This is a genomic window from Bacillus sp. J33 (genome assembly GCF_000518885.1).
GTDB lineage: Bacteria > Bacillota > Bacilli > Bacillales > Cytobacillaceae > Cytobacillus.
On record NZ_JAEL01000029.1, the window covers coordinates 1 to 56,294 of the forward strand.

At 41.7% G+C, this 56,294-nt stretch carries 51 protein-coding genes and 3 riboswitches; of the genes, 40 read left to right on the forward strand and 11 right to left on the reverse strand.

Annotated features, from left to right (window positions below; translation table 11 throughout):
- The first annotated feature begins 564 nt into the window (after positions 1-564).
- Positions 565-1,191, forward strand: a complete 627-nt coding sequence (locus tag L634_RS0110600) for a DedA family protein (protein WP_026582430.1) — start codon at positions 565-567, stop codon at positions 1,189-1,191.
- Positions 1,192-1,725: 534 nt separating this feature from the next.
- Here the strand turns inward: L634_RS0110600 and L634_RS0110605 are convergent.
- From L634_RS0110605 to L634_RS0110615, 3 genes are read right to left on the reverse strand one after another with little or no spacing between them, the layout of a single operon-like run.
- Positions 1,726-2,670: a metal ABC transporter solute-binding protein, Zn/Mn family gene (locus L634_RS0110605; RefSeq protein WP_026582431.1), complete on the reverse strand. Its 945-nt coding sequence runs from the start codon at positions 2,668-2,670 to the stop codon at positions 1,726-1,728.
- A 27-nt stretch (positions 2,671-2,697) separates the two neighbouring features.
- A complete protein-coding gene (locus L634_RS0110610; RefSeq protein ID WP_026582432.1) occupies positions 2,698-3,555 on the reverse strand; it encodes a metal ABC transporter permease in 858 nt (285 codons plus the stop codon).
- Entirely contained in the window at positions 3,555-4,301 is a 747-nt protein-coding gene (locus tag L634_RS0110615) for a metal ABC transporter ATP-binding protein (protein WP_026582433.1), read from the reverse strand. Before L634_RS0110615 ends, L634_RS0110610 begins: the two co-directional genes overlap by 1 nt.
- A 724-nt stretch (positions 4,302-5,025) precedes the next feature.
- Between L634_RS0110615 and L634_RS33825 the strand changes: the two genes are divergently transcribed.
- From L634_RS33825 to L634_RS0110635, 4 genes are all read left to right on the forward strand, one after another.
- Positions 5,026-5,598 (forward strand): glycerol-3-phosphate acyltransferase, encoded by a 573-nt coding sequence (locus L634_RS33825; protein WP_034262489.1) that lies wholly within the window; start codon positions 5,026-5,028, stop codon positions 5,596-5,598.
- A gap of 16 nt (positions 5,599-5,614) precedes the next feature.
- Positions 5,615-7,228, forward strand: a complete 1,614-nt coding sequence (locus L634_RS0110625; protein WP_026582475.1) for an aminotransferase class V-fold PLP-dependent enzyme — start codon at positions 5,615-5,617, stop codon at positions 7,226-7,228.
- Entirely contained in the window at positions 7,215-9,044 is a 1,830-nt protein-coding gene (locus L634_RS0110630; RefSeq protein ID WP_026582434.1) for an LTA synthase family protein, read from the forward strand. Before L634_RS0110625 ends, L634_RS0110630 begins: the two co-directional genes overlap by 14 nt.
- Before the next feature lie 710 nt (positions 9,045-9,754).
- Positions 9,755-10,870 carry a DUF5667 domain-containing protein gene (locus tag L634_RS0110635; protein ID WP_026582435.1) on the forward strand — a complete coding sequence of 372 codons (1,116 nt, stop codon included), beginning with the start codon at positions 9,755-9,757 and terminating at the stop codon, positions 10,868-10,870.
- Between the two features lie 118 nt (positions 10,871-10,988).
- Here the strand turns inward: L634_RS0110635 and L634_RS0110640 are convergent, their stop codons facing one another.
- Positions 10,989-11,462 (reverse strand): DinB family protein, encoded by a 474-nt coding sequence (locus L634_RS0110640; protein WP_026582436.1) that lies wholly within the window; start codon positions 11,460-11,462, stop codon positions 10,989-10,991.
- 306 nt (positions 11,463-11,768) lie between these two features.
- On the opposite strand from L634_RS0110640, the gene L634_RS0110645 reads away from it, so the two are divergent.
- On the forward strand, positions 11,769-12,386 hold the full coding sequence (locus L634_RS0110645) for a hypothetical protein (protein ID WP_026582437.1): 618 nt from the start codon (positions 11,769-11,771) through the stop codon (positions 12,384-12,386).
- On the opposite strand, the gene L634_RS0110650 is transcribed toward L634_RS0110645, so the two are convergent.
- Positions 12,383-13,294 (reverse strand): AraC family transcriptional regulator, encoded by a 912-nt coding sequence (locus L634_RS0110650; protein WP_026582438.1) that lies wholly within the window; start codon positions 13,292-13,294, stop codon positions 12,383-12,385. The genes L634_RS0110645 and L634_RS0110650 overlap by 4 nt on opposite strands.
- Before the next feature lie 105 nt (positions 13,295-13,399).
- Here L634_RS0110650 and L634_RS0110655 point away from each other — a divergent pair, with 105 nt between their 5' ends.
- From L634_RS0110655 to L634_RS0110680, 6 genes are all read left to right on the forward strand, one after another.
- A complete protein-coding gene (locus L634_RS0110655; RefSeq protein ID WP_026582439.1) occupies positions 13,400-14,353 on the forward strand; it encodes a DMT family transporter in 954 nt (317 codons plus the stop codon).
- A gap of 161 nt (positions 14,354-14,514) precedes the next feature.
- Complete coding sequence (locus L634_RS0110660) at positions 14,515-15,516, forward strand: LLM class flavin-dependent oxidoreductase (protein WP_026582440.1); 1,002 nt, start codon at positions 14,515-14,517, stop codon at positions 15,514-15,516.
- A 523-nt stretch (positions 15,517-16,039) separates the two neighbouring features.
- The gene (locus tag L634_RS34640) at positions 16,040-16,168 is read left to right on the forward strand and encodes a hypothetical protein (protein WP_269521542.1); all 129 of its coding nucleotides are present in this window, start codon (positions 16,040-16,042) and stop codon (positions 16,166-16,168) included.
- A 1-nt stretch (position 16,169) separates the two neighbouring features.
- Positions 16,170-17,726, forward strand: a complete 1,557-nt coding sequence (locus tag L634_RS0110670; protein ID WP_026582441.1) for a spore germination protein — start codon at positions 16,170-16,172, stop codon at positions 17,724-17,726.
- Positions 17,727-17,752: 26 nt separating this feature from the next.
- The gene (locus L634_RS0110675; RefSeq protein ID WP_026582442.1) at positions 17,753-18,844 is read left to right on the forward strand and encodes a spore germination protein; all 1,092 of its coding nucleotides are present in this window, start codon (positions 17,753-17,755) and stop codon (positions 18,842-18,844) included.
- On the forward strand, positions 18,841-20,019 hold the full coding sequence (locus tag L634_RS0110680) for a Ger(x)C family spore germination protein (RefSeq protein ID WP_026582443.1): 1,179 nt from the start codon (positions 18,841-18,843) through the stop codon (positions 20,017-20,019). Before L634_RS0110675 ends, L634_RS0110680 begins: the two co-directional genes overlap by 4 nt.
- A gap of 564 nt (positions 20,020-20,583) precedes the next feature.
- On the opposite strand, the gene L634_RS0110685 is transcribed toward L634_RS0110680, so the two are convergent.
- The 3 genes from L634_RS0110685 to L634_RS0110695 form a co-directional block, all read right to left on the reverse strand.
- Positions 20,584-20,802: a hypothetical protein gene (locus L634_RS0110685; RefSeq protein WP_026582444.1), complete on the reverse strand. Its 219-nt coding sequence runs from the start codon at positions 20,800-20,802 to the stop codon at positions 20,584-20,586.
- 471 nt (positions 20,803-21,273) lie between these two features.
- On the reverse strand, positions 21,274-21,753 hold the full coding sequence (locus tag L634_RS30975) for a sulfotransferase family 2 domain-containing protein (RefSeq protein ID WP_051428308.1): 480 nt from the start codon (positions 21,751-21,753) through the stop codon (positions 21,274-21,276).
- Positions 21,754-22,160: 407 nt separating this feature from the next.
- Positions 22,161-22,499 (reverse strand): hypothetical protein, encoded by a 339-nt coding sequence (locus L634_RS0110695; RefSeq protein WP_026582445.1) that lies wholly within the window; start codon positions 22,497-22,499, stop codon positions 22,161-22,163.
- A 368-nt stretch (positions 22,500-22,867) separates the two neighbouring features.
- On the opposite strand from L634_RS0110695, the gene L634_RS0110700 reads away from it, so the two are divergent.
- The 28 genes from L634_RS0110700 (at position 22,868) to L634_RS30990 (ending at position 52,840) form a co-directional block, all read left to right on the forward strand.
- Positions 22,868-23,293, forward strand: a complete 426-nt coding sequence (locus L634_RS0110700) for a VOC family protein (RefSeq protein WP_026582446.1) — start codon at positions 22,868-22,870, stop codon at positions 23,291-23,293.
- A 413-nt stretch (positions 23,294-23,706) separates the two neighbouring features.
- Complete coding sequence (locus L634_RS0110705) at positions 23,707-24,261, forward strand: GNAT family N-acetyltransferase (protein ID WP_026582447.1); 555 nt, start codon at positions 23,707-23,709, stop codon at positions 24,259-24,261.
- 133 nt (positions 24,262-24,394) lie between these two features.
- Complete coding sequence (locus tag L634_RS0110710; protein WP_026582448.1) at positions 24,395-25,012, forward strand: DUF6944 family repetitive protein; 618 nt, start codon at positions 24,395-24,397, stop codon at positions 25,010-25,012.
- A gap of 13 nt (positions 25,013-25,025) precedes the next feature.
- Positions 25,026-25,718: a DUF6944 family repetitive protein gene (locus tag L634_RS30980; protein WP_232233750.1), complete on the forward strand. Its 693-nt coding sequence runs from the start codon at positions 25,026-25,028 to the stop codon at positions 25,716-25,718.
- Between the two features lie 39 nt (positions 25,719-25,757).
- Positions 25,758-25,858, forward strand: a riboswitch (TPP riboswitch).
- 98 nt (positions 25,859-25,956) lie between these two features.
- Entirely contained in the window at positions 25,957-27,231 is a 1,275-nt protein-coding gene (locus L634_RS0110720) for an acetylornithine deacetylase (protein WP_026582449.1), read from the forward strand.
- Between the two features lie 248 nt (positions 27,232-27,479).
- On the forward strand, positions 27,480-28,154 hold the full coding sequence (gene tenA, locus L634_RS0110725; protein ID WP_026582450.1) for a thiaminase II: 675 nt from the start codon (positions 27,480-27,482) through the stop codon (positions 28,152-28,154).
- Entirely contained in the window at positions 28,147-28,917 is a 771-nt protein-coding gene (locus L634_RS0110730) for an ABC transporter ATP-binding protein (protein ID WP_026582451.1), read from the forward strand. The genes tenA and L634_RS0110730 overlap by 8 nt, the downstream gene beginning before the upstream one ends.
- Positions 28,914-29,666 carry an ABC transporter permease gene (locus L634_RS0110735; RefSeq protein WP_026582452.1) on the forward strand — a complete coding sequence of 251 codons (753 nt, stop codon included), beginning with the start codon at positions 28,914-28,916 and terminating at the stop codon, positions 29,664-29,666. The genes L634_RS0110730 and L634_RS0110735 overlap by 4 nt, the downstream gene beginning before the upstream one ends.
- Positions 29,663-30,691, forward strand: coding sequence for an ABC transporter substrate-binding protein (locus L634_RS0110740; protein WP_026582453.1), 1,029 nt, complete (start codon positions 29,663-29,665; stop codon positions 30,689-30,691). The genes L634_RS0110735 and L634_RS0110740 overlap by 4 nt, the downstream gene beginning before the upstream one ends.
- Positions 30,692-30,855: 164 nt before the next feature.
- Positions 30,856-31,044: riboswitch (cobalamin riboswitch) on the forward strand.
- Positions 31,045-31,228: 184 nt separating this feature from the next.
- Positions 31,229-31,411: riboswitch (cobalamin riboswitch) on the forward strand.
- Positions 31,412-31,729: 318 nt separating this feature from the next.
- Entirely contained in the window at positions 31,730-32,110 is a 381-nt protein-coding gene (locus L634_RS0110750) for a (2Fe-2S) ferredoxin domain-containing protein (RefSeq protein ID WP_026582454.1), read from the forward strand.
- 3 nt (positions 32,111-32,113) lie between these two features.
- Complete coding sequence (locus tag L634_RS0110755) at positions 32,114-32,821, forward strand: HoxN/HupN/NixA family nickel/cobalt transporter (protein WP_026582455.1); 708 nt, start codon at positions 32,114-32,116, stop codon at positions 32,819-32,821.
- A 1-nt stretch (position 32,822) separates the two neighbouring features.
- Positions 32,823-34,445, forward strand: a complete 1,623-nt coding sequence (gene cobJ, locus L634_RS0110760; RefSeq protein ID WP_026582456.1) for a precorrin-3B C(17)-methyltransferase — start codon at positions 32,823-32,825, stop codon at positions 34,443-34,445.
- Positions 34,446-34,461: 16 nt separating this feature from the next.
- Positions 34,462-35,382 (forward strand): sirohydrochlorin chelatase, encoded by a 921-nt coding sequence (locus L634_RS0110765; RefSeq protein WP_026582457.1) that lies wholly within the window; start codon positions 34,462-34,464, stop codon positions 35,380-35,382.
- Positions 35,379-36,173: a precorrin-6A reductase gene (cobK, locus tag L634_RS30985; RefSeq protein WP_034262493.1), complete on the forward strand. Its 795-nt coding sequence runs from the start codon at positions 35,379-35,381 to the stop codon at positions 36,171-36,173. The genes L634_RS0110765 and cobK overlap by 4 nt, the downstream gene beginning before the upstream one ends.
- Positions 36,174-36,501: 328 nt before the next feature.
- The gene (locus L634_RS0110775) at positions 36,502-37,149 is read left to right on the forward strand and encodes a precorrin-8X methylmutase (protein WP_026582458.1); all 648 of its coding nucleotides are present in this window, start codon (positions 36,502-36,504) and stop codon (positions 37,147-37,149) included.
- 3 nt (positions 37,150-37,152) lie between these two features.
- Positions 37,153-38,274 carry a cobalt-precorrin-5B (C(1))-methyltransferase gene (locus L634_RS0110780; RefSeq protein ID WP_026582459.1) on the forward strand — a complete coding sequence of 374 codons (1,122 nt, stop codon included), beginning with the start codon at positions 37,153-37,155 and terminating at the stop codon, positions 38,272-38,274.
- Positions 38,240-39,451, forward strand: coding sequence for a bifunctional cobalt-precorrin-7 (C(5))-methyltransferase/cobalt-precorrin-6B (C(15))-methyltransferase (locus L634_RS0110785; protein ID WP_026582460.1), 1,212 nt, complete (start codon positions 38,240-38,242; stop codon positions 39,449-39,451). Before L634_RS0110780 ends, L634_RS0110785 begins: the two co-directional genes overlap by 35 nt.
- Positions 39,448-40,149, forward strand: a complete 702-nt coding sequence (gene cobI / locus L634_RS0110790; protein ID WP_026582461.1) for a precorrin-2 C(20)-methyltransferase — start codon at positions 39,448-39,450, stop codon at positions 40,147-40,149. Before L634_RS0110785 ends, cobI begins: the two co-directional genes overlap by 4 nt.
- The gene (gene cobM, locus L634_RS0110795; RefSeq protein ID WP_026582462.1) at positions 40,149-40,922 is read left to right on the forward strand and encodes a precorrin-4 C(11)-methyltransferase; all 774 of its coding nucleotides are present in this window, start codon (positions 40,149-40,151) and stop codon (positions 40,920-40,922) included. The genes cobI and cobM overlap by 1 nt, the downstream gene beginning before the upstream one ends.
- Complete coding sequence (locus tag L634_RS0110800; protein WP_026582463.1) at positions 40,919-42,046, forward strand: cobalt-precorrin 5A hydrolase; 1,128 nt, start codon at positions 40,919-40,921, stop codon at positions 42,044-42,046. The genes cobM and L634_RS0110800 overlap by 4 nt, the downstream gene beginning before the upstream one ends.
- Before the next feature lie 239 nt (positions 42,047-42,285).
- Positions 42,286-43,683, forward strand: a complete 1,398-nt coding sequence (locus L634_RS0110805; RefSeq protein WP_034262496.1) for a cobyrinate a,c-diamide synthase — start codon at positions 42,286-42,288, stop codon at positions 43,681-43,683.
- Positions 43,684-43,887: 204 nt separating this feature from the next.
- Positions 43,888-44,658, forward strand: coding sequence for a uroporphyrinogen-III C-methyltransferase (cobA, locus tag L634_RS0110810; protein ID WP_026582465.1), 771 nt, complete (start codon positions 43,888-43,890; stop codon positions 44,656-44,658).
- Between the two features lie 51 nt (positions 44,659-44,709).
- Entirely contained in the window at positions 44,710-45,282 is a 573-nt protein-coding gene (locus L634_RS0110815) for a nitroreductase family protein (protein ID WP_026582466.1), read from the forward strand.
- A gap of 14 nt (positions 45,283-45,296) precedes the next feature.
- The gene (gene cobO, locus L634_RS0110820) at positions 45,297-45,836 is read left to right on the forward strand and encodes a cob(I)yrinic acid a,c-diamide adenosyltransferase (protein ID WP_026582467.1); all 540 of its coding nucleotides are present in this window, start codon (positions 45,297-45,299) and stop codon (positions 45,834-45,836) included.
- A gap of 408 nt (positions 45,837-46,244) precedes the next feature.
- On the forward strand, positions 46,245-48,245 hold the full coding sequence (locus L634_RS0110825; RefSeq protein ID WP_026582468.1) for an IucA/IucC family protein: 2,001 nt from the start codon (positions 46,245-46,247) through the stop codon (positions 48,243-48,245).
- The gene (locus L634_RS0110830; RefSeq protein WP_026582469.1) at positions 48,242-50,344 is read left to right on the forward strand and encodes an IucA/IucC family protein; all 2,103 of its coding nucleotides are present in this window, start codon (positions 48,242-48,244) and stop codon (positions 50,342-50,344) included. The genes L634_RS0110825 and L634_RS0110830 overlap by 4 nt, the downstream gene beginning before the upstream one ends.
- Positions 50,345-50,349: 5 nt before the next feature.
- The gene (locus L634_RS0110835) at positions 50,350-51,573 is read left to right on the forward strand and encodes an MFS transporter (RefSeq protein ID WP_026582470.1); all 1,224 of its coding nucleotides are present in this window, start codon (positions 50,350-50,352) and stop codon (positions 51,571-51,573) included.
- 22 nt (positions 51,574-51,595) lie between these two features.
- Complete coding sequence (locus tag L634_RS30990; RefSeq protein WP_051428309.1) at positions 51,596-52,840, forward strand: type III PLP-dependent enzyme; 1,245 nt, start codon at positions 51,596-51,598, stop codon at positions 52,838-52,840.
- 541 nt (positions 52,841-53,381) lie between these two features.
- Here L634_RS30990 and L634_RS0110850 read toward each other — a convergent pair.
- The 3 genes from L634_RS0110850 to L634_RS0110860 all read right to left on the reverse strand — a co-directional run.
- Complete coding sequence (locus L634_RS0110850; protein WP_026582472.1) at positions 53,382-54,473, reverse strand: acetyl-CoA C-acyltransferase; 1,092 nt, start codon at positions 54,471-54,473, stop codon at positions 53,382-53,384.
- Positions 54,469-55,926, reverse strand: a complete 1,458-nt coding sequence (locus tag L634_RS0110855; RefSeq protein ID WP_026582473.1) for an AMP-binding protein — start codon at positions 55,924-55,926, stop codon at positions 54,469-54,471. The genes L634_RS0110850 and L634_RS0110855 overlap by 5 nt, the downstream gene beginning before the upstream one ends.
- 157 nt (positions 55,927-56,083) lie before the next feature.
- Positions 56,084-56,294 (reverse strand): transposase (locus tag L634_RS0110860; RefSeq protein ID WP_026582474.1); only part of this gene is annotated, 211 nt, incomplete at its 5' end.

Genomic DNA, 56,294 nt, shown 5'->3' on the forward strand with positions numbered 1-56,294 from the left:
GTGTCAGCGGGAGACCCCGCAGGTGCGAATGCACCGAGGAGCGTCGGACCGCCCGCGGAAAGCGAGTGCCTCGTGCTGAAATCAACAGGCAAATTTAACAGAGCCTTATATTTAAAAATGCACTTATTCAAAAATTGGAATTCTTGAGTTAAAGAGTTTCGAAGTCAATATACACTCGTCATCTCTAGGTAATATATCGACAGTCTTGCTGTTTATTCCAGACTGCCAGCCTAAGAAATAGCTGCTTACTTTTAATACGAAATAAGGTAATTATAGTTGAGGACTAATAATCAGAAACGGGCGCTTTTCCGTAGCAGGAAAACGCCATTATTTATAAATGGGGCCAGATTGTTTATACGACAAAATAAGTAATTGCTTATCTTGATGGTTAAGGTGTCAGGCACTACATAAGGACATTTGTCCTTCTGTGATGTCTGACACATTTTTTTGTATAAAGTCTAATAATTAACGAAAAATAAGGATATAAGATTCAATATAAACATGGATCATCCGTCTATCCTCTATCAAACAATTGAACAAGGCAGGCAGAAATGAGGGGAGTTTTTGGAAATCGTTGAACGTTTGTTTGCTCAATATGGATATTTAGTGTTGCTGATCGGTCTGCCCATGGATTTAATTGCTCTTCCGATACCTCCTGGAAACTCGACACTTGCATACACCGGATATTTATCCTACAAAAATGTTCTCGATCTTCTGCCAGCTCTAGCTGCGGCGTATTCTGGATCGGTGCTGGGTATAACGGCTACGTATTGGATCGGAAACAAGTTGGGGATGCCACTACTCGAAAAATACGGTAAATGGCTGTTTTTAAAGCCAAAATATTTGAAGAAAACAAAAATAGCTTATGAGAAATACGGGAACAAAATGCTTCTTTTTGGTTTCTTCTTGCCCGGTGTCAGACAGTTTAACAGCTACTTTGCGGGCATCATTCATGTTCCATATCGGACATTTGCATTATATGCCTATACAGGGTCAGCCTTATGGGTATCCATATTTATCGGGATCGGTTATGTATTCGGTAATCAATGGCAGCTTGTTTTTACTTGGATAGAACATTTTTTGAAGTTCATTTTAATCATCTTGTGTTGTATGATCGCTATTTTTCTCCTTTTGAAATGGCGCAGTCGGTTAAGAAAACGGCCAGGCATTCACGAAGGGGAATTGGAGTAAACGAATCCCCGCCATACTTAACCTTTTTCGGCCCATCGAAGCTGCTTTTTTGCTCATTCGCCCGAGTTCTTAAAATGCCATGAACGTTGATAAACCAACGATGTATAATTCATTCAGAAATAATAATAAATGAAAAGTAACCAAAACCAGTATAATAAAGGGTCTGGCTATTTGGCGCACTTCCTAAAATTGAGGTTTGTATATCGTATACACGAATCGAATCAAATATTAAACAATTTTAATTCAAATAGTATGCAGCTTCTTATTTGAATCAAAATAAAGCCGTTTTCCCAGAAACTTTGGAAAACGGCCGGAAAGCTAAGCGGAAGGGAACTAATTGGAATGAATAGTGCCCATCACAGCCGGAAAGCAAAGCCGACGGGAACTAATCAAAGTGAATAATGCCCGTCACATCGAGAAAGCGAAGCGGAAGGGAACTAATCACAAAAAATTGTACTCTCCACAGATGAAAAATGTGTTGTTTTATCATAGACACCTTCCTGCCTGGAAGAGGTGTCTACAGCAGAATTAATCCTATTTAGACAAGCCCTCTTTAATCGTTTTAATATTCCATTTCATCATGGAGATATAGGTATCGCCATCTTCACCAGCTTTTGCCAGGGAGTCGGTAAACACCTTTCCCATTATTGGAACCTTGGTTTCTGAGGATACTGCTTCCATACTCCTCGGGTCAATGCTCGTTTCCAGGAATAAGCCGGTAATTCCTTTTTCATTGATAATATCTACTATTCTTGTAATTTGTTCAGGTGTTCCCTGATTTTCCTGATTAATCTCCCAAATATATTCTGCCTGGAATCCGTAGGCTTCACTGAAATATTTAAATGCGCCTTCACTTGTTACAAGCACTCGTTTTTCTTCTGGAATCTCATTAAACTCTGCCAATGCTTTGTCATGTAATTCTTGCAGCTTGGCGATATATTCTTTTGCATTTTTTTCGTAAATTTCTTTATTGGCAGGATCGACTTTTATTAGGCCATCCCTGGCATTTTCTGCGTATTTGATTCCATTTCGAATATCTAGCCACGCATGCGGATCTTCCTCGCCTTCATTTCCTTCGGTTGTTAAATGCATGGCTTTAACCCCTTTGCTCATAAGGAATACAGGCGCATCTTTCCCATCTTTTCCGGCAGTTTCCATGAGGTTATCGAACCATGAATTTCCGGCCTCCAGGTTCAGGCCGTTATAAAACACTGCATCTGCATCTGTCGTTTTTTGTACATCTGCAGGAAGCGGGTCATATTCATGGGGATTTGAGCCGATTGGAGCCAAACTATGAATCTCAACTAATTCGCCGCCAACATTCTTTACGATGTCATACACAATGGAGTAGGTTGTCACCACTTGCACTTTTTCCTTTTCAGTTGATGAATTGCCGCTGCTCTTTTCGCTGCTGCAGGCTGCCAATAACAAAATGGACAGCATGGAAGCTGCTATAACAAGAAACCTATTTTTAAACATTATATGAAACCTCCCAGTACTCTTTTTTTAAACCAAAGAAGCTCTTTTCTTTTTTACTTTTAATATCTTCCATATCAATCCATGTTTTGGCGAGAATAAGAAAACGAGAACAAAGATAGCGGTTGCGGCCATGACAATCGTTGCTCCAGAAGCTAAATTGTACGTGAAGCTAAAGTAAAGCCCGACGACGGACGAAACCACCCCGATGCCTGCTGCAAGAAAAATCATCACCCAAAGCCTTTCTGTCAGCAGGCAGGCTGCCGCTGCAGGTGTAATTAACATGGCAACCACCAGGATAATGCCAACTGTCTGCAGGGAGGCGACAGTTACCATCGTCAAAAGTGTCATAAGAAAATAGTGAATGACGCGAACGGGCAAGCCATAAGCAGCACCCATTGTTTCATCAAATGAAGTGACCAATAATTCCTTGTAAAAAAGATAAACCGCCCCTAGCACAATAATGCCGATTCCAAGTGTGATCCACATATCGGAGGATCTAACCGCAAGAACATTTCCAAATAAAATATGGTATAAATCTGTACTGCTTTTTAGCATGGTAATGATAATAATTCCTGAGGCAAAAGCTGCTGTAAACATAATTCCGATGGATGTATCGTGTTTTATTCGGCTATTTTGGCTGACAAACCCAATCGCAATGGCTGTTATAACTCCGCTGAACACAGCTCCGAAAAAGAAGTTGATGCCAAGCATATATGAAATGGCAACACCAGGCAGCACTGCATGAGAGATTGCATCTCCCATCAAAGCCATCCCTCTGAGGATGATGAAGCAGCCGATCACACCGCAGATAATTCCTACCATCGTTGAGGTTAGTAAGGCTTTTTGCAAAAATCCATACTGGAAAACAGCGTCAATAAAGGTCATTACACCGACACTCCCATCTCATTGATAAAAGCAAATTGACCTTTATAAGCTTTTTCAATTACATCAGGCTTAAATACTTCATCAACCGTTCCAAAACGGATTAATTCTTTATTCAGCAATATAAGCTGATGGAAATAATCATTCGCTTTGCTGAGGTCATGATGTACAACAATTACAGTTTTACCTTGCCGGCAAAGTTCCTTAAGGATCTTTACAATCGTTTCTTCACTGGATACATCCACACCAACAAACGGCTCATCCAGAAAAAACAGATCCGCTTTCTGGGCAAGAGCTCTTGCCAAAAAGACACGCTGCTGCTGACCCCCGGATAGTTCCCCGATTTGCCTTTTGCTGAAATCCTGCATCCCCACACGGTGAAGACATTCAAGCGCCCATTCCTTTTCTTTTTTCTTTGGGCGATGAAACAGCTTTAAATGAGGATAGGTACCAATCAGGACAGCATCCAGAACCGTAATGGGAAAATCCCAATCAATATCATTGCGCTGAGGAACATAGGCAATTCTTTTGCGGACTTCCTTAATTGGCTTCCCTAACACCTTCACCTCACCTTTATCCTTGGGGATTAAATTAATAATTGCTTTCAGGAAAGTGGATTTCCCGGCGCCATTTGGACCGATAATGCCAACCAGGTTGCCATTGCTGACGGATAAACTTACGCCTTTTACTGCCTCATTTCCATAGTAGGAAACATGTAAATCGTAGATGGAGATAGCGGGATCCTTCATTGTGATCTCTCCTTTTTGTCATCAACATTCAAGTTGTGTACATTCAATTAAGCGTCCTTTGGACAAGAATGATGGATAAATTAAAAAGTTTTGCCTTAATGCAAATTATATGCGATTGATAAACAATGTCAACACAAAAATATTACTTTTTATAATTAACTGAATTTTTAAATGGGTCTAAATCATGGAGGGACGTAGACGGGGCTTCGTTTAGTAATGAAGCTCGAAGGCAGGGAATAAATTTAAAAGAACCATTTTCTCAGATTAATGGTAAAATTAGGGGGAGCAGGCAATTTAGCGGACAAATTAAAATGAAATATATTTAATCCTAGAAATAAAGATAATCCAGCCAATAACTGATATTACGCTTTCTGATCTTGTAATTTAGCAGCTTTCATTTTATGTTCTTATTTTGTTTAATGGCCGATTTAACGTGCTTGATTAGAACATTTATCTGCCGAATTCGTTAGTTATCGGCCAAATTGGAACATTTATCGGCCAATATAGGCAGTTTATCGGCCAAACTAAAGCATTTAACGGCCAAACCAGAGCATCTATCAGCCAAACAGTTAAATGGCCGGTTTTTAGCTGATCAGTAATCAAAAATTACATTTACAGCCCAAGCTCCATTTTTACAATCAATTTTAAGTAAATTTGTAAATATATGAAACTTTTTACCCTTTTTGTTCGTTTAATTAATAGCAGACGGGTTAGGTGTTTATAGATGAATGAAATGTTGATTGCCCTCTTGGTTATGATTGTTTCTTACGCAATGGGGAGCATAGCAGGAGCTTATTATGTGGTGAAATACTTCTTGAAAGAAGATATTCGGTATATAGGAAGCGGGAATGTCGGGGCTACCAATGCTGGGAGAGCTTTAGGGAAGAAAGGGTTTTTGCTGGCTTTGGCAATCGATGCGTGCAAAGTGTGGCTAGCTTTATATTTTACTAGTCTTTTGACCAACGGAAGTGATGGTTTTCTAATCCTCAGTTCCTTGTTTTTGGTTTTAGGCCATCTCTTTCCGGTTCAGCTTCGTTTCCATGGGGGAAAAGGAGTGGTTGTTTACTTAGCTGCTGCTTTATTTTTGGAGCCTATTACGATAGCCATTATGGGCATCACCATGGGAATGGGATATGCAGTTCTCAGGAAATATACGGTATCAGGCTTTATTTCAATGGCAACGATTCCATTGACAGCCTGGTTGACTGGGGATTCATTCATGATCCCAGCCGGTCTTTTGCTGCTGCTTTTAATTGTTCTTTTTTCTCATACTAAATTTTTCTCACATCATGCCTAAACATAGGAGGTTAACCGTGAAGAGCATTATCTATAAAATTGCAAGTGAACAGAATGAATTTGAACAAATCCACAAGCTGAACTATCAGACGTTCGTTGAAGAAATTCCTCAGCATAAAGAAAATTCAAATCAAGCATTAATCGATAAATTTCATGATGAAAATACATATGTCATTGCCAAGTCCGGGGAGGAAGTTGTAGGAATGATTGCCATCCGGGCAAAACGGCCTTTCTCGCTTGACTTCAAGCTGGAAAATCTGGAAGAATATTTGCCAATTAAAGGCCAGCCGTGTGAAGTTCGATTGCTATCAGTCAAAAAAGAATACCGGAGCACGCGTGTTTTTTATCAGTTATGTGAGAAGCTTGTAGCCTATTGCCTGGAAAAAAATTATACGATGGCGCTGATTTCCGGTACAGTCAGGCAGCTCAAATTGTATAAGCGAATGGGCTTTTTGCCTTTTGGCCCCCTTACAGGCGAGAAAGGAGCCGAGTTTCAGCCCATGTATTTGACAAAAGAGAATTTCGAACGTTCTGCAAAAGCCTTTCAAAGGTTAATGGCCAAGAAGTCAAGGCCTGCCAAATACCATTCCTTTTTGCCTGGCCCTGTACCAGTCCATGACAAAGTGAAACAGGCTTTTGCAGAAGACGCCATTTCCCATCGCAGCAGCGATTTTATAAATGGGTTGAAGCGTCTTCGCACCCGATTATGTGAGATGACAGGAGCCGCATTCGCTGAAGTAATTGTGGGGACCGGAACCCTTTCCAATGATCTTGTGGCTGCACAGCTAAAATATCTGCCAGGAGATGGCCTCATCCTTGCAAATGGTGAATTTGGGTGCCGGCTGATCGATCATGCCAGCAGGTTTGAATTGTCTTTTCAGACAATCGAAAAAGAGTGGAATGAACCGATTTTTTTGCATGAGATCGAGAATAGGATCACAGATAATCCATCCATAAAATGGATTTGGACCGTCCACTGTGAAACATCTACAGGCTATGTATATGACATAAATGGCATCCAGGCGCTATGTGCTAAACATGGAATCGAACTTTGTCTAGATGCATGCAGCTCTGCAGGTATCATCCCTTTGGAGCTTAGAAACATTTATTTTGCATCTGCGGTAAGCGGGAAGGGGCTTGGTTCCTATCCGGGACTGGCTATTGTGTTTCATCGTGAGAAAATAAAAAGCAATGCCGCAATACCAAGATACTTGGATTTGAAGATGTATCAAGACCTTGAAAGCATTCCATACACACACTCGTCCAATCTGGTTTCCGCGCTCAATGAAAGTATGAAGCTAGTTGATTATGAAAAAATACAGCAGCTATCTAATAAAGCAAGAAAAAAGCTGAAGGAGAGCGGCTTTGATCTTCTTGGTGATGAATCCTATTCGCCTGGCATCATAACCATCCGTATGCCAATGAATCTTTCAAGCAGGGACTTTGGAGATCTTTGCAAAAAGAAAGGCATCCTAATAAGCTATGAAAGCGGGTACCTGCTTGAGCGCAATTGGGTTCAGGTTGCGCTCATGGGTGCACAAAATGAAGAAGATGTAATGAGAGCTTTGCATGTAATGAACGGCATTTTAACAGCATATGAGGAAAAGCGTTATGGCTATGAAGTGGTTTAAAAAGCTTTCACCCGTTTGGCTTGCGGTTTTTCTGATGTGGGTTAAGACGGTTATTGTATCTTTTATCGGCTTTAATTTAAATGCGGTTCATTGGCTGGATATCCTGATTATGACCTTCAGTCCTGCAGGGATGATCATGATTATTCTTGGCAGCAGCTTTTATTTCAGAAAAAAAGTAAAGCCGGGTGCCATATTGGCAACGATGTTTATTTTGACAGGCATCCTTTTCGGGGATCTCTTATACTATCGGTTTTATACTGATTTTGTAACGGTGCCGATTCTGTTTCAGTTTAAGAATGTTGGGGGAATTGGTCCAAGTACGCTTGAGCTTATTAGTCCCTGGGATATCCTTTTATTTGCAGATCTGCTCTTTTTCCTTCTCTATTACATGAAGAAGAAGGAAAAAACGATCGTTATTACAAGGGGAATGAAGAGTCTGTATGTGGGGGCCGGTGTTTTTTTAGTGCTAGTGACTGCTGTGCTGGGAATGATGAAGGTCCCTCATCTATTTTCGGAGTCTTATAATCGCCAGCAGCTGGTTAAAAATATAGGATTATATCAATATCATTTATTTGATATAGTTATTGCGGCTTCCCAGCCATTAAATCGGGCTTTCGCTACTGCTTCGGACGCTAAAGCTTCAGCCGAATATGTAGGGGCGATTGAGGAAGAGCCTACTGACTACTTTGGCGCTGCAAAGGGAATGAACCTCGTCTTAATCAGTATGGAATCCACGCAAAATTTCGTAATTAACCAGACCGTCAATGGCGAAGAAATTACCCCGTTTCTTAATTCGCTCATTAAAGAAAGCTTTTATTTCAGCAGCATTTATGATCAAACTGCCCAGGGCAAAACATCCGATTCGGAATTTATGATTGATACAGGGCTCTATCCTTTATCAAGCGGATCTGCTTTTGTCAGAAAAACGGATAATGCCTACAAAAGCCTGCCGCATATTTTAGACAGTCAAAAGTATTATTCAGCTGTTTTCCATGGCAATGATGCTTCCTTTTGGAATCGTGAGGATATGTACGATTCCCTTGGCTATGACCGGTATTTTTCCAAAGCTGATTATACAGTTACCGATGAAAACTCCGTAAATTATGGGATCAAGGATATACCATTTTTTATGCAGTCGATTCCGCATTTGGAAAAATTGCAGCAGCCTTTTTATGCAAGGTTTATCACCTTGACCAATCACTTTCCATTCCTGCTGGAGGAAAAAGATCAGTTCATTTCTGAAGCGAATACAAGTGAAATGGTGGTCAATCGATATGTGACAACCGTAAGATACCAGGATGAAGCGATCAAATCCTTTTTTCACGGATTAAAAGAAAAAGGACTCTACGAAAATACGATGTTTGTATTATATGGAGACCATTACGGTATTTCAGATAAATACGAACATGGCGTACTGGAACTCCTGCAGCAGGAAGACACTTTGGTTAATCGCATGAAGCTGCAGAGTGTGCCATTCATTATTCATATACCGGGTGTGGAAGGCAGAACCTTCACCAGCATTGGCGGTGAAATTGATATAAGGGCTACCATACTGCACCTCCTTGGGATTAACCCGGGGGAAAGCTTTAGCTTTGGCCATAACCTGTTCACCCGCGACCCCAATCATCCTGTTATTTTCAGGGATGGCAGTTTCATTGCGAACAACTATATCTATAAGGCTGGAAGGTGTTTTAAAAATGATACGGAGAAAGAAACGGATATCAGCAGATGTCAGCCTTTAATGGAGATTGCCCGTAAAGAGCTGGGGTTATCAGATGATATTGTGAATGGGGATTTGTTGAGGTTTTTGGAATAGAAGGATTTTGAAGAAGGGAGTCCCGCCGGCTCCCTCTCTTAATACCAAAAAATCCTTGAAAAGTTATAGTTCATACATTGAGTAAGTTCAGTTCTTAGATATTGTTAGACATGTGATAAAATCGATCGTCTAATATAAATTGCTTGTAGATAGTTATTTATTTCCAGAAAATGAAACCTAAGTTAATTAAGAACCTATAATTTATAAAATAGTGAATGAGAAAGGGTATGTTACTAGTTGGATAAAAAAGACTTAACTTTTCACCTTATCGGAGCATTAGTTTGTTTTATATTGTTTGTTATAGGTATGTTATTTTCTGGCCAATTCTCTCTCTTGATTTTAATAGGGATATTTGGTTTGTCAGGTTTTTCTGTTCTAATATTAAGGATATTTATAAATATTAAGGCGGGAACAAACAATAATAATTGAATTTTAATTGTTGAATTTAAAGTTATAGGTTATGAAAAAATGCTGCTTAAGTCTAAAATCAGCATTAGCCCTAAATAGCTAAAATAAGAGAGAATTGTAATGGCTCCAGCTGTGTGCTGAGCCATTTTTCTATAGTTAGCAGACTACCGCATCAATAGTAAATCCATTCCATTATTTTGATTGAAAACTAACTTTTTCCTTAAATAATGAAAAACTACCCACACATCGAGGAGGAATTTGTCGAAGTATTGTAATGAATCTATATAGGGGGTTATATACATATGAACAACAAAAAACTGACACATTTATTAGTAACCAGTGTTTTATCCTCGGCTCTTATTCTTTCTGCCGGAACAGGTTCCGCATTCGCCAATGGTGAAGAAACGGTAGCGAATAATGCAGCAGAGGAAGAAATCTCTGTAACAGAGCAAACGGAAATGGATAGTACAGAAGAGAACATGGAAACAGTTCCTTCTGAAGGAACGGAAGAAGGCACAGAGGAAAGCAGTGAAGAAAATTTCGATACTGTTGATTTGGCAGAAGTTTCTCTAATTCCGGGAGATTTTTTCTATTTCGTTAAGACTATTACTGAAAAAATTCACCTTGCCATTACTTTTGATGATTACAAAGAAGCTGAGCTATTGGCTGAGTTTGCTTCTGAACGAATTGCAGAAGCAAATGCTCTTATTGCAGAAGGAAAAATGGCAGACGCTGAGGAACTTCTCCAGGTAGCGATCTCTCTTCAGGAACTTGCAGGAGAGAAGCTGCCAGAGTCTGAAACAGATTCTGATGAAAATACAGAAGCAGCTGAAGAACCTGAAGGAGCAACAGAAGAAACGGAAGCCGCTCCTGCCGAAAATGGTGCAGAAAGTAAGCTTGCTCACAATATTGATTCTGTATTGGCGGTTTTAGAAAAAGTAGAAAATCCTCAAGCTCAGCAAGCCATTTTAAAAAATATCCAGAAGTCATTTGAAAAAATGGAAAAGAAATTTATGAAGCTTGAAGAAGCAGATGCCAAATTTGCAGAAAAATTGGCAGAAATCGAAGCGAAACTGGCAAGCGGTCAAATTTCAACAGAAGAAGCTGACCGTGAAAAGGCTAAGCTTGAAGAAGAGTTAGAGAAAAAAGCAGCTAAGATTGAAGAAGAAGAAGAAAGAGATGTTGAGGAGATTAACAATGAGGTAGCAAAAGCAGCTGCAGAAGCTGCCAATGAGGAAAAGAGAGCAGAACAAGAATCAGTAAAGAAGACTGAAGAACAGCAGCGCGAAGCAGCTAAGAAAGCTGAAGAACAGCAGCGCGAAGCAGCTAAGAAAGCTGAAGAGCAGCAGCGCGAAGCAGCCAAGAAAGCTGAAGAACAGCAGCGTGAAGCAGCCAAGAAAGCTGAAGGCAAAGAATAAAGCGATGGAAAAAGGGTGCTCCCAATAATTTGAGCACCCTTTATTGATTAATGTCTCCATTTTTAATATTTTAACTGTGGATTTCTTTTTTACCCTATTATCCGGGAGTTTACCTGTTTTAATGAGAGGAAATGGACCGATAAATTTGCTTAATGGCTTCAATATGCATAGCTTCATGGTAAAAGCTGAATAAAAATGCTTCTCCTGCAGTATAAAACGTAATGCCGCCGCGGTTTGTGTAAGGTTTCGGCAGCTTTTCATCAAGCCTGCCGGGAAGAAAATCTTTTATTCTGGATTTTTGTTCTGCTAAGACAGCCGCAATTTCTGTAAATGAAGGTGGCGTTACTGCCCAATCGGACGGCTTTGTTCCAGCGCCAAAGAGATTTTCATAGCTCTTCGGAACCTTCATCTCTTCTCCTAAAATTCCAAAGACAATCTTATCCTGAACAAACGCAATGTGCCCAAAATTCCAGCGGATATTATTATTAAAGCCTTCAGGAATGATATCAGAAATTTCTTCAGGAATTCTCTCAATTGATTTTTCAGTTATTCCTCGTACTGTTTCCATATGATTAAAAATAGTCTGTTCCAAAAAAAGCCCTCCCTATTATGTTTTCTGAATAAACATTTCGCGGTGTCTGCACCTTTTTCCTACAATTAAAAGACATTATTTTAGCTTAAATTCAGAACATAGTACTCCTAATCTGGCAATGGCTTTTTGAGAAATAAGGAACCTGATAGTGGCGGATACACCTAATAACCCTGGATTAACAGGTGTTTTTTATTCTGCATAAGACTCAAGTCTTATAAGCAAATACAGCGCAGGCTTCTTATTGAAGCTATATGGAATCTTTATGATGGAAGTATAATCTTATTTAATGAATAGGGAGATTTTTTTATGTCCAATCCAAAAATCTATATACTCCTTACGGATACAGGCACTATATTTACCCGGCTGATTAAGCTTTACACAAAAAAGCCTTATAATCATGCTTCGATCTCATTTGACCCGCAATTAAGAGAAGTATATAGTTTCGGCAGAAAAACAGCTGCAAATCCATTTATCGGCGGTTTTGTCAAAGAAAATATCCGCACAAACTTTTTTAAAAACGCAAGGTGTGCGTGTTTAAGCTATCCTGTCACCAATGAGCAGCTGCAATATCTTAAAGATTTCATAGAAAAAATGGAATCTGAAAAGGACTTATACAGCTATAATCTGCTGGGGCTGTTTGCCATTATTTTTAATAAGCCATTCACCAGGGACAACGCTTATTTTTGCTCGCAATTTGTAGCAGCTGTATTGCAGGAAAGCGGGATTGTTCATTTTACTAAACCGCTATCACTCGTAACACCGCACGAATTCATGGAAATGAAAAATTTCCAAGTCATCTATCAAGGGAATCTCGAAAACTATTATCAGGATATAGACATCCAGACTAAAGGATTTAAATCATATAATTCAGCCCATTCTCCCCATGAAAAAAATAAGCTGGGTGAAACGCTGGCAATGTCCTAATTTCCTTTTAAGTCGAATGTCAATCTATTTTTCTGGTTTTCCTTTTTATACGCCAGAGGCGTTATATTCATTGTCTGCCGAAATTTATCGATAAAATAACTGGTACTATTAAACCCGACTTTAAAGGCAACTTCAGTGACATTGGCTTCCGGTTCCTGCAGCATGATGAGGCTTTTTTGGATTCGATAATGAACGAGGTAGCTTACCGGAGTGGTTTTTAAAATCCGTTTAAAGTACCGGCAGCATTCAGAATTGCTCAATTTGCCGGCTCTTGCAATATCATTCAGTGTGATTTTTTCAGCATAATGAAGGTGGATCCAATTCAGCATTTCCTTCATTCGCTTGTTTTTTTCCACTTCAGTCTGGTTGTACTCTAATTGGAATCCGTTCATGATCAACTGCTGCCATATGAATGTTAGCTGGCGGGATATGTCAACCTCATAAAAGGGGGATTTATGCGTTATCAATCCATGAATTTTTAACAGGCTGTCCAAAATGTTTTTTCCCCAATTGTCAAAGGCATTAAGCGATATGTAAGGACGGCTGGTTGCTTGAATGTATGGATATATATAGGTGGTAAACAGTTCTTGAGGAAGCATGAAATGGGGGGATACATTTAAACAGATATAAGTGCAGTCTCCGCTTACATCCTCTGCCAAATGCAGGCATCCGCTGTTGATAAAGATCCCGTTCCCTTCGCTAACCATCATTTTTTCTTCGTTAATCTGAAACATCGCCTCCCCTTTTATGACTAGGACCATTTGAATTTCCTCATGCCAATGAAGGGGGATTTTTCTGTTTATATTTTGAGAAATCCTGGTTTCGTAACAGGCAACAGGCATCACAACTGTACGGTGGTTCGTTAGCTCTTTTAGGTTTTGATTCACCTTGAAATCTATTATTTGCAACACAGACACCTCAATATAGTTATATTTTTTTATTAAATTTCGCTATTTTATAAAGATGTTTTCAATTATTATAACAATATTATTATATTTAAGGTGGAATGACACATGAGGGGAATTTCCAGAAAAACAGGATTAGTACTTGTTATGATGGGAGCAGCTTTTTGGGGTGTTGGCGGAACGGCTGCACAAAAGCTTTTTCAGCAATTTGGAATGAATGTTGACTGGCTTGTAACAGTACGATTGCTTATTGCTGGCATTTTACTTTTAGCTGTACAGTTTTTCCTAAAGGATCGATCACAGGTTTTTGGGGTATGGAAGAATAGGAGGGCGGCTCTTCAGCTGGTGATCTTTGGGCTCTTTGGCATGCTGGCGGTGCAATACACGTATATGGCATCGATTCATCACGGGAATGCTGCAGTCGCTACGCTTCTTCAGTATTTGGCGCCAGTCATGATCATTATATACTTGGTGTTACGAAAACAGTCTGTGTTCACACGGCAGGATTTTGTGACTGTTTTACTTGCGCTGGCGGGATCTTTTTTCCTTCTTACCAACGGTTATTTCTCACAGCTGTCGGTATCAGTACCTGCCTTTGTGTGGGGAGTTTTATCGGGTGCTGCCCTGGCCTTTTATACTTTATATGCGGTTCCTTTACTTAAGCAATACGACTCACTGGTGGTTGTTGGCTGGGCAATGGTGATCGGGGGATCTTCCTTAAGCTTTATCCATCCGCCATGGAAAATGAACTTTTCAAGTTTAACAGTTGAAGCTTATCTATATTTGATGTTTGTTATCGTGTTTGGAACTATGCTTGCTTTTTGGTTCTACATCGAAAGCTTGCAGAGCCTTTCACCTACGGAAACCAGCCTCTTAAGCAGTCTTGAACCATTGTCAGCCGTATTGACAACGGTCATTTGGCTGAAAGAACCGTTTGGCAGCATCCAATGGCTTGGTACAGCGTGTATTTTCGGCATGATTTTATTATTGGCTTTGAATAAGAAGAAGCCCCAAAAAAGCAATGATGCGGTTGAAAATGAAGAACCATTAAGAGTAAGTTAATTAAGCCAGTCTTCAAATGGGGGCTGGTTTTTTCATTTCGCTGACAAAAAGATAACCTGGCAAACTCGTTTACAGGAGTTTGTAAATACTAAGCATTATATTTTCTTTTATTTATTTCGGTTGTTAAAATAAAATCAATTCTTTACGAAGGGGATAATTAAATGACGAATATACAAATTCCTGTTTCGGTTTTAAACCTTGCCCCAATACGGGAAGGGAAGAACAGCAAGCAGGCGATCGAAGACCTTGTGGATCTTGCACAGGCAACGGAGGAAATGGGATACAAACGCTATTGGATCGCGGAGCATCATAATACACCGACTCTTGTCAGCTCTGCTACAGCGATTTTAATTAAACATACATTGGAGCATACGAAAACAATCCGGGTTGGTTCAGGCGGAATTATGCTGCCGAACCATGCGCCTTTGGTTGTTGCCGAGCAGTTTGGTACTATGGCGACCATTTATCAGGATCGGGTGGACCTTGGCCTAGGAAGGGCGCCTGGCACAGATATGATGACGGCAAGCGCTCTTCGCCGTTCAAAGAATGATTCGGTTTACACATTTCCGGAGGATGTCCAGCAGCTGCTCACATACTTTGGTCCATTAGAGGAGCAAAGCTATGTAAAAGCGCATCCTGGAGTAGATACCAATATTCCAATTTATATTCTTGGTTCTTCGACAGATTCTGCATACCTGGCTGCCGAGCTGGGTTTGCCATATGTTTTTGCCTCACACTTTGCACCAAGGTGGATGGAGGATGCGATCCGCATTTACCGTGCACGCTTCAAGCCTTCGAAGTATCTCGATAAGCCTTATATGATGGTTTGCCTAAATGTAATTGCAGCGGAAACAGACGAAGAAGCAGAATTTTTATCAACAACCATGAAGCAATTCTTCTTAAATGTTGTTAGAGGAACATCCATGAAGCTGAGCCCTCCGATAGAGGATTTGGATTCCATCTGGAACCCGATGGAGAAGGAAGCGGCGGAGGGCATGTCCAGTGTGACCTTTATGGGCAGCAAGGAAACAGTTAAAGGGCAGCTGAACCAGTTCCAGGACATGTACAATGTGGATGAAATTATGGCTGTATCATATATTTATGATGAAGAAAAGCAAAAGCGTTCCTATGAAATCTTTAAAGAAATTGTGGATGGAAAATGATACTGGAGAGTGGGGGAATATCCTCACTCTTTTTTCATTTCTCGGGAAAGCGCAGGATTAGACTTTTCTTGCGCGGGGCAGTCGGAAGCTGACTGTTTTTGGCGAAAGCATATACTGGAAAAAGAAAGTGCCTCAGAGAAATGTAAATGGCTGGATTAAGTGGATTTACAGCACATTATTCACGTTAAAGGTTTTTTTATGGACAGAGTACTTATCTATTGGGTTACAGATTCGGTTTTTGGTTTCAGAACACCATTTCCTCATTGTATCAATTAGAAATAGCAGCCAATCAATAATTTCCTCAATAAAAAAATTGCAGTATATCAAGCACATTCCTATCCAGCAAAAGCCATAAATTATCGGCCTTACCCTCCTCTATATAAGACCTATATAGCTGTAAAGAATAAAATTGCCATTCGAATGGATTTTTCAAGAAAACAGTGGAACCCTAAAAAGGGTGATAATCATGAACGGACATATTTTTTCTACGATCGATTCTATGTTAATTCCTGGAGTGCTTTAAATGTGGAAAAACATCATTTCTTACCTTCCTGATTGGACTGTATTTGTTCAGGGATTCATTGTGTTTTTGGTTCCATTTGGCATTTCAGAAATTGTTGCATGGATTCGTACGTCAAAGGATGATTCATAATATGCAAAGGCGAAAATCAAAAATGAAACCATTCAAGAGAGTCAATCCTGATGAAAAAGATCATTCAGCCTATCCTGCTGAGTTTACGGGTGATTTTGCCAAGGACTTGGAACATTTAAAACAGGAAATCGGACAGAATTCAGATATTCGATTCAGGGAGTTTAATATCGGGCACTCCAGTACTCGTGCAGCCATTATTTTTATTGATGGATTATGTGATAGGCAACTGATTGATAAACATATCATGAGGTCGCTAATGCATGATTTTTCTGAAGAAAGGATGTTGCTAGGGGACCATTCGGGCGAGAAAATATCATTAGAATATCTCAAAAATAATGTGCTTCCTATCAGTGAATTGATTGAAGCAAATACGATAAAAGAAACGGTTCAAGAAATCCTGATTGGCAATGCGATGCTTCTATTGGAAGGATCTGATGAAGTCCTAATTATTTTTACAGCGAAGGGCAAAACGAGAAGCATTGAAGAACCGGTTTCCGAACAGTCGGTAAGAGGGCCCCGTGCTGGTTTCAATGAAAGCATTAGCGATAATAGCGCTCTTTTAAGAAGGAATGGAAGGAATGAAAAATTAGTGTTTTCCAAGTTCCAGGTTGGAAAACGAACCAAAAAAGATCTTATTGTTGCTTATATTGAGGACATCGCCAATCCGGATATCGTAAATGAAGTCAAGTCCAGAGTTGAAAAAATAGACATAGACAATGTGCTGGAATCAGGGTATGTCGAACAGCTTATTGAAGATAATTTCCTGAGCCCGTTTCCGCAAGTGCAAAATACAGAACGACCAGACCGGGTAATGGCAGCCTTGATGGAAGGAAGGGTTGCCATCCTGTTGGACGGGACGCCATTTGCACTGATTGTCCCTGTTACATTCAGCATGCTGCTGCAGGCTTCGGAGGATTATTACGAACGCTGGATTCCGGGTACCCTGATCCGGCTTTTGCGTTTCCTCGCCACTTTTATCTCGTTATTTGGGCCTGCTTTATATATTGCCTTTGTTTCATTCCATCAGGGTCTGATTCCAACCAAGTTAGCCATGTCGATTATGGGAACTAGGGATGGTGTTCCGTTTCCATCTATAATCGAGGCACTGATTATGGAAGTAGCCATTGAAATTTTACGGGAAGCCGGACTCCGATTGCCGAAACCAATTGGGCCGGCAATCGGTATTGTTGGAGCTTTGATTATTGGGGAAGCTGCCGTACAGGCAGGGATTGTTAGTCCGATAATGGTTATAGTCGTTGCCGTTACAGCTATTTCTTCTTTTGCCATCCCACAATACAGTTTCGGGATTTCCTTGCGCTATTTGCGATTTGCTGCCATGTTTTCCGCTGCAGTATATGGCCTATATGGAGTGATTTTGTTTTTCCTCTTCTTATGCAGCCACTTAGTCAAACTGAAAAGTTTTGGGGTTTCGTACGTTAGCGGTGCTGTACCATATCGGTTAAGTGATTGGAAAGATTTTATTATTCGTATGTCTCTTAATACAATGAAACGCCGGCCAAGTATGCTGCACACGAAGGATCCGAATCGGAAAGGATAGTTTACCGTGAATGGAGGTCATCCAAAATGATAGCCAGTCCAAAGGATAAAATTTCAGCTCCCCAGGCGACTGTCATTCTTATCAATTATATGCTCGCTGCAGGTATTCTGACGCTGCCGAGAACTTCCGTTGAAAAAATAAACTCGCCAGATGTTTGGATTACCGTTATTTTGGGTGGAGTCATTGCCATGATAGCCGGAGTCATCATGGTAAAACTGAGTCAAAGATATAGCGGTAAAACCTTCTATCAATACAGTCATGAGATTATAGGGAAATGGATCGGAGGGGTTCTCGGTTTCATTGTTGTCATCTATTTTTTTACATTATCGGCTTATGAAGTAAGAGTTCTTGCAGAGGTAACCAGTCTTTTTTTGCTGGAAGGGACACCCCTTTGGGCCATCATAATGCCATTTATGTGGATAGGCCTTTACCTGATTGCTGGGGGGATAAATCCGATTGCCCGCTTGTTTGAATTGATTTTGCCGATAACAGTCGTTATATTCCTTCTTGTCATCAGCATGAGCTTTGGGATTTTTGAGATTGATAACCTCCGTCCGGTTTTAGGTTCAGGAATCATGCCAGTCCTAAAAGGGGTTAAGTCTACAGTTCTCGCTTATTTAGGGATTGAAATTATGCTCATTCTTGTAGCATTTATGAGTAAGCCAAACCAAGCTGTAAAAGTTGTCCTGGCCGGAACTGCAATTTCCATCGGTTTTTATTTGATAACGGTTGTGATGGTCATCGGGGCACTATCCGTAACTGGGGTGGTATCAAAAACCTGGCCATCGATCGATTTGATCAGGAGCTTTGAAATAACCGGGCTGATTTTTGAAAGATTTGAGTCTTTCTTGCTTACAATTTGGATTATGCAAATTTTTACCACATTTACGATATCCTACTATGCAGCTGCATTAGGAATGGCCCAGCTTTTTAAAAAGAAAATCACCCCCTTTATTTTTGGATTGCTGCCGGTCATTTATATCATTGGGATGAGCCCGCAAAATATCAATGATCTATTTAGGCTGGGAGACTTGGTTGGCTATGCAGCGCTGTTTTTATTTGGTGTGATGCCTCTGCCTATGCTTTTGATTTCCAAATGGAGAGGCGGGAAAGCATGAAGCGTTTTAAAACACTTTCACTTGCTGCACTTATGGCCCTTTCTGTTTTGGTTATGAATGGCTGCTGGAGCAGTAAAGAAATTGAAGAATTGGGTCTCATAATCGGAACAGCTCTTGATTTGGAAGAAGAGGGGGATTTCGGTGACCACGAGAAGGGTGATCAGGACCTCTTCAGGATAACCAATCAGCTTGTCACTGCTGAGACTACAGATTCCGGAACACAAGAAGGTACTTCACGACGGAGCCAGTCTTACAAAAATATTTCCGAAACAGGAGAAGCAATCCTTCCTGCTGTGCGCAAAATGACATTGAGAATTGATAAACGCGCATTTGGCGTACACTCTAAGGTGATTGTGATTGGAGAGGATCTGGCTAGAAATTATAATCCTGAGCAGGTGCTGGACTTTTTTCAGCGAGAACAGGAAATGAGGCCAAGTGCCCTAATTGTGGTGGCAAAAGAAAGTGCCAGAAAAACACTTGAGACCGATGAACCAACCGTTATCCCTGCAATTCAGATCGTTGAAATGATTCGGGACCAGGACAGAACGACTAAGATAATGGAACCAATGTCCATTACTAAATTAGAGGCCCAATTGAGCTCGGGAATCAGTTTCCTTTTGCAAAGTGTACTGCCGGAAAAAGGTGAAAGAAAGCTTTCGGGAGCCGCCTTAATTGATGGAAAAACGAAAATGCTGCGCGGTTTTTTCAATGATGAGGACATTACTGGGGTAAACTGGATAACCGGTAAAGGGAAAGGCGGTTTAGTGAGTACTTTCTATGAAGAAAACGGCCAGCCTGTCATATATGATATCCTGAAAATGGACAGCAAAATCAAGCCTAGAGTTGATGGCTCTCGCATCACTTTTGAAGTAAATATAAAATCTGAAGGGCGCATCGGGGAACATTGGGATGTTTCAGCGAACACCTTTGATAACAAGTTTCTGCAAAAGGCTGAAAAGGCGGCTGAAAAAGAAGTCGAGAAGCTGGTGAAAAACGTATTGGCAAAAGCCCAAGAGGAATACAAAATGGATGTGTTTGGATTTGGAAACAGGCTGAGAATCGAGCACCCTAAGGTTTGGAAAAAGGTGAAAGAAGATTGGGATCAAACATTCAGTGAGGTACCGGTTAATGTTACTGTAGAGCTTACTATTAAGGAGTTTGGGACGTCAGGATAAATCCTAAAAGGAATAACTATCAAAAAGCTTGAGGGAAGCTTTAAAGGAGAAGCCAATAAATAGGAGTACAAATCGCCTAACGATTTGTACTCCTATTTTTATTGATATCTAGGCATTTAAATTTTTTTTATAGAACAAATTAATATAGTAGTTCCCAATTTTACCCTTCATGAATTTATGTACACTTGCCAATTTGTTGGCTTCATTCATTTAATGAAGGACAGTGGGGCGGTTACGAGAAAAAGTCTTTTATTTATGTTACTAAGGTCAAAGCTTGAGTCTGGCATGGGAAAAATGTCCATCATCGAGGCGATGAAGGCCAAAATTTGGATCTGATCCAGGAAAAATGTCCATCATTGAGGTGATGAAGGCCAAAACTGGTGTCTGCTGAGTGGAAAATGTCCATCATCAAGGGAATGAAGGGTATGTAAATTTATGGAAGTCAACACTCATTAATTTGTATACCCTGCCTGTTTTGCGTTGGCATTACAGATTTATTCGAAAAGACCGTAAACTCTGGATATAAAGAATAAAAACCCGCAAAAAAATGCGGGTTTCTAGATTCTATCTTTTTTTCTTTTTCGGATCATCCACTACTGCTTTATTTTTATTAACGGTCTCCAAGGTTACATGCACATGGACTTTATTATCTTCGAGCGTTTGCACACTTGTTACTTTCCCTTTGCGTCCTTTAATTTTGACATCCTGGCCTTCGCTCGGTAGGTTTTTACGGAGCTGGTTCAACAAGATATTTTTGCCTTCTAGATAATACACGGTATACATGCTCTTCTCCCCTATTTCTAAAAGAATGTGATAAAGGTCAAGCGCCCTTTCCTATAAAATATAGAAAGGCGCTGTGAAATAGACCTATTTCTTATCCAAAAAGACAAATGGGAAGTGCTTTATTTATAAACCCTGTTTTCGTAAAGTTTGTTGCTTTTCAGGGCTAATTAAGGTTAACCAACTGAGTTGATTGAAGCGGAGGGCAATTGACTCCTCGAAAATACATTCGCATTTACTTCGTGCGGTATTTATTCCAGGATGCTTTTCCAGTGTCCTGCGGGAAGAGAGGGACTGGACTGGGATTCGTATCAATTTTTTATCCCATTCTTGCTGATATTCGATATCGTTCTTACAGAAATGAATAAACTGTTATGGGTGTAGATCTTCATTGTCTAATATTTCATTAAATGCTTTACCTCCTATATTTTTTTCAAGAAGCCAGCCTTAAAATTGTACTGAGCTGCCAGTCGTTTAAGAACCGCTACAGTTTCTCGATCGGAGCCATTGTCGACAACAATTAGCCGATGAGGAACAAAAACAGTGCGAAAATAAGAATAAATGGTTCTCTCTAGTAATTACGGCCGATTGCAGCTTAATATGATAGTTAAAAGTGTAATATCTTTCATACAATATACCTCTAAACTCTTCAAAACTTGGACAATTTTTAATAAATTGGCGAGAATAGTAGTAATTCGAGATAACACGTTCAACAGGATCGCGCAGTAGCGTCACATATTTAAATGGTTTATTAATTTGTTTATGGATTCCAAAATAGTCATGTCCTTGAATGCAGCGAATATTATTGTCTGTCATTTTTCCTTGGGCTTTAACAACATTTTTATACGTACGATAAATTTCATTTGGCTTATACTGCATATCAATAATTCTACTCAATGTTGTCCCGCCAGTTTTGGGAATATGCATAAAAATCAATACGTCTCTTTTACTCATAATATTCCTCCCTCAAAGCAAACTGTCCGAAAGTATTGCTTCGTACTTTTAGTCCCATATATTCCTATATATTCCTTGTTATTGGAACCAAAACAAAATTATTCAATTTCTATATTTATATGTTTAATTACCCATTATGGAAGTACTTATACCCATAGTAAAAGATTTTATCATAACTGCTGAAAAATATGACAAACCTCAGTTTTACTTTTGCGAAACTGGGGTTTGCCTACGGGCTGAAGTAGATCCAAAAGGTCTACATGTCTAAGAGTTGATTCTTAGTCTTTTTGAATGTTGACAGCTCCACCGAGATTTTGAACTCGATAATTACCCATATCATCCACCCAAATTAATACACTATCTGAAGCTGAAATGAAATTTCCAGCTCATGCAATTTGAGTCTGCCGTCAAACACATTTACTTTTATCACCAGGATCAAAGGCGTTGTTTAATGCATCTGCAATAGCCATTACTTCCACCTCCTTTTCTTCTGGATAGTACATCCTATGAGAAGATTGGAGAGCTTGTCTGTGTTTATCACTACTGTCTCTATCATTCATTTTCACCATTCTTTCGAAAATGGTGATCAGACCATAACACCAAATTAATAGAATGAGAAAAATTGAAAAGCTGTTCATCCAGTCTTTTTGAGAACAAGCATATATAAAAATAATGAAAATCCCTAAGCCAATATTGGAGTAACAGACAAAGAATAGTAAACAACAAACTTTCCATACTTTATTCAACTAGATGCCTCCTCTGAAAAAGATTGAGAACAGAATATATATATGATGGGTGGAATGGTTTCGACCATCTTGATATTTCTAAAAAAGGGTTTAAAAAAGCATGTAAAAACGTCTTTCCTATCTGGAGAAACCTTGTAGGGACAGGCTAATTTGACTATAAAGCTGCTCAACGATTTGTTCGATTTTTTAACGATAAAAATAAGCTTTTGGGGTGAAAAAAGGGAAGAACATCTTAAAATGAATAATCACGTAAATCCTGCAGAAAATTTCGAATAAACAGTTGCGAACGTTTGTTCTGATGTGTTATATTGTAAAAGTGGGTAATATTAGGAGTTCAGATATTAATTAGTAAAAAGGAGTTGTTATTCATGACAGTACGGCTAATTCCCTACTTAGTAATGGATGGAAATGCAAAGGAAGCCATCGAATTTTACGAAAAAGCATTAGATGCACAAGTTCTTTTTTCTCAGACATTTGGAGAAGGTCCAGAAAACCCAGATTATCCAATACCTGAAGATGCAAAAGGCCGCATTATGCATGCAACGATCAAAGTTGGCGAAACAGAGCTAATGTTTAGTGATACATTTCCTGGCCAGGAGCATCAAAATGGCAGCCAAGTAACCATTTGCATCTCTACAGATGATGCAGGGAAATCCAAGAAATTTTTTGATGCCCTACAGCAGGAAGGCCAGGTAACCATGCCTCTTCAGGAAACCTTCTTCAGCCCTTTATACGGCAGTGTTACAGATAAATTTGGTGTAAGTTTCCAAATTTATACCGAAGGAGAACATTAAACTGCAACACAATTAAGGTGAAACTGGATTTACCTATACAGAGATGTATTTTCTTAATCCATAATAGCAATATGTTTGGTCCTATATATTACTCATAAGTCATCCTGGACCAATTACATAAGTAAAACAATGAATTTTTCCTCTATTAAGTTTTAATAGAGGAAAAAAATTATACATTTCATACGATGCTTACATTTATTCTACACCTGAAATAAGCCACTCTTTTATAGGGAGATGGCTTTTTTTGCTGAATGCATGGAAAGGACATTAATCATTGAATAAAAGATACACGGGAGCGGATAAAAGGAAAACCGGACAACCGATAGTTTACATAATATTATTATCGTATCAAAATAGCTAAAGTATATATTTGAGGACAAAGACAGTACAAAAAATATGGAGAGGGAAATAGTATGATCATTAATCAAAAAGAATACGTGATAAACAATTTGCCATATGTAATTAGGTCTGCCATACAGGAGGATGCGAAAGTCATATCAGAAGTTAGAGTGCAAACCGATGGGGAAACAGAAAACATGGACAGGGAAGCAGGTGAAGCGTACATAGATGAAGCAGGGTTTAAACAGATTATTCAGGAGGATACAGATCGTGATCGCAATCTTTTTCTGGTAGCAGAAGTAGATGGAAAAATTGCTGGTTTTTCTAGGTGCGAGGGGAGCACATTGAAAAGAAGTGCCCATAAGGTGGTATTTGGCGTATGTGTGCTAAAAGAGTTCTGGGGTTACGGCATTGGCAAAAACCTATTAAAAGAGTCTATTCTTTGGGCGGAATTAAATGAAATTAAGAAAATTACATTGAATGTTCTCGAGACCAATGAAAAGGCGATAAAGCTATATAAAAGTCATGGGTTTGAAGTTGAAGGCATTTTAAAAGAAGATAAGAAACTTTCTGATGGCAAATTTTACGATACGATTTTAATGGGAAGATTCAAGAGAAAACGAAATTAAAAATGCTATTGTTTGCAGCTTTTTTGGCAAAACTCCCCCTATAGGGAATCAGATTATGAATTCCCAGCTGTACCAGTTTGTCAGGTTGTGAATATAATTTAGCATACATCAACTAAGGAGTTCGGAGTGTGTTATGGACAATCAAGTACAAGAGATCTTTGGTTCCGTAATAGCGGCAATAGGCACCATCCTTTCAGCTATCGCAAGCACTCCTTCAGCTTCACCAAGGATAACCGATCTTTTGGATGGAATGGATCTTGTCGGAAATACATTGCAGGGTACAGGAAATGCACTTCAGGCAAGCGGACAGAGCGGGGCATCTCTTGAAAAACTTGGTAATGAAGTTCAGGCTATAGGAAACAGTACAGTTGTTGCCGGATTGGTGCTGCATGTAAAAGAAGAGACTGAAGAAAGGCTTGTCATTACAGGCAATTGGCTGCAAGCCCTTGGCGGGGCTGCAGCCCTTGGAGACGAGTTTGAGGATCCAGCTGCTCCTGGGCAGATCTTTAATATTAATGGAAATCTGCTTCAATCCATCGGAAATTCACTTCAAGCTATAGGAGGCACTAAAAACCTTAGGGAAAAAGAACTTGGCGGTCCAGGCAGCACCGGTGATCATGTGATCTTTATCGGCAGCTGGATTCAGGCAGTTGGTTCTGTATTATCGGTCATTGGACAGCTGCAGGAAGAAAGTCAAGAAGGCGGGGACACAAAAGATAAAGATAATGAACAAACCAATGAAAGTGGTTAGGAAGGGATGCTGCATGTATCTAGATGGAGAAGAGTACCTTTCGATTGGCTCGTATCTGTTGGTTATCGGTACTTTTGTTTCAGCTGTTGGGGAAACGATTTACGGAACAGAATTGGAAAACCTTAATAATAAATTGATACGAGATGGAAATGCAGTGCAAGCGCTAGGGAACAGTTTTCAAGGGTTTGGAAGGATCAGTTTATCGGATATAGAGGAAGAATCAAATGTTTATAGTATTATGGGCTGCTTCACTCAAGCGGGCGGGAACACGTTAAACAGCGCAGCAACGAACCTGGAGATCGAAAGCCCTTCAGCAGAATCAACAAGACTTAATTCATTGGGAAGTTCCGTACAATCTATGGGCGCTGCCTTAGAGGCATATGGACTTGCAAACAGTAAATCTGATTATTTTATCAAACTTGAAGTTCTTGGAAGCAGTCTGATCTCGATCGCAGCCCTGCTTGATTCAATCGGTATCTTAGCAAGGGATGAAAATAGCCTGCAAAAAGAATTCTTCTTGCAGCGGGCGGATGGCTGGAGTTTATTGGCGCATCAATTGGAGCCTATGCGATTAATAAGAAAGCTAAAATGGGGGGAGAGGCTAGTGGATTCGTTTATTCCACTAACTATAGCATTCTTTAGTTTAAATATTAATAGTTATTCTGAAATAATAAATCCTGTTTTAAAAATAAACCTATTGATTTAAAACAGAAATTATGTGACTATGTAAATAGAAAATTTCATAAACGAACACTAGGGGTGCTTTATAAGCTGAGAGAGACGTTTGTCTTAACCCTTGAACCTGCACTAGGTAATGCTAGCGAAGGAAAGTGGTACATACATGATGGTATGCCTTTATTTGGAATTGCCATAATTTGTAATCAAGCGTTAAGCCACTTCTTTTGCAGAGAAGTGGTTTTTTTATTGTTAAGGGGTGACTTTAATTGGATAACAGATTGAAGGAATTGATTGGCGAAGTGGAAAATCGTCAAGGCGAGCTCATTCAGCTACTGCAAAAACTGATTTGCTATAAAACACCTGCACCGCCAGCCAGAAATACGGAAGAAGCTCAGCAATTTATTGCTTCATTTTTAAAGGAAAGGGATTTTATTATTGATAAATGGGATGTTTATCCTGGGGATCCCAATGTAGTTGGAGTACTGAAAGGCGCGGATTCCACCCAATATAAAAGCCTTATTATAAATGGGCATGTAGATGTTGCCGAAGTCAACGAGGATGAGGAATGGCTTTCTGATCCATTCAGCCCAATTGTCCAGGATGGGTCAGTGATCGGCAGGGGAGCAGCAGATATGAAAGGCGGATTGGCTGGTGCTTTATTTGCCATTCAGCTCCTTGACGAATATGGAATCAGGCTGCCTGGAGATTTAATCTTTCAATCTGTCATTGGAGAAGAGGTAGGGGAAGCGGGAACATTGGAGTGCTGCAAAAGGGGCTATAGTGCTGACTTTGCTTTGGTTGCTGATACGAGTGATCTTCATATTCAGGGACAAGGCGGTGTGATTACTGGGTGGATCACCGTTAAAAGCAGAAGCACCTTTCATGATGCGACACGCAAAGACATGATCCATGCCGGGGGAAAGCTGTTTGGTGCCAGTGCCATTGAAAAAATGATGAAAATCATTCAGGCGCTCCAGGAGCTTGAACGGAATTGGGCGGTTATGAAAAGTTATCCTGGATATGCACCCGGAACGAACACCATTAATCCCGCAGTTATAGAAGGGGGGCGCCATGCAGCATTTATCGCAGATGAGTGCAGGCTATGGATAACGGTTCATTTTTATCCTAATGAAACATATGAACAGGTGGCCAAGGAGATAGAGGAGCATATCAAGCTGGCTGCACAGGGGGATATTTGGCTGAGGGAAAACCCGCCTATTTTTGAGTGGGGCGGTTCTTCCATGATTGAGGATCGCGGCGAGATCTTTCCTTCATTGGAAGTAGACGAAAACCACCCTGCCATACATACATTAATGAGTGCACATGAAGTGGTGGTAAACAAAAAGGCAATCGTTGACGTGTCCCCAACTGTCACAGATGGAGGATGGTTTGGAGATGCCGGCATTCCTGCAGCTATTTATGGCCCTGGAACTCTCCGCCATGCCCATGCAGTCAATGAACAGGTTTCAATTGAGCAGCTGGTACAGTATACAAAGGTGATTCTGTCCTTTATTTATAAGTGGTGCCATACAAGAAAATAGATTAATTGAATGACTGTGATTAAGTATTTTAGCACCCTGTTGATTGGAGGGGAAGGTACTAATCCGTGAAAATTCAAAGGCAATTACTTCGAGCGGTGTTCATTCAAAATCAGCGTGAGAAGCGTGCCAGCGGGAGACCCCGCAGGTGAAAATGCACCGAAGAATGTCGGACCCCCCGCTGCAGCTTTAATTGTCTTCAGCGGAAATCAAATTTTACATATCCAATAGAAAAAGGAGTGTACATTGACATGAAATTTACAGAGCAATTATACAAGAAGCTCCAGCCAATCTGGCGGAAAAATCATGCCCATCCCTTTGTGAGGGAAATGGGGAACGGAACATTGGATCCGGAAAAATTCAGGTTTTATATGGTTCAGGATTATCTATATTTAATAGATTATTCAAAGATGTTCGCTTTAGGTGCTGTTAAAGCAGCCAATTTAGAGGACATGGGTACTTTTTCAGCCCTATTGCATTCAACTATGAATGAAGAAATGGCATTGCACCGCCAATATGCAGCCCGATTTGGCATTTCAGCCGAAGAGCTGGAAACAGCGGAACCATCACCAATCACATTGGCCTATACCCACTACATGCTTTATTCCGCACAAAATGGAACCCTTGCTGAACTGGTAGCTGCGCTGCTTCCATGCATGTGGAGTTACTGGGAAATCGGCAAGGAGCTAAATCAAATTCCAGGCGCATCAGAACATGAGCTGTATGGAGAATGGATTAAAATGTACAGTTCTCAAGAATTCGGGGAGCTGGCTACCTGGTGTATCGATTTAATGGACAAGGCAGCGCATGGCAAATCTGAAGAGGAGCTTCGTAAACTTGAAAATATCTTTTTAAATACAACCCGATTTGAATACATGTTCTGGGACATGGCTTATAACAAGGAAATGTGGCCAGCAGATGAATAATCCGGCTTTGGAGTTCAGGGAAGTTTGCTTTCATTATGCATCAAAAAATAAAGCCAATCCGCCTACCCTTGCAGATTTGAATTTCAGGGTAAATGATGGTGAATTTATATCGGTTATTGGTCCCAGCGGTGCCGGCAAAAGCACTATTTTCCGGCTGATTACCGGATTGGAACAGCCTTCATCAGGACAAATTCTCATAAACGGAGAAGTTAGCATCAATCGGTTGGGACAGGTAGGTTATATGCCTCAGCAGGATTTGCTGATGCCCTGGAGAACGATATTGGAAAATGCGATGCTTCCTATAGAAATCAAAGGTGCGAAAGGAAAAGCGGGAGAGGAAATGGTTCTGTCCTTATTAAAGGACTTTGGGCTTGAGGGTACGGAAGACAAGCATCCTGGGGATTTATCCGGAGGCATGAGGCAGCGGGTTTCCTTTTTGCGGACAATCCTGAGCGGATCCAATATTTTATTGCTGGATGAACCGTTTAGCGCCCTGGACGCTATTACGAGGCTGACGATGCAGGAATGGCTTCTTGACCAGTGGCAAAACCTGAAGAAAACCATTCTCTTCATAACCCATGATGTGGACGAAGCCTTATTTTTATCTGATCGCATCTTTGTCATGTCTGATAATCCGAAGGCTCTCAAAGAAGTAAACGTTCCGCTTGGGCGCCCGAGATCTTTCCGGGATATAAGCCAGCCGGATGTTCTTTTACTAAAAGAAAATCTAATTGATCAGCTTCGGCCGAGGGTGGAATCATGAAAAAATTTCATTCCTATTTATATTCAACTTTACTTGCAGCTGCGCTGCTAATTATTTGGGAGATTGGCGCAAAGGCCTATAATAAAAGCTTTATTCTGCCTTCTCCCGCAGAAATTGCATTTGCTTTATGGGAGTTAAGGTCCGTTCTTCTTATAAAGCATCTTCCGCCAACCTTTTTGGTCATCGGCATTGGCCTTGTCATCTCCGTTTTTATAGGGGCTGGCTTGGCTATTTGGATGAACGCAAGCAAAGCAGCGGAGAGGACATTTTATCCGATTCTGATTGCTTCTCAAACAATCCCGATTATTGCTTTGGCTCCAATCTTTGTCCTCTGGTTTGGCTACACCATCTGGAGCAAGGTCGCAGTGACGGTCTTAATTACGTTTTTCCCGATCACTGTCAGCGCTTTTGATGGGCTGCGCTCCTCAGACAAAAATTTAAAGGAATTGATGCTCACGATGGGAGCTTCAAAAAAAGATATCTTTTTTAAGCTGGATATCCCTTCCTCACTGCCATCCTTTTTCTCGGGTTTAAAGGTGGCTGTGACATTGAGTGTAATAGGGGCTGCAATCGGTGAATGGCTGGGTGCCCAGGCAGGTCTTGGTTATTTCAGCCGCAGGATGATGACACAATTTGATGGCGCGGGAGTATTCGCTCCAATCGTATTGCTGTCGGCAGTTGGAATTGTTTTATTTTTACTTGTAGGATTCATAGAAAAAGCATTGCTAAAATGGAGGAAAACAGGATGAAGAAATTTCTGGGAATATTATTAGGTTTATGTTTGATACAGGTGCTTGCCGCTTGCGGAAACAATGCTTCCAATGCAAATGATGCAAATACAGCCGGAGGAACAGAGGGCAAGGATTTAAAAGAAGTGAGTATTATGCTGGATTGGTACCCTAATGCCGTGCATAGCTATTTATATGTAGCACAGGAAAAAGGTTTTTTTGAGGCAGAAGGGGTAAAGGTGGACATTCAATTCCCTGCCAACCCAACCGATCCATTGAATTTGGCTGCAGCAGGCAAGGTTACCTTAGGATTATATTATCAGCCGGATGTCATTATGGCGCGTGCGAATGAGAACCTTCCTGTTAAGTCTGTAGCATCCATTGTTCGCTCCCCGTTAAATCATGCGGTCTTTTTAGAGGATAGCCCGATTCAGACTCCGAAAGATCTGGAAGGAAAGAAAGTAGGATATCCTGGCATTCCGCTGAATGAAGCATTGCTGAAAACGATGGTTGAACATGATGGAGGGGATTTCAGCAAGGTTGACATGATTGATGTTGGATTTGAATTAGGAACTTCGATTGTTTCGGAAAAAACAGATGCTGTCATTGGAGCCTATATTAATCATGAAGTCCCTGTTTTAAAGCATAAAGGCTATGAAACCCGCTATTTTAACCCGGTAGATTATGGCGTTCCGGCCTACAATGAAATCGTCCTTGTAACGGGTGATGAAACATGGGAAAAAGATCAGGAGGCCATTCAGGCATTTTGGAAGGGTGCCAAGAAAGGCTATGAATATATGAAGGAAAATCCGGAAGATGCATTGGCTATTCTAATAAACAACCAGGATGAAGCTAATTTCCCATTGGTGGAGGAAGTTGAAAAGCAAAGCATGGAGATTCTTTTGCCAAAAATGGAAGCTGAAGGCGCAGCGTTTGGCTCACAGGATCAGGAATCGTGGAAGGAAGTCAGGGACTGGATGCACGATGCTGGTTTAATAGAGTCTTCACCTGAAGTGGAAGATATGATTGTCGAAATGGACCATTAAAAACTAAGTTAAAAAAGATAGGCTGATGTACCTGAAAAACGCAGAATTTCTATTGAAAGTTGATTGTCCAATTGTTAAATGTTACTAAATATCATATATAATTTTTAAAATCAATACTTGAATACCTATAAAAAATTCTGTTAAATATAGTTTGAAGTCAAAAATCGAATAGATCATTTAAAAGTGCCTGAGGATCACTCCTTGGGATAATAGGGAAATCGGTGAAAATCCGATGCAGCCCCCGCTACTGTAAGTGCTGATGAAATTGCCAAAATACCACTGGGAAACCGGGAAGGTGGCAAGAGTAAGCTTGAGGCACAAGCCAGAAGACCTGCTTTTAAATGCGTTTTATTTGTTCTTCGGAGGGAGGAATGAGTATGGCCAATGCATGATGGAAAGCTTTATCCCATCATCCCGTAATTTTATTGGACAAGCTCAAGCCCTAATTTGGAAAACAAATTAGGGCTTTTTATTTGGAAAAAACTGTTCGGCCCTGTTTGCCTGTGCAATCTTCATCGTGCTATTGATCTGATGACAATTGAATATTTAACAAAAGGTGTATGGCTGTTAAGCCTTACTTAAAAGGGAAGCCGGTGTAAGTCCGGCACGGTCCCGCCACTGTAAGGGAGAGTTTCTTTACAAACTGCCACTGATGAATCGGGAAGGCGTAAAGCAACAAGGAACCCAAGTCAGGAGACCTGCCTTTTGTATTCTTCTGCAATGCCTACGGGTCATAGGTGAGAGAAGTGTTAAACAGGATTATTCTGCATTTTAGAATGGAGATAACTGGCACCTCTTCACTTAGTGGGGGTGCCATTTCTTTTTTAGGATGTGCTAAGCTCACTATACACCTTTTGGGTAGGAGCAAGACTGCCGCTTTTTCTTGGTGCGGTAATATTTTAAGAATCCAATGTCCGACTTGATGGCCGCCGGATTGCAGGCGGTTCGCTGAGTGCCCGCAGTGGAATCAAGGGGCAAAATTTATAAGTAAACGAACATGATTAGGCTTTTTTAAAAATCAGATAGGAGAAAACAATCATGACTACTTGGAATTTAAATGGAATGAAGAGGCATGTTCTCATATGCAATGGCTCAAGCTGCATGAGAAAAGGCGGAGAGGATGTTACCCAGGCGATTAGGGATGAAATTAGCCAATTAAACATTGAAGCAGACATCCATACAACAAGAACAAGGTGTAACGGTCGGTGCAAGGATGCATGTGTGGTTATTGTGTACCCGGAAGGAAATTGGTTTAAAGAGGTTACGCCATCGCTTGGACGCAAAATTGTCCAAGATTGCATGCAGAAGGATACAAATTTACTAGATTCGCTTTTGTATAAATATGATGCTGAAGGCTTTGTGAAAGTAAGTGATTCCTCAGAAAAAGGAATTGAGAAGCCTATTAGAATAGGAGGTTAAGGCATGGAATTAGTATCATTTGCACTTCTATCAATACTTATCGGAATCCGCCATGGGCTGGATAGTGACCATGTGGCCGCGATCGCTGACATGATCGGAAGTGAAGGACAGCGCAACAAGCAGGTTACATTAGGAGTTATGTATGCTGTCGGACATGGAGCCATTGTGCTCGCAATCGGCCTATTAACCCTATTTATCGGCACGAGGCTTCCTGATGAAGCACAATTTTCAATGGAGGTATTAGTAAGTCTCACATTGCTTGTTTTAGGCGGGTTTATTTTGTATAGCATCTTTAAAAACAGACATGAGTATGAGTTTAAAAGCCGAATGACTATTGTTTTTGAATGTTTATCGAAGCTCATTAAAAAATTGGGATTCAGCGGTGTCCAGGCATCCCCTGTAAGCCTTGGATTAATCGGGGCGTTCATTATTGGGATTATTCACGGGGTAGGAGTGGAAAGTCCCACTCAGGTCGCAGCGATCACAAGTGCAGCAGGCTTTAGTAATCTGTCAGCTGCAACAGCCCAGCTGGTTTTATTTGTAACAGGTTTACTATTATCAACGATCTGTATTACATTCGTGATTTCGTGGGGCTTTTTAAAATCGAAGCTGCGCAAAAAGCTTTTTGTAATTCTGGGTTCAATGACAGGACTATACAGTATTGGATTGGGAATGTCCATGCTGTATGAACTCGTTAAGGAGGCGTTTTAAGTTGAGGGGAAAACTTCTAGTTATAGGATTTGGGCCAGGCAGCTTTGATCACATTACGAAAAGGGCCCAGGAAGCCATTCAGGAAAGTGATTATGTCATTGGGTATAAGACATATGTGGAGCTTATTAAAGGCTTACTAACAGACCAGGAGATTATCAGCACGGGGATGTCGGAGGAAGTGAGCCGTGCCCAGGCAGCGGTAAAGTACGCTGAGCAAGGGAAAAAAGTAGCCGTCATTTCCAGCGGGGATGCCGGCGTTTATGGAATGGCCGGGCTTGTGTATGAGGTGCTTGTTGAAAAGGGCTGGAAAGAATCAACGGGAGTTGAAGTGGAAATCATCCCCGGGATTTCTGCTATTAATTCTTGCTCCTCACTGCTCGGTGCTCCCGTCATGCATGACGCATGCACCATCAGCTTGAGTGATCATCTAACACCATGGGCAATCATCGAAAAAAGAATTGAAGCAGCAGGAGCCGGTGATTTTGTTATTGCGCTCTATAACCCAAAAAGCGGCAAAAGAACAAGGCAAATAGCCGAGGCTCAGCAAATTCTATTAAAATATCGTTCTCCGGATACGCCAGTTGGCCTTGTAAAAAGTGCTTACAGGGACAGTCAGCAAGTCGTGATGACAACCTTGCAGAATATGCTTGACTTTGAAATTGGGATGCTGACAACGGTTGTGATCGGAAACAGTTCCACATTCTGTTATGACAATAAAATGATCACACCTCGCGGGTATCAGCGGAAATATACGCTAAATACGGAGAAGCAGCGTTTGCGTCCTCATGAACGCCTGCGGCCAGAAAATGAACCATGGGCTCTTCATGAAGGGAAAAAGGATACACAGAGCCCGGAAAGGTATGCAGACGATACACCCTTAACATTGGCAATGGAAGCCCTTCAAAAACTGGATGCGGAAGGAAAAATGGACAAGCTTTCCGACGGGTATCCAACCATAGCCCAGCCGGCTGTTGAGTCTATTTTTGAGCTGGCAGTTAGCCCGGGAGTTGTTAATAAAAAATTCACACCAAAGCAGCTTCTCGTTTTGGCGGAAGTGGCGGGTGAAAACGGAACAATGGAATACACACCTCACCATCAGATTTTATTGAAAATTCCAACGTCCGATCCCGATTCCATTACAGAAAAGCTGTCTGAAGCAGGATTTTTATTAGAACCGATTGGAGATGTGTTTCAAATCAAGGCCTGCGATTTCTGTGACGGAGAGAAAAAAGACTCGATTCCTTATGCAGAGGAGATTCAAAGAAAGCTTGGCGGCATGGATTTGCCAAAAGAATTAAAGCTTGGCTTCAATGGCTGTGGAATGGCCTGCTATGGTGCGGTCAATGAGGACATCGGAATTGTTTTCCGGAAAGGAAAGTTTGATCTGTTTTTAGGGGGAAAAACAGTGGGGCGGACTGCACATCCCGGACAGCCAGTTGCTGAAGGAATCCCCCCTGAACAAATAGTCGAAGTGATTGAAGGCATTGTGAACGAATATAGACAAAACGGCCATCCGAACGAAAGGTTTTATAAATATTTCAAACGTGCCCAGGAGGTTCAGGGCTTTAAACATAAAGACATTACTCCTGTCATTGAGCTTGAGCCAGCACTCTGCGGAGAATAAAAAGGAGGAACAGCAAATGAAAGCTATTTTACTAGTTGGACATGGAAGCCGAGATCCTGAAGGGAATGAACAGGTTAGGCGGTTTATAGATGAGTTAAGGCCCCGGCTGGATCCATCTTTGTTGGTTGAAACCTGTTTTTTGGAGTTTGAAATGCCGTCGATCAGCCAGGGAATTGACACATGTGTAAGGAAGGGAGCCAGCCATGTGATCGTTATTCCCATCATGCTATTGCCTGCTGGCCATTCGAAGATACATATCCCGGCCTCAATTGATGAGGCAAAAGAGAAATATCCAGCTGTTCATTTTACTTATGGCAGGCCAATCGGGGTTCATGAAGAGACTCTGGAGATTTGCAAATCACGCTTGGAAGAGCTTGGCGAAGAGATTCATGGTGAAAATAAAAATACCGCTATCCTATTTTTAGGGAGAGGCGGAAGTGATCCTGATGCCAATAGCGAGCTTTATAAAATAGCACGTCTATTCTATGAAAATGTGAATTATCCATTGGTAGAGCCGGCATTTATGGGGGTCACAGATCCCCTTATTAAGCAGGGAGCAGAACGATGCATAAAGCTCGGGGCCAAAAAAATCATTATTCTTCCATATTTCCTCTTCACGGGAATTCTGATTAAGCGTCTGGAAGGCCTGATTGATGAGTTCCGGCTGGAGTATCCGGAGCATGATTTTAAGCTAGCCGGTTATTTTGGTTTCCATGAAAGGCTAAAAACCATTTTGGAAGATCGAATAAAGGAAGCGCTTGAAGGCGAAGTGAAAATGAATTGTGACACATGCCAATATCGGATAGCTGCCATGGAGCATATTGATCACCACCATCACCATGATCACGATCACCATCATGACGGTCACAGCCACTCCCATGATCATCATCATGACCATCACGGCCAGTCTGAAAAAGAAAGGGTAGTCAAGGCATGATATTATGTTTGGCTGGTACAAGCGATGCAAGGGAATTAGCTATTGAAATGAAGAAGGAAGGATATGGTGTCCTTGCAACAGTAGTAACAGATAATGCTGCAGCTGAATTAAAACGTCATGGGCTTCAAGTGTGTACGGGCCGTTTAACTAGCGAAGAGTTCGCTAATCTTATCACCCTTCATCAACTGCAAGCTGTTGTAGACGCAAGTCATCCATTTGCGGAGGAAGCAAGCAAAAACGCAATTGAAGCTGCTAAGGAGGCTGGTGTTCCTTATATCCGATATGAACGGGCATCACAGGCTTTTGATGGCTCTTACCTTAGTATTGTTGACAGTTATGAGGCTGCAGCGGATCTGGCTGCCGAAAAGAAGGGAGTCATCATGCTGACAACGGGAAGCAAAACACTGCAAATTTTTGCCGGCAAATTGCTGCACTTACCTGATACGCGTGTTCTAGCGCGCATGCTGCCTCGAAAGGATAACATGGAGAAATGCGAGAAGCTTGGATTTCCACAAAGGAACATTATTGCCATCCAGGGTCCATTCACAAAGGAATTTGATAAAGCTCTCTACAAACAATACGGCGTCACTTTAATGATAACGAAGGAAAGCGGCAAGGCAGGCTCTGTTGACGAAAAGATAGCAGCTGCCAAAGAGCTGGGCATCGAAACCATTGTAATAAAACGGCCATCCATTGATTATGGCACAAAGTTCTCAAGCTATCAGGAAGTCATAAATGCTCTGATGATGAACAATGTCGGCAAAGATAAAGAGCGGGTTTCCTTATCGTAGTGAGTATCTGTCTATTTTAAGTCCCAAATGTGATTTACGATGAGCAGCAAGTTCGTATAGGTTAAAAAATCAAATTATACAATCAAATTTATACAGAATTCTGCTGCTTGAACACACTTTTGAGGCAGAATTGCATGCTTTGGATTTATAGGTCAATTTATTTAACTTATCGTTCACTTTTTTAATATATCGGTCAACATGATCAGCTTATCGGTCAGAATTTTATTTTATCGGCCGCTTTTCTGTTTTATCGGTCACTTTGCGTTAAATCAACATTCTTCCATTAGAAAAGACTTAAATAAGAAATGAACCTAGAGGAGGTACAATCATGGATTTTAAAACAGCATTCAAACCGGTTACGGTACAGCCGCAGATGATTGAAGTAAAAAGCTTTGAAATGATTGATGAGGAAATTGGGGAACATTCATTCACAGAGGAACAATATCCGGTCGTTCGCCGAGTGATTCATGCTTCGGCTGATTTCGAACTGGGAAAAAGCATGCTTTTTCACCGTGACGCTATCCGTTCAGGGATAGAGGCGGTTCGCAGCGGAAAGCCGGTAGTGGCAGACGTGCAAATGATTCAATCAGGTGTAAGCAAGCAGCGGATTGAAAAGTATGGCGGCGATGTTAGGGTGTATATTTCTGATCCGGATGTTATGGAGGAAGCAAAACGCCTAAATACGACCAGAGCCATCATTTCCATGAGAAAAGCCGTTAAAGAGGCGGACGGAGGGATCTTTGCGATTGGAAATGCCCCGACTGCTTTACTTGAGCTTATCCGTCTTATTAAAGAAGGTGAAGCAAGGCCGGGTCTAGTCATCGGCCTTCCAGTCGGATTTGTTTCAGCGCCTGAATCAAAAGAGGAATTGGCGAAGCTGGATGTTCCATTTATAACCAATGTCGGCAGAAAAGGCGGAAGCACTGTAACGGTTGCTGCATTAAATGCTATCACCCTTTTAGCTGAACAGGAGTAAGGAATGGAACCAAAACCAGAAAAGCCATTAAGGCAAGGCTACACAACAGGATCATGCGCAGCAGCTGCAACAAAAGCTGCATTGACTGCCTTGATTACAAAGGAGGAACAGCTTGAAGCAACCATACGTCTGCCGATTGGAAAATTTGTCACCTTTCAAATGGAAGAGTGTCGTTTTAATGATGATTCAGTCTTAGCCGGAACCATTAAGGATGCCGGAGATGACCCGGATGCAACCCACCAGGCTTTAATTCAGTCGGAAGTATCCTGGTCTGACACACCTGGAATCACGCTGGATGGAGGGGTTGGCGTTGGCCGGGTGACTAAAGAAGGGCTTCCTGTACCTGTTGGAGAGGCGGCCATTAACCCTGTTCCGCGTAAAATGATTTTGGAATCTGCACAAGATGTCCTGGATGAGTTTCAGATCACCAGAGGAATCAAGATTATTATTTCTGTTCCGGAAGGTGAGGAAATAGCCAAAAAAACACTTAATGGACGGCTTGGGATTCTAGGAGGGATCTCTATTTTAGGAACAAGGGGAATTGTCATTCCGTTTTCAACGTCAGCCTATAAGGCGAGTATTGTTTCAGCCATTAACGTGGCAAAGGTAAATGGCTGTCATCATGTCGTGATTACAACAGGGGGCAGAAGCGAAAAATTTGCGATGAAGCAATATCCTTCCCTTCCGGAGGACGCATTCATTGAAATGGGAGACTTTGTTGGCTTCACATTAAAGCAGTGCAAGCGTTCAGGTATAAAACGGGTGTCCATGGTCGGGATGATGGGGAAGTTTTCCAAGGTTGCTCAGGGAGTCATGATGGTGCATTCCAAGAGCGCACCCGTGGATTTTGGGTTCTTAGCTGATCTTGCGGAACGTGCAGGGGCCACATCTGAACTGACCGGACAAATTCGCGGGGCAAACACAGCTTCTCAGGTAGGCGATCTTATGGTTGAACAGGGCAATCAGGAATTTTTTAATAGTCTGTGTGATTCATGCTGCAGAGAAGCATTAAAGGAAGTAAAAGGCGGCATTTCAATTGAGACCACCATATACACCTTGAAAGGGATGCTGCTCGGAAAGGCGGAAAGAGATGGCGAGGAATATAAAGATCATTGGAATTGGTGATGAGGGGCAGGCAAGTCTTCTTCCAATCTATATAAATTGGATAGATGAAAGTGACCTATTAATAGGAGGAGAAAGGCACCTAAACTTCTTCCCGGATTATACAGGGGAGAAACTGGCGATAAAAGGGAGTTTGAGCTCCCTTTCAGAAAGACTGCAAAAGGAAAATCGGAATGCGGTTATATTAGCCTCAGGAGACCCGCTCTTTTACGGGATCGGAGGCTATTTATCCAGAAAAATGGATGTTGAAATCTATCCTTATTTAAGCTCCATACAGCTTGCTTTTACAAGAATGAAAGAGAGCTGGCAAAATGCCTATTTTACAAGTGTCCATGGCAGGAGCATGACTGGTCTTGCACAGCGGATTGATGGCAGGCCTCTTGTGGCGATTTTAACTGATGAAAATAATAGCCCTTCCAGTATTGCAAAATACTTGCGGTCCTTTCAGATGAATGAGTATAAGGCTTTCGTTGCCGAAAATTTAGGCGGAATGACTGAACGATGCGGATGGTATGAGCTTCATGAAATGGAGGATATCTCTTTCTCTCCGCTCAATGTTGTCATTTTAAAGAGGGTTAAGACTTCACCGGAATGGCCAATGGGCATAGAAGATGAGCAATTTTCACAGCGGAAGCCAGATAAGGGACTCATTACAAAAAAAGAGGTTCGAGTCCTGAGTTTGTCAGAAATGAACTTAAAAAAAGATAGCATTGTTTGGGATATTGGGACCTGCACCGGGTCCATGGCCATCGAAGCTGCACGAATTGCCCGGGATGGTGCTGTCTATGCCATTGAAAAAAATGAACATGATTTGGAAAACTGCTATGAAAATATGAAAAAATTCCGAACCGATTTTGTTGTGCGCCATGGTCTCGCTCCGGAAGGATTAGAGGAATTTCCGGAACCTGACGCAGTGTTTATAGGCGGAACAGCAGGCGGGATGGAGGAAATTCTTGATGTTTGCTGCAGCCGGCTGAAGCCAGGAGGAAGAATTGTTTTAAATGCCGTCACCATTGAATCTTTATCAATGGGGGCAGAAGCTTTTAAAGCGAGAGGCTTTGATGTGTCGATTACACTGGCACAAATATCAAGGAGCAAGCCTATCTTAAAGTTAACCAGATTTGATGCGTTAAATCCTATTTACATCATTACGGCAAAAAGAAAGGAAGAAAACGAATGACTGGAACATTATATGGGCTGGGTGCCGGTCCCGGGGATCCGGAGCTTATTACCGTTAAAGCCTTTCGTACACTAAAGGAATCACCTGTCATTGCTTATCCGAAAAAGCGTAAAGGGAGCAAAAGCTATGCCCATCAAATTATCGATGTGTATGTAAACCCAAGCGAAAAAGAAATGCTTGGACTGGTTTTCCCCATGACAAAGGATCCAGCGATCCTGGAGAGAGAATGGACAAATACCGTTGAGGCAGTGTGGGAGAAACTTCAGGAGGGAAAGGATGTCGCGTTTGTTACGGAAGGCGATCCTTTGTTGTACAGTACCTTTATCCATATGATGAAGCTTATGAAAGAACGCCACCCCGAGGTGGAGATCAGGACAGTGCCTGGCATTTCTTCCATTAATGGGGCGGCATCAAGACTAGGCCTCCCGCTTGCGGAAGGAGACGACCATGTGGCAATTGTTCCGGCACGGGAAGACTATGACGCAATGAAAAAAGTATTAATGGAAAATGACTGTGTGGTTTTTATTAAAGTGGCAAAAGTAATGGATTTGATGCTTAAGATTCTCCGTGAACTTGATTTATTACATAAGGCTTCTGTCGTGACAAAGGTTACATCAAAGGAAGAAATCATCTGGGATGTTCGTGAGCTGGACCGGGCGGAACTGGAATACTTAACATTAATGGTGGTGAGAAAATAATGAAGATCACAATCATCGGAGCAGGACCGGGAGCCCCGGATTTAATAACTGTAAGAGGGTTGCATTCATTAAAGGAAGCGGATGTCGTGCTTTATGCAGATTCCCTTGTCAGCGAGGAGCTCATCCAGCAGGCAAGAGGGGATGCTGAAGTACTAAAAACGGCGGGAATGCACCTGGAAGAAATGGTTGAAGTCATGGCTGATCGTGTCAGGCAGGGAAAAAGGGTCGTTCGCGTCCATACTGGCGACCCAGCTGTTTATGGTGCTATTTTGGAGCAAATGGTGCTTTTAAAAGAAAAGGGCATTGAGACAGAAATCATTCCTGGTGTGAGTTCGGTCTTTGCATCGGCAGCTGTGCTTGGCGCGGAACTGACGATACCAGACCTGACTCAAACCGTGATCCTGACCCGTGCTGAAGGAAGAACGCCTGTCCCTGAAGCAGAAAAGCTAAAGGATTTAGCAAAGCACCATTGTACGATCGCTCTTTTTTTAAGTGCGACTTTGACTAAAAAAGTGGTGAAGGAATTTCTGGCTGCTGGATGGAGCCCTGAAACGCCGGTAGCTGTCGTCTATAAAGCAACATGGCCAGACCAAAAAATCGTTCGTTCGACACTTGAGCACCTGGACGAGGATATGAGAGCAAATGGCGTACGTAAGCAGGCCATGATTTTAGCAGGATGGGCACTTGATGAGAGGATTCACGAAAAAAATTATCGATCCAAACTTTACGATAAAGAATTTACACATGGGTTTAGAAAAGGAGTGACATCATGACGCTTCTTTTAGAAGAGGGAAAGGAACTTGAAATAAAAGCTAACAGTACATATGCAATCGTAGCCATTACGAAACATGGTGTGGAACTGGCTCGAAAACTGCATTCCGCTTTGCAGACAGGTGATGTGTATTATATGTCCAAGTTTGAAAAAGGGGATGAAAAGGATTCGGGAGTAAGCATGTTCGAGGGCAGTGTCCGGCTATTATTGCCTTCCCTATTTCAGCACTATAAAGGGATTATTTTAATTATTTCCCTGGGTGCTGTTGTCAGAATGATTGCACCGCTTCTAAAAGATAAAAAAACAGACCCTGGTGTTGTTGTCATTGACGATAAAGGCGAGCATGCCATTAGTGTGCTGTCCGGACATTTGGGCGGGGCCAATGAACTTACCAGAGAAGTGGCTGAGTTGATTGGAGCAAAACCAGTTATTACAACGGCCTCGGATGTTCAAAAAACCATTCCAGTCGACTTATTTGGGAAACGGTTTGGCTGGATGTGGGAATCAGCTGACAAGCTAACACCAGTCAGTGCTTCTGTTGTAAATGAGGAACACGTCGCTGTCATTCAGGAATCGGGGGAAAAGGGCTGGTGGACCTACGGAAGTCCCATGCCCGGCCATATTAAAATCTATCCGGGCATTCAGTATGCTTTGGAGGCAAAACCCGATGCTGCATTAATTGTCACTCACCGGAACCTGGAGCCGCATGAGGAAGCAATACTTGAAAACGGTGTTCTCTATCGTCCGAAGGTGATTGGACTAGGGATTGGATGCAATCGGGGTACAGAGAGCAGCGAAATTGAATCGGTCATTAAAGAGACACTGTCCGAATTGAACTTCTCCATAAAAAGTGTGAAAGCAATTTGTACAATTGATTTAAAAAAGGATGAGGAAGGCATTTTGCAGGTGGTAAATAAGTATGGATGGGATTTTCATTGGTACGCGCCTGAAGAATTGAACTCCATTCCGATACAGCAGCCATCTGATACAGTTTATAAATTCACAGGAGCATACGGCGTCAGTGAACCTGCTGCTCTGCTTTACAGCGGTGCAAAGAAATTAGAGCTAGTTAAAAAGAAATCAGGGAATGTGACAATCTCTGTTGCAGTCATTCCTTTTGAATAGGTTCTTTAAGCTCATTGCTGATATTGGTTCCCTGTTGATTGGATACTGCATTCGCATTTTCTTATAAGGTGTTTAATCGATCATGCTGATTTAACGTCCTGCGGGAGAAGGTCAAGGGCAGAACCCGCAGCAAGAGTGCTTGAGGAGCCTTCGGATTCCAGCGCTTCGGGCGGAAATCAGCAGGCAATTATTACTGAGCCTTTTAAAAAAAGGATATTTCAGAAACCGGGGTGGACAAATTGGATAGAAGATTGGTTATTGCAGGAACAGGCAGCGGGGTTGGGAAAACAACCTTAACCATTGGCCTGATGAGCGCATTAAAATCTCGGGGATATAAAGTCCAAGGGTTTAAATGCGGACCCGATTATATCGATCCCAGTTATCATACAGCGGTAACCGGAAGGCCGGCACGAAATCTGGATAGCTGGATGCTGGCTGAGGATACAGTAAAAGGCATTTATGCCCATGGAAGCAAGGGGGCTGATATCTCCATTATAGAAGGTGTGATGGGATTTTTTGATGGAAAGAACCCCCGTTCCAATGCCGGAAGTACAGCTGAAATCAGCATGATCACAGAAAGCCCGGTTCTATTGGCAGTGAATTGTGCAAGTATGGCAAGAAGTGCGGCTGCGATCGTGAAAGGCTTTCAAATGCTTGCAGATGGCCCAAATATTGTGGGGGTAATCGCAAACAAGGTTGGAAGCGAGGGGCATTTTAGGATTGTTAAAACGGCAATTGAACAGGAATGCGGCATCCCGGTTATCGGATATCTGCAGCGGGAGCTTGATATTGAAATTCCTGAAAGGCATCTGGGCTTAATTCCTTCCATTGAACGCGGCGAGCTGCAGCCATTTTTTCGGCGCCTTGGGGAACTTGTTGAAAAAACAATCGATATGGACCGGGTATTGAAGCTATCGGAGACTAAGGCATTGCAGGGAGTTTCTCCTGCCCTTTTTGAGAATAGGGATAAGTCTGTCCGAATAGCTGTTGCGAAGGATGCAGCGTTTAATTTTTATTATCCGGAAAATCTTGAAATGCTGGAATCTGCAGGTGCAGAACTTGTTTATTTTTCGCCAATTGCTGGTGACGTTTTACCTGCGGAGGTGGATGGGCTTTATCTTGGCGGAGGTTTCCCCGAAGAATTTGCTCATACGCTGAGTGAAAAAACCGAGGTACATACATCGATCAAGGAAGCTGTTGAAAGCGGATTGCCGACACTTGCGGAATGCGGCGGTTTTATGTATTTAACAGAAGCAATCATCACTACTGAACAGCAGGAATACAGTATGGCCGGCATCATCCCAGGCAAGGTGAAGATGCAGCAGAAGCTGGCAGCTCTTGGCTATCGGGAAGTAGCAGGTGAACCTGGAAACTTCCTGCTGCCTGACTTTTTAAAGGCCAGAGGGCATGAATTCCATTATTCAACCTTTGAAACCAATAAAATTGGAAAATATGCCTACTCCAGCAAAGGCATGCGCGGGGAGAAAAAAGAGGGATATCTGAAATATAATCTGGTCGCAGGCTATACCCATATTCATTTTGCTTCCTGTCCAGAACTTGTTCAAAATTGGATCGAAAAATGCAAGGAGCACGTTCTAATGAGGCAGGGGAACGGGTTATTTTTGAAGCGTAGCTGAATCCAATAAAACAAAAAGACCATTATCTGATTTACAGGATGAATTTATATTGGATGAACGCAGTTTTCTTAAAGTTTTTGTTTTTTAGGCTAACTAAGTCTAATCAGCGGGCAGAATTTATAAGCAAAACAACCATTTATGAAAAAAGAGCCTAAATGAAAAAGAAAAGCAGCAATTAAATTTGTGTTCAGGAAGGTGATTAATATGGAGGCAGGGACAGTATATCTTGTTGGTGCAGGGCCTGGAGACATTAAGCTCATAACCGTATACGGACTGGAGTGCATAAAAAAAGCGGATGTGATTGCCTACGACCGGTTAATTAATCAGGATTTGCTCAAAGTTGCAAAGAAGGGAGCAGAACTGATATTTGTAGGCAAGTCGCCTGGAAGGCATGAGCTCATTCAGGAGGAGATTCATCAACTATTGGTTGAGAAGGCAAAACAGGGTAAAACAGTCACTCGATTAAAAGGCGGGGACCCATGTGTATTTGGCCGTGTTGGGGAGGAGGCTGAAGTGCTGGCTGAGCATCAGATTCCTTTTGAAATCGTTCCTGGTGTCACTTCAGGTATCGCAGCACCGGCCTATGCAGGAATTCCCGTGACACATAGGGATCACGCTGCTTCTTTTACGATTGTAACAGGGCATGGCAGAAAGGAAAAAGAAACGGATGGAGTTAATTGGCAGGCTTTAGCTCAAGGCAGTGATACGATAGCTTTTTATATGGGAATAGGCAACCTGCCGCATATCGCAAAAGAGCTTATTCGGCATGGCAAGCCTTTCACTACTCCGGTAGCGGTGATCCAATGGGGTACGACTGAACGGCAAAAAACAGTGACAGGCAATCTTTCTACAATCGAACAGGCTGTAAAAGAATCAGGAATTCAACATCCCGCGATCATTTTGGTGGGAGAGGTTGTTCGAATGCGCGAAAAGATTAAATGGTATGAGGAGAAGGCAATAGAGGTGCATACATAAGAGTTGATCGATTTCAGGTGATTAATAACATAATAGAAAGGAGTTTTTCATATGTCTATTTTCAATATCCTGGAAAGCAGAAGAGCAATTAGAAATTATCAATCTGCAGCAATCGAAAGGGAAAAGATTGAACGGCTGCTGCATGCTGCTACTCTTGCCCCAAATGACCGGATGAGAGAACCATGGAGCTTTTATGTGATTCAAGGAGACAAGAAGGCTGAATACGAGGAGATAGCATTACATTATTTAAAAGAAAGGTTTCCCTCTAAGCCCCACTTAATAGAAAGCTCGTTAAGGGTTGTTAAAAATACCCCTGTCATTATTGCCGTAGCTGCAGACCTGGTACATGGAGACGAAGAAGCATCTGCCGATAACGAGTACGCTACTTGCTGTGCAATACATTCCATGTGGCTCGCAGCTGAGGAATTAGGTCTTGGATTTGTGTGGAGAACCAGGGGAGTAGGACTGGTACGCGATAACCGGTTAAGGCAATTTCTTTCCCTTCCTGATGATAAGAAGGTAATAGGCAGTGTATTTATTGGGTATCCCGAAGAAAACGATGCAGGAAAACAAAAGGAAAAATCCCGTACGTCTTATAGAGAAAAAACCCAATGGCTATCTTAAAAGGGGGGATTTTAATGGGGAAGAAAAAAGGACTGGTACTGGTTTATACAGGTGATGGAAAAGGAAAGACGACGGCAGCACTGGGAGCAGCAATCCGTGCAACAGGCAGGGGAATGAAGGTACTGGCAATTCAATTCATTAAATCACCCGAAAGAACGTATGGAGAAAAAATTGTCTTTGATAAGCTGGGGATTGAAATATATCAGACAGGAGTCGGATTCACATGGACCAAAACACCAGAGGAGCATCGGAAAGCTTTAAAAAATGCCTGGGCGTTTGTAAAAGAAAAGGTTGAGCAGCAAGTATATGATGTTGTCATTCTCGATGAACTGAATAATGCCCTGGCCATTGATAAGTTTCCAATAGATGATGTCCTGCCCTTGCAAGAGGTAATTGAACTTATTCAAGAAAACCGTAAAGAAACGCACTTTGTGATAACAGGGCGCTCAGCAAAGAAGGAAATCATTGAATTGGCTGATCTGGTTACTGAAATGAGACCCATTAAGCACTATTATGATGAGGGCATTCCCGCTGTAAAAGGAATTGAATTTTAGTGACTAATAGACTGTCAAACGATAATTGAAAAGAAAAAAGACATTCCTACCGCAGAATGTCTTTTTTTGTGCTGATGTCCCACTTTGCTATTAAAAGGGGATCATGCGAGGCACCTCGAAAATTCATTCGTCTTTTCTTATTTCTGTGTTTATTCGAATTTGCTCATTCAATGTCCAATGGGAGATCCCGTTAGATGGACTTAGGATCGGCGGTCTCCGGAGTAAAGCGGGCATCTGGAGTTAAAATAAGCAACAAGTCTAACAGAATATCTTATAAGAATTTAGTTGCAGGACTTTAGATTGTTGACGATGATAATCATTATCATATATCCTTGATGAGTAGTTGCTTAATTGATAAATATTATCATTATCAAAAAAGGCAGAAATCAGATAAAGGGATGAGTGATCATGAGTGTCGTACATACCGTAAATAAAAGCAATGTAAAAACGGAAATTTTGGATTCGGAAGAATCAAAGATTCTAACCTATATCAGAAATCAGAAGCCTGAACTGGAAGCAGTGTTCCTGAAACATTTAACGGCAGGACGGAGAGGGATTTTTCAGCGCTTATTTCAGGGTCTCATAAGGGAAGGGATTATCGGTGGAAAGCGGGTTTCTTGGCTTGAAGGACCAAAAACCATGATTGAAGTCCGTCTCCCAAGCGGATTAATGCTAAAGGCAGCTGTTAAGGACCAGCATTCGCTTGGCAGATTTGATATAGAAGGAGATATCTTGATTGAGGGCCCAGAGGCAGCAAAAGAATTAACGCATCCTGCGGATCTTCTGGATTTATTATGGAAAGAAGGACTGTTGGAGGAGACATCGGAAAAACAGTTTCAAATGTTTAAAATGGAAATCCGAAATGGATCAGCCAACCTGTCTTTGGCGCTGGCAGGAGCATCGGTAAGAAAAAATGAGTTGGAAGCTTTAGTGGAGCTTGAAAACCTTAGCACTTCCATGGATTGGGTGACCAAACAGATGGAGGAGAATAAACACTTTAGTCCGCTTGCATTTTATGAACAATGCGTTGTTGAAGGCCATCCATTGCATCCGGGTGCAAAAACAAAGTTTGGCATTGATGTGGAGGAAGTGATTCAATATTCACCAGAGTGGGGGGCCACACCTAATGTAGCACTTGCGGCCGTTTCCAGAGAATTTTGCCGGACAGCTTCTGCTGATGCACATTCGGTAACAGACTGGCTGTACAAGGAGTACAAAGGCTTAAAAGAAGCTGTTGAAAAAATTCTGTCCGAAAAAGGAGTAAATCCTGCACAGTTTGAATTAGTCCCCATTCACCCATGGCAGTTTGATCATACTTTAGGAACCTTGTACAAGGAAGAGATTGCACAAAACAAAGTTATATTGATAACCGATTTTCGTATCCCAACACAATCTTTGGTCTCTTTTCGTTCGCTGGCACCTATTCAGGAAAGAGGACAGAAAAAGCATCATATAAAAACAGCCATAAATGTGCAAACTACCAGTGCTGTTCGGACGGTTTCACCCAATTCTGCAGAAAATGGGCCCGTTCTATCAAAAATACTTTCAAGTATTCAGGAAAAAGAAAATCATTTTGGCGGAAGTTTTACTGTTCTCCAGGAAAGGGCAGGGGTTTATTTTCAACCTATTAGTCAAGGAATGTCTGAAGATGAAAGGTGGAAGCTGCAGGCTAATATGGCCTCCATTTTACGGGAAAACCCTGAAAATTATGTGAAGGACCCAGAAGAAATCCCGATGCCCGCTGCAGCTCTTCTGGCAAAATCCCCAGTTAGCGGAAAGGCGATTGTGACTGAATTGATCGAGCAGCTGGCGGATCAATACCAACTATCAAGATTGGAAGAGGCTGCTTCTCTATTCATCAGAAGATATGCAGAAATATCATTGCCCGGCTTTTTAACATTAATGGTGCGTTATGGCATAAGCTTGGAGGGCCATATGCAAAATAGCATTTCTGTTTTCCGTAAAGGAGAGCCTGTAAGAATTTTGCTGCGGGATTTTGGGGGGATACGCGTTTTCCCTAAGAGATTAAGAAAAGAAGGATATGACGCCAAATTTTTTCCCGGCTCATCCATTATGACAGAAAAAGTGGAACAACTGCGAAATATTATCACTTATTCAGTCATACAAAACCATTTTGCAGAATTGATTACAAGCATTGATCGAGAATTGGGAATTAATGAGGGGGTTCTCTGGAAACAGGTAATAATAGTGTGTGAACAGATTTTTGCTGAGTTGAAAAAGAACCCGGACATAGCTGAACAGGCTGCTTTGGATGAGCTTGCCATTTTTCAGCCTATGATAGATTTAAAGGCCTTAACAACTATGAGACTGCGCGGGGATGTAACCGATTATCCGTATGTTCAAGTACCAAATCCGCTGCTGGAATGGAAAGGGGAAACTGTTTTATGAGTATCAGTTTAGCTCAGCATCTTGTAAAAGATTTACAGTTCAAGGCACCTGAAATGTATAAAGACGAAAAGAAGATTCTTAAATTTCTGAGTAGTGAGGACCCTGACTTAGCAGCTGCTTTTATGTTATCCGTAGCAAAAGGGCGTCAAGGCATTATAAGCAGGCTGGCAGGATCAATGCTTCGTGAAGATATCCTCGGGCTTTCTTCCAAATCGCATGATTTGTATGTCGTTGGTTCCATTCATGCCTTAAATGTTCCGTCTCTGGATGAATATTGGCAAAGGGTGATCAAGGTTCTTTCTTCATATAGATTGGAAGACGGAAAGGTCTATAAGGTCTATCCTCTTTCAGAAAAGGAATGTCTTGTTATTCCTGTAAGCAGGACGTATGCGTTTAACCGGGTAGAAGTGAATGGCAGTGTTTTGCATATAACTGGCGAAGAAATCAGGAGGATTCAACATGCCGCAGAGTTACTCGGGCTGCTAAACAGGAAATCAGGAATTGCAATAGATAAAAGCTCCTGGAGGAAGCTGGAGGAAGAGCTGCAAAATGGCAGTGCGAATTTGGCGCTTTCCTATGCATTCTGGGACAGAAAGAAAAAGCAATTTAAGAAAAGGGCTGGGGTTCATGGAATTGCAAATTCAATCGATTGGGCTCTATTGCAAAAGAGGGAGAACCGGCATTTTGATTCGAGTTTATTCTTCGAACAGCTATGTATAGAAGGACACAATCTCCATCCAGGCACTAAAACAAAAATAGGAATGGAACCAGAGGATGTTTATCGATATGCACCTGAATTTGAAGGTAAAACAGAAATCCGATTTGTTGGCATAAGAAAAGATTATGCCGAATGGGGTGTAATTGAAGAAAAAGAGGAAGATGCAAATGCTATTCTTTTCAGAGAGTATTCTGATTTGCCGATATCTGCGAAAAAGGAATTTGCAGAGCAAGAGCTTAATCTCAGCGACTATGTGTTTGTCCCGGTCCATTCATGGCAGCTGGATAAAGCGATTCCGGATATATATCCCGAAGAAATGAATGAACGAATCATTGTTCCTGTAAAAAGTTTTGCTGTACCGTGCGGGTCAACCTCATCGTTTAGAACAGTGGTTCCTCTATCAAGGGAAGAGACTCCGAATTATGTAATCAAAGTAGCAGTCAACAGTCAGATGACTTCTACGGTCCGGTCGATTTCTGCAAATACAACAAATAATGCATCTATTTTTACACGTCTAATACGGAAAGTTATGGAGCGGGAACAAAATTTGCTGAAGACATTTGTGCCAGTATATGAATGCGCCGGATTTAATTTTAAAGCTAGGGGAACAAAAGGAGGCACGGATGAAAAAAGGACACTGAAAAGCAGAAATTTATCGGCAGTTTTGCGGGAAAATGCTGAAAGAATAATAGGTGTTGATGAAATAGCCATTGTCGGCAGTTCGCTATTTTCAGAGTCGCCGATTTCGGAAAAATCTGTACTGAAAGAATTAATAGAAAAATATGCGGAGGAAAGGAAGGAACCCTTACTTCGCAGGGCGGCATTTCAGTTTTTTTCCGAATATATGAAAATTGCACTTACAGGCTACTTAACCCTTATGGTGAAATACGGAATTGGATTAGAAGGCCATTTGCAGAACAGTGTGATGGTGTTTAAGGAAGGACACCCTGTCAGAATGTTATTCCGGGACTGGGGCGGAGCCAGAATCTATCAAAGCAGGCTTCAGGAACAGGAAATCGAAGCAGCATTTTATCCAGGTTCGGTAACCATGACGGAGGATGTTCAGGAAATGCATAACAAGGTATTTTATACAGTTTTCCAGAATCATTGCGGTGAGTTCATTCTGCAGCTGTGCAAGCAGTTTGGATTGGAAGAAGGTAAGCTGTGGGAGGAAGTTCATCTTATTTGTGAAAATGTCTTCGCAAAGCTTGAACACCATCCACAGTATAAGAATAATGTTTTTATCGATAAAGAGGCTCTTTATAAGGAAAAAGTAAACCACAAGGCACTGACAAAAATGCGGCTGGCACCGGAAGGGAAGGATTATGCTTATTCTATAGTACCTAATCCTCTTCACAAATTTTACCGGAATGAAGGGTAATTATTATGGCTCAAGCAGATATTCACTTTCAGAGGCCATCACGCTTCGCTCTTCACTCTAGAACGTTTAGAATTTTTATGTCCGGAAGCCTTGTGTCGCGTGTAGCAGACTGGATGGATTTAGTAGCATTAAATTGGGCGGTGCTGCAGTTTACGAATTCGCCTCTTTATTTGGGATTGATCAATGCCTGCCGGCTTGTGCCAGCTTTTTTGCTAAGTGTTCCGGCAGGCATCCTGGCCGATCGGCATGATCGCCGAAAGCTGCTGATTTGGATTCAAACAGGAATGATGCTGCTGACGTTTTGCCTGGGTTATATTGTAGAGGTTCAGCAGCCATTTTGGATCTTTGTATGTATCGTAACTCTTAGGGCAATGCTGGCAGCAATGGATCCACCTATTCGGAATGCTTTTGTGCCTAATCTTGTACCGGAACCTTCGATGACAAGTGCGATTGCCATTAATACGACGGTTATCCACCTGTCCAGAATTGTTGGCCCTGCATTGGCAGGAGCCTTGCTTACTGTCACTGAAATTGAAAATTTATTTTATTTGAATGCCTGGGGAACATTAGGAGTCCTGTGCTCACTGCTGATGATCCGCTCTGTTTCTTGTTCAAAGATATACAAAAAGGAAAGCAATAAAGGAACATTTCGTGATGCAGCAGATTATGTTAGAAAACAGCAGTCCGTTCAATCTCTGCTTATTTTGGCCATTGTCCCGATGGTTTTTGGGTTTCCTTATACGACTATGATGCCTCTTTTTGCCAGGGATCTCTTGAATTTGGGGCCAGAGGGTTTTGGGATGCTATTAGCAGTCTCATCTATTGGAGCATTAATGGGGACAGCCTTTCTTTCAACAGGACATGAGATTAAAGGCCCTGGAAAATGGCTGGTCTATTCCATATTGGGATTTGGAGGTTCACTGCTTTTATTCATAGGAACAACAAACGTTATGATAGCAGGATTAGCTATGTTCCTGGCTGGCTTAACGAGCCAGACCTATCGCACCATTAGCCGGATTACCCTTCAAATGCATGTTCCCGATCAGCTGCGAGGAAGAGTTTTGAGCATTGCCTTAATGGACAGAGGCTTAATTCCGCTCGGAGCAATTCTCATAGGTGCAGTTGCCGGATGGACCGGTACAATATGGGCTGGTGCATTGATGGGAATTGGCTGTATTGCCGTTACCTTTCTAATTGTCACCGCAAGGCCCCAAATCTGGCGTTTATAAGGATTGAATGGAGTGTTACATAATGGAAAAAATCGTACAATCGTTAAAAAAGGAACAGGAAAAACCTTTTTGTGCTTATTTATATCATTTGCCGAAGCTACGGCAGCATGTCAATCAATTGACCTCGACGCTTCCGACAAAGTGTGATTTATTTTATGCTGTTAAAGCCAACTCAGACTTCGAAATTCTTAAAGCTCTTGCGCCAATCGTTCACGGATTTGAAGCTGCATCACTGGGAGAGATTGAAAAAATTCGGCAGGTGGACAAGACCGTTCCCATTTTGTTCGGAGGTCCAGGAAAAACCCGTGAAGAGATGGAGGGAGCCATTCATCATGGAGTCACCTTGCTGAATGTTGAGAGTACCCATGAATTGCGGTTATTAAATTATATTGCCAGCCAAAAAGGAACGAATATATCGATTTTACTGCGAGTTAATCTCAAACATTCCGTTCCAAACGCAAAATTAAAAATGGCTGGAGTCCCAACACAATTTGGGATTGATGAACAAGACGTTCCACATGCCATTGTACTGGCAAAAAGTTTGCCAAATATAAGGCTTCATGGCTTTCACTTTCATGCAATGTCCAATAACTGTGATTCCAAAACCCATGCAGAGTTTGTTGATCACTGCTTTGAAAAGGCAAAAAGCTGGGAGAAGGAATGGGAAATAAATATTTCTTATCTAAATGTGGGCGGCGGTATTGGAATAAATTATCTTGATTTAAAAAATCAATTTAACTGGGCGGATTTTACAGATCGCCTGAAAAAAGTCCTTGAAAAACATGGTGATAAAAGATGGAAGGTTCTGTTTGAATGTGGCCGTTACATAACATCCTCCTGCGGTTACTATGCGGCTGAGATCCTGGATATCAAGCAAAACCATGGCAGCCACTTCTGTATTGTGCGAGGGGGGAGCCACCATCTTAGGCTTCCGGCAGCCTGGAAACAGAGCCATCCATTTACGGTCGTTCCTGTAGAAAATTGGGGATACCCCTTTGAACGTCCCGAAATAACCAATTCACCCATTACCGTGGCAGGGGAATTGTGCACACCAAACGATGTACTGGCAAGAGATATTCAAGTGCCCCGAATAAGGGTCGGGGATATCCTTCTATTCAGCTATGCAGGGGCATATGGATGGGCCATTTCCCATCATGATTTTCTTAGTCATCCTCATCCGGAACATTTATACCTGGAAGCTGATGATATTTTACAAGGGCATTCAGAAGAAGAAAAAAATTACATAGATGCATTAATTGCTAATTAAAAGAGACTCTTTTGCTGCCTGAAAAGAGAGAGTAGCGATTCTTCTGCTCGAAGAATCGCTATTTTTTATGCGGAAGGGTACAGTAAAAGACTTAAAAGTATATAGCTAATAATGAAAGATTTTTTGCAAATAAATAGAGCATAACAAAAACGATGATCTATGAACATGAACTTAAATGGTAAAAATATATGAAGACAACCTTAACAAATTTGGCGTGGAAATGAAGAGGCATAACTGCTTTTTAACCTATTTACAGATAAGGGAATTACCTGATGCGGCTTTTTTTGCCGAAAGCGGACGTTGGAAAAAATCAGTTGTTGAAATCTTGCTGCAGGCGCTGTCCAGTATTGCAAATATAGTCAAAAACACAAGCTATCCTGATGATAGATGTTGATATCTGTCGATTATCATATTGCTAGCAACTGCTATAATTGTGCTATTTTGTCGTAATTCGGGTGCTGAATAAATGGATTTACCGCTTAGTCGATATATAAAAACAGGAATGGAGAACCCAAAAGTCTTCAGGCTCCCTCATTCCTGTTTATACGGCCTCAAACAGCACCGCAACCCCAATCCCGCCGCCACTGCCGATTGCGGCTAGAGCATATTTAGCAGATTTTCTTCTTTGAACCTCATAAAATAATCTTGTGATCATAATGGCGCCGGACGCACCATATGGATGTCCGATCGTTAGCGCACCTCCATTAACATTTAGCTTTTCATAAGGAATGGAAAGCTCATTCGCGCAGGCAGCGATTTTTGAGGAGAACGCTTCATTGATTTCGATTAAATCAATATCTTCTATGGTTAAGTCATTTCTCTTAAGAATAGCCTTGATGGCGGGAACTGGTGCAATGCCTGGATAATATGGGTGTACACCGGAAACTTCACTATCTGCAAATCGGAGGATCGGCGTTAGTCCATGTTTTCGGGCAGCTTCTTCTTCCATTACCAGTACAGCTGCGGCTCCATCATGGATTCCGCAGCTATTGGCAGCTGTGACGGTGCCGCCTTTTTTGAAAACGGGTTTTGCCCGTTTAAGCAACGCATCCATTTTTCTTAGTTTAAGAAGTTCTTCATCTACTTGGTATTCCGATATAGGGACTATTTCTTCGGTAAAAATTTCTTGCTGGTGCGCGTTCCAGCTTCGTTCGTAACTCATTCGCGCATATTTATCCTGTGATTCTCTGGAAACCTTATATTTTTCGGCTACATATTCTGCAGCCAGGCCCATGTCAGGGTCACCGATTCTGTCCGGTGAGAATCGCGCCCTGGAGGGATATGGAGAAGTGCTGGCACTTTCTGTTCCACCCGCTATATAGCATATCCCTGCGCCTCCCTGAATGAGAAAGCTTGCCATCCGGATGGATTCAAGCCCTGCGCTGCACTGGCGGTCCAGGGTCAATCCCGGAACGGTAAGCGGAAGCCCTGCTTCCAATGCGGATAGACGCGCAATATTTCCCCCAGGGCCAACCACGTTTCCGAGAATCACATCATTGATGTTTTCGTCCAGGCCATCAGCGATATTTTTTATAATAGGGGCTGCCAGCTCATGCGGCCCAAAGTTTTTAAGTAGTCCATTTACTTTTCCGACCGGCGTTCTTTTTGCTTTCACAATGACGGCTCTGTTAATAGCTTGTCACCTTGCTTTCTATGGAGTCTTTTAGCTGAGCTCTGGCGATTTTCCCGCTTGTGGTATACGGCATTTGATCAAGGAAGAACCATTTGCGCGGAATTTTATAGGCAGCCAAATGGTTTTTGCATAACCGTTTTAATTCCAGTGCAGAAGCTTTCCCTTTTATGACTGCGGCTGCCATTTGTCCCCAATAAGGATCGTTTAAACCAATCACGGCAGCTTCTTCAACAGCTGGATGCTGCAGTATCACTTTTTCAATTTCTTCTGGGAAAATATTAATGCCTCCATACAAAATCATGTTCTTTTCCCGGCCGCTAATATATAAAAAGCCATCATCATCCACATAGCCCATATCATCAACAGTTGCCCATCCATTTTCATCCCGTATGCTTTCGGCAGTTTGTGTTCCCGGATAAAGGTACCCATCGAAAATAAGGTCGCTCTTTACGTATATTTTTCCTATTTTATAAGGTTCAAGCTGTTCGCCGTTGGTTCCCCTTATTTGGATTTCAACTCCAAAGCAAGGCTTTCCGACTGAGTCTGCCTTGCTGCCGCCAGCCAAGCAGGTAACATAACTTAATTCACTGGCACCATAAAATTCAATCATGGACAGCTGAGGGAAGGCCCTTCGGATTTCGGCCTTGGATTGTTCATCCCATTTTGCGCCAGAAGAAAGAATTTTTATGGGCTTTTCTATTATTCTATTTTCTTTTAATATGGCTGTAACCATTGTCGGCACCACATAAAAAGTCGTAATAGACCGCGCTTCCAGGAGTGACAGACTTTTTGCTGCACTGAATTTTTCCAGAAGATGAACTGTTCCTCCTGTACAAAGCGTACTGACAGCTCCATACAAAAAGTGAGAATGAATGAGAGAGCCGGGAATCAGGACATGTTCCCCTTGATCCATATGAAAGTCATGCTGATTAACAAGGAAGCTGGCAGCCCAGGATTTGTGGGAGCGGACAAACGCTTTTGGATTGCCTGTTGTGCCGGACGTGAAACCCATATAAAAAGGAGGGTTGTTATGGCTTTCAATATGTATGTTTTCATTTTTTTCATGGATTTCAGCCAGACAATCCTCCCATATCAGAACGCAAGGATGATATGGAGCAATATGCCGGTAAAAGTCTTTAGAAGTGACCAGCACCGATGGATTCGATATCTCCAATCGTTTTTTCAATTCTTCAGCCTTCCATTTGGCATCAAGGGGTACGGCTGTCCATTCAGCCATGGAAGCACCTGCGAAAAGCTGAAGGAAGGGAATGCCATTTGGCATGATAAATCCGATCCTTTTATCCGAGAAAGGCATGGATTGGAGCCAGTTAGCCGTTTTTGCCACTAAGCTGTACCACTCTTTATAGCTGAGTGTCTCGCTATTCGTCACAATCGCCGCTTTTTCAGGAAATTGTCGGGCAAATTCCTTGATGGAAGAAGTTATGTTCGCCATATTCGTTTCCTCTCCTTATGAAAAAGAGACACTTTAAAGTGTCTCCCAGTTTGTAGACAAAAAGAGTTCGGAATAGTCTCATTCCGAACTCTTTTTTTCATTTTTTGTAGGACTTCAAGTAATTACAGAGAATTGCAGACCTCTCCGAGGTTATCATTTAGGCCATTTCTGGACCTTGCCAAGTCCAGTTGGCCATTTTCTTCAAATTCATGGCAGCGAAAGTAAGCATCGCCTGCATCGACATTTTTTTAAGTCCCCTGAGGGTTGTCCAACGCATGCCATGCTTTTCTTTTGCATCTGCGAATACTCGTTCAATTGTTTCTTTGCGTTTTTCATAGATCGGTTTGACGTCTTGATGGTGGCGAAGA

What these genes read in the sequence shown, in the direction of transcription:
- L634_RS0110605 (WP_026582431.1), bottom strand. Translation starts at nt 2,670, where the DNA reads ATGTTTAAAAATAGGTTTCTTGTTATAGCAGCTTCCATGCTGTCCATT.
- L634_RS0110610 (WP_026582432.1), bottom strand. Translation starts at nt 3,555, where the DNA reads ATGACCTTTATTGACGCTGTTTTCCAGTATGGATTTTTGCAAAAAGCC.
- L634_RS0110615 (WP_026582433.1), bottom strand. Translation starts at nt 4,301, where the DNA reads ATGAAGGATCCCGCTATCTCCATCTACGATTTACATGTTTCCTACTAT.
- L634_RS33825 (WP_034262489.1), top strand. Translation starts at nt 5,026, where the DNA reads ATGAATGAAATGTTGATTGCCCTCTTGGTTATGATTGTTTCTTACGCA.
- L634_RS0110630 (WP_026582434.1), top strand. Translation starts at nt 7,215, where the DNA reads ATGAAGTGGTTTAAAAAGCTTTCACCCGTTTGGCTTGCGGTTTTTCTG.
- L634_RS0110635 (WP_026582435.1), top strand. Translation starts at nt 9,755, where the DNA reads ATGAACAACAAAAAACTGACACATTTATTAGTAACCAGTGTTTTATCC.
- L634_RS0110645 (WP_026582437.1), top strand. Translation starts at nt 11,769, where the DNA reads ATGTCCAATCCAAAAATCTATATACTCCTTACGGATACAGGCACTATA.
- L634_RS0110655 (WP_026582439.1), top strand. Translation starts at nt 13,400, where the DNA reads ATGAGGGGAATTTCCAGAAAAACAGGATTAGTACTTGTTATGATGGGA.
- L634_RS0110660 (WP_026582440.1), top strand. Translation starts at nt 14,515, where the DNA reads ATGACGAATATACAAATTCCTGTTTCGGTTTTAAACCTTGCCCCAATA.
- L634_RS34640 (WP_269521542.1), top strand. Translation starts at nt 16,040, where the DNA reads ATGTGGAAAAACATCATTTCTTACCTTCCTGATTGGACTGTATTTGTT.
- L634_RS0110670 (WP_026582441.1), top strand. Translation starts at nt 16,170, where the DNA reads ATGCAAAGGCGAAAATCAAAAATGAAACCATTCAAGAGAGTCAATCCT.
- L634_RS0110675 (WP_026582442.1), top strand. Translation starts at nt 17,753, where the DNA reads ATGATAGCCAGTCCAAAGGATAAAATTTCAGCTCCCCAGGCGACTGTC.
- L634_RS0110680 (WP_026582443.1), top strand. Translation starts at nt 18,841, where the DNA reads ATGAAGCGTTTTAAAACACTTTCACTTGCTGCACTTATGGCCCTTTCT.
- L634_RS0110685 (WP_026582444.1), bottom strand. Translation starts at nt 20,802, where the DNA reads ATGTATACCGTGTATTATCTAGAAGGCAAAAATATCTTGTTGAACCAG.
- L634_RS30975 (WP_051428308.1), bottom strand. Translation starts at nt 21,753, where the DNA reads ATGAGTAAAAGAGACGTATTGATTTTTATGCATATTCCCAAAACTGGC.
- L634_RS0110700 (WP_026582446.1), top strand. Translation starts at nt 22,868, where the DNA reads ATGACAGTACGGCTAATTCCCTACTTAGTAATGGATGGAAATGCAAAG.
- L634_RS0110705 (WP_026582447.1), top strand. Translation starts at nt 23,707, where the DNA reads ATGATCATTAATCAAAAAGAATACGTGATAAACAATTTGCCATATGTA.
- L634_RS0110710 (WP_026582448.1), top strand. Translation starts at nt 24,395, where the DNA reads ATGGACAATCAAGTACAAGAGATCTTTGGTTCCGTAATAGCGGCAATA.
- L634_RS30980 (WP_232233750.1), top strand. Translation starts at nt 25,026, where the DNA reads ATGTATCTAGATGGAGAAGAGTACCTTTCGATTGGCTCGTATCTGTTG.
- tenA (WP_026582450.1), top strand. Translation starts at nt 27,480, where the DNA reads ATGAAATTTACAGAGCAATTATACAAGAAGCTCCAGCCAATCTGGCGG.
- L634_RS0110730 (WP_026582451.1), top strand. Translation starts at nt 28,147, where the DNA reads ATGAATAATCCGGCTTTGGAGTTCAGGGAAGTTTGCTTTCATTATGCA.
- L634_RS0110735 (WP_026582452.1), top strand. Translation starts at nt 28,914, where the DNA reads ATGAAAAAATTTCATTCCTATTTATATTCAACTTTACTTGCAGCTGCG.
- L634_RS0110740 (WP_026582453.1), top strand. Translation starts at nt 29,663, where the DNA reads ATGAAGAAATTTCTGGGAATATTATTAGGTTTATGTTTGATACAGGTG.
- L634_RS0110750 (WP_026582454.1), top strand. Translation starts at nt 31,730, where the DNA reads ATGACTACTTGGAATTTAAATGGAATGAAGAGGCATGTTCTCATATGC.
- L634_RS0110755 (WP_026582455.1), top strand. Translation starts at nt 32,114, where the DNA reads ATGGAATTAGTATCATTTGCACTTCTATCAATACTTATCGGAATCCGC.
- L634_RS0110765 (WP_026582457.1), top strand. Translation starts at nt 34,462, where the DNA reads ATGAAAGCTATTTTACTAGTTGGACATGGAAGCCGAGATCCTGAAGGG.
- cobK (WP_034262493.1), top strand. Translation starts at nt 35,379, where the DNA reads ATGATATTATGTTTGGCTGGTACAAGCGATGCAAGGGAATTAGCTATT.
- L634_RS0110775 (WP_026582458.1), top strand. Translation starts at nt 36,502, where the DNA reads ATGGATTTTAAAACAGCATTCAAACCGGTTACGGTACAGCCGCAGATG.
- L634_RS0110780 (WP_026582459.1), top strand. Translation starts at nt 37,153, where the DNA reads ATGGAACCAAAACCAGAAAAGCCATTAAGGCAAGGCTACACAACAGGA.
- L634_RS0110785 (WP_026582460.1), top strand. Translation starts at nt 38,240, where the DNA reads ATGGCGAGGAATATAAAGATCATTGGAATTGGTGATGAGGGGCAGGCA.
- cobI (WP_026582461.1), top strand. Translation starts at nt 39,448, where the DNA reads ATGACTGGAACATTATATGGGCTGGGTGCCGGTCCCGGGGATCCGGAG.
- cobM (WP_026582462.1), top strand. Translation starts at nt 40,149, where the DNA reads ATGAAGATCACAATCATCGGAGCAGGACCGGGAGCCCCGGATTTAATA.
- L634_RS0110800 (WP_026582463.1), top strand. Translation starts at nt 40,919, where the DNA reads ATGACGCTTCTTTTAGAAGAGGGAAAGGAACTTGAAATAAAAGCTAAC.
- cobA (WP_026582465.1), top strand. Translation starts at nt 43,888, where the DNA reads ATGGAGGCAGGGACAGTATATCTTGTTGGTGCAGGGCCTGGAGACATT.
- L634_RS0110815 (WP_026582466.1), top strand. Translation starts at nt 44,710, where the DNA reads ATGTCTATTTTCAATATCCTGGAAAGCAGAAGAGCAATTAGAAATTAT.
- cobO (WP_026582467.1), top strand. Translation starts at nt 45,297, where the DNA reads ATGGGGAAGAAAAAAGGACTGGTACTGGTTTATACAGGTGATGGAAAA.
- L634_RS0110825 (WP_026582468.1), top strand. Translation starts at nt 46,245, where the DNA reads ATGAGTGTCGTACATACCGTAAATAAAAGCAATGTAAAAACGGAAATT.
- L634_RS0110830 (WP_026582469.1), top strand. Translation starts at nt 48,242, where the DNA reads ATGAGTATCAGTTTAGCTCAGCATCTTGTAAAAGATTTACAGTTCAAG.
- L634_RS0110835 (WP_026582470.1), top strand. Translation starts at nt 50,350, where the DNA reads ATGGCTCAAGCAGATATTCACTTTCAGAGGCCATCACGCTTCGCTCTT.
- L634_RS30990 (WP_051428309.1), top strand. Translation starts at nt 51,596, where the DNA reads ATGGAAAAAATCGTACAATCGTTAAAAAAGGAACAGGAAAAACCTTTT.
- L634_RS0110855 (WP_026582473.1), bottom strand. Translation starts at nt 55,926, where the DNA reads ATGGCGAACATAACTTCTTCCATCAAGGAATTTGCCCGACAATTTCCT.